This window comes from Rhodopseudomonas sp. AAP120, from assembly GCF_001295845.1.
Lineage (GTDB): Bacteria > Pseudomonadota > Alphaproteobacteria > Rhizobiales > Xanthobacteraceae > Rhodopseudomonas.
Genome location: NZ_LJIC01000079.1, coordinates 1 through 56,238, shown reverse-complemented (window position 1 = coordinate 56,238; position 56,238 = coordinate 1). Strand labels below are relative to the sequence as shown.

Below are 56,238 nucleotides of genomic sequence, written 5' to 3'. Positions count from 1 at the left end.
TGTCCCGGGTCCGCGTGCCACGTCGCCGTCGTGCGTAGTCGCGAGTCCAGGGGCTATGGATTCCGGGTTCGCGCTACGCGCGCCCCGGAATGACGGGGAGGGGACGGGTGGACATCGCAAGGGTTGAGGTTCGGCAAGAGGCGATCATCACTACGCCGTAGTTAGTAGGGGCTCTGCAGCGATCCATTGCCAGCGCGCATCGCCCGTCGGTTCGTCTCGATTGATGAGTTGCCTGCCCCCGCGCGCTTTGGTTAACAACCTCTGAACTTAACAAATCGTCAACGTCATCATGGTGAACCCTTTGTTAAGTCTCATGGTTTACGAATGGTGACGTTCGGCATCGGAGCATGATGCCGGGTGGTTGCGTCAGTCAGCCGGAATGGCCATGATCGTTCGGCAGTTCATTAGTTGGATCCGCCACGCGCCCGCCGGTGAGCGCGCCGAAGCGACAAGGGCGTTGGCGCGGGCCTGGCTGATCTCCGATCTCACCCCGGACGATCGCGCCGCCGCCGAGGGCGCGCTGCTGATGATGCTGGACGACGTCTCGCCGCTGGTGCGGCAGGCGATGGCGCAGGTGTTTTCGCGCAGCGTGCGCGCGCCGGCCGCGATCGTCCGCGCGCTCGCCGCCGACCAGCCGTCGGTGGCGCTGCCGGTGCTCGAACTCTCGCCACTGCTGCTCGACGCCGACCTGGTCGACCTCGTCGCCACCGGCGACGACGCCGTGCAATGCGCGGTGGCCCGCCGCGTGCGGCTGCCGGCGGCGGTGTGTGCGGCGATCGCCGAGGTCGGCTCCGCCGCCGCGGCGCTCGAACTGATCGAAAATCCGCACGCCGAACTGGCGCCGTTTTCGTGGGATCGCATCGTCGAGCGCCACGGCCATCTCGCGGCGATCCGCGAGTCGATGCTGGTGCTGGAGGATCTGCCGGCGGCGACGCGGCTGGCGCTGGTCGCCAAACTGTCCGACACGCTGCAGCAATTCGTCGTCGCGCGCGGCTGGCTGTCGGTCGACCGCGCCGCGCGCGCCACCGCCGAGGCGCTCGACCGCTCCACCGTCACCGTCGCGGCGCGCTCGCGCGGCGACGACATGCGGGCGCTGATGCGGCATCTGCGCGTCACCGGCCAGCTCACCGCCGGGCTGATCCTGCGCGCGCTGTTGTCCGGCAATCTCGAATTGTTCGAACACGCGCTGGCCGAACTGTCCGATCTGCCGCAGGCCCGCGTCGGCGCGCTGCTGCACGCCCGCGGCGCAAGTCTCAACGCGCTGCTGTCGCGCGCCGGCCTGCCGCAGGCGACTTATCCGGCGTTCCGCGCCGCGCTCGAGGCGCTGCACGAGATCGGCTTCGTCGACAGCGAAGGCGGCGCGGCTCGGCTGCGCCGGCTGATGGTCGAGCGCGTGCTGACCCGCTGCGAAACCAGCGAGGACGCCGCCGCGCCGCTGCTGATCCTGCTGCGCCGCTTCGCCACCGAATCCGCCCGCGAAGACGCCAGCGCGTTCTGCGACGACATGCTCGCCGAGCACTTCGTCGCTCGCCTCGAGCGAATGGCGGCGTAGCTACGCGCTGTGCGGCGATGTCGGCTGCGTGGCGCACTTCCCTCTGTACGATCAACTCGCGTCATCCTCATCCTGAGGAGCCCGGCGAAGCCGGGCGTCTCGAAGGATGGGCCGCGCGTGCCGTCGGCGCATCATCGCGCGCTGCGCATGGTTCGAGACGCTCGGCTCCGCTCTGCGAGCGGCGCCGAGCTCCTCACCATGAGGGCTGTCACCGTGGCGGACAGGTCAGAGGAAACGACGAACTACTCCCCCGGCACGATGCTCGGCGCCAAGATCGCTTCGAGGTGCTCCGGGCGGTCCTTGTTCACCGAGGCGAGATACTCGTCGGCGACGCTGCGGAGTTTGCGGATCAGCGCGCGTTGCAGCTCGGCCTTGCCGTGCTGGGCGCCTTCGCGGACGATCGCCTGCACGGCGTCGACGTGGTTGGCGAGTAGTTCGTCCGGCACGCGCGCCAGATCCGGCGCGTGTTCGATGACGCGGCACAGGCTCTCGGCGGCGGCGGCCGCGGCCGGATAGCCGAAGGTGGCGGCGTCGCCCTTGATGTCGTGCGCGGCGCGGAACAATTCGCCCTGGGTCTCGTCGGAGACGCCGTCCCGCCGCAGCGCCGCGAAGGCGGCGGCGAGGCGGTCGGCCTCGACGTTCATCCAGTCGCCGAACTCGCCCGACAGGCTGGCGAGCGCCTGCTCGGCGCGCGCGATCGCCGCGTCGGCGGGCTCCTCGGCGACCCGGCGCATCACCTTGCGCAGCGGATTGGCCTGGGTGATCACCTGGTGATCCGGATAGGTCGCGACCTGGATGTCGCCGGGGCGTTTCCGCGTCATCAGCTGGTGACCTTGGCCTTGTCGAGCAGCGACGGCTGCTGGATGATGTCGGCCTCGCCGGTGCCGCGCCGTTCCGGGCCGATATAGCCGCCCGAAGTGTTGCGGCGGCGGTCGGGGCCGAAGTAATTGCGCGTCTTGATGAACGGGCGCGGGCTCGCCACCACGTTGAGCACCCGCTGATACAGCGATTTCGACGAGATCGGCTTGGCGAGGAATTCGGTGATGCCGGCGTCGCGCGCCAGCGTCACGCGGCGCTTTTCCGAATGCGCCGTCAGCATGATGATCGGCACGAACGGGTTGGCCTTGGAGTCCGGCTGGCGGATCATCTGCGCCAGTTCCAGCCCGTCGAAGATCGGCATTTCCCAATCGGTGATGATGATGTCGGGCGCCGCATGCGTCGACATTTCCAGCGCGGTGGCGCCGTCCTCGGCTTCGTAGACCTCGCGGGCGCCGAACGAATGCAGCAGCGTGCGCAGGATCCGGCGCATGTGCGGATTGTCGTCGCAGACCAGGAAGCGCAGCTTGTTGAAGTCGATGCGAAACATGAGGAGCCGGGGCCGGACGCGCGGGTTACGCCGCGTTAACGATAAGCCGGCGGCGTTAAGGAAGGGTTGCGGGGCCGGGCGCCGCGCCGCCGCGGCGATTGCTGCGGCGCCGTCCGCGCAGATCCGTCCGCATGGCTCCGTTGCGGCGGGAACAGACGCGGCGGCGCTGGCGCAATGCGCGCGCGCCGCTAAGCTCGGCGTGCGGTGCCCGGGCGGGCCGGCGCGCGGCTAACTACAATCTCGAGGGAGGGATCCATGACGACACGGCGCGATTTCATCACGGCCGCGGTGGCGGCGGGCATCGGCGGCGCGGCGCTCGGCGAGCTGGCGCCGGCGAAGGCCGCGGCGCCCGCGACGGCGGCGGCGCCGCAGATGCCGCGCGGCATGACGCTGCTGGCGATGCTGCAGGAGGACGGCAGCGAGACGCTCGGCGTCAAGCTGGACAACGGCGTGCTCGACGTCGCCGCCGCCGGCAAGGTGCTCAACCTCGACGTGCCGCAGTCGCTGGAAAGCCTGCTGATGGTCGGCGGCGTGCCGGCGCTGGAGCGCCTGGTCGCCGCCGCCAAGGACAAGCCGGACTTCGTCAAGGACGAGGCGTCGATCAAGTTCGGCCGGCTGTTCACCGATCCCGGCAAGATCGTCTGCGTCGGCCTCAACTACAAGGAGCACGCCGAGGAGGCCGGCGAGAAGCTGCCGAAGGAGCCGATCCTGTTCAACAAATACAACAACACGCTGGCGCCGCACAAAACCACCATCAAGCTGCCGCCGGCCGACATCTCCACCAAGTTCGACTACGAGACCGAGCTGGTGATCGTGATCGGAAAGACCGCCCGCAACGTCTCGGAGGCCGACGCGCTGAGCTACGTCGCCGGCTACGCGGTCGGCCATGATTTCTCGGCGCGCGATCTGCAGCTGGAGAAGGGCGGGCAGTGGATGGTCGGCAAGACGCTCGACGGTTTTGCGCCGATCGGCCCGTATTTCGTCAGCGCCGACCTGGTCGATCCCAACAATCTGACGATCGAGACCTATGTCAACGACGAGAAGGAGCCGCGCCAGAAGTCGAACACGTCGAAGTTCATCTTCAACCCGCAGAAGGTGATCTCCTACACGTCGAAACTGTTCGCGCTGGAGCCCGGCGACATCATCTTCACCGGCACCCCGTCGGGCGTGATCATCGGCATGCCGAAGGACAAGCAGGTCTGGCTGAAGAAGGGCGACCGCATCACCAGCAGGATCGAAAAGCTCGGCACGCTGACCTTCGACCTGGCCTAGGTCCGCGCGACCCGGGCAGGGCGACGGCCTTCCCTCGCGCCCCAATCCCGCCATTCCGGGGCGCTCGCGCAGCGAGCGAACCCGGAATCCCGCGCGGTTGAGCGCGCCTGTCCACTAGCCCCGAGGTTCCGGGTTCACGCGCTCTGCGCGTGCCCCGGAACGACGCGCGGAGAGGCGGTGCTACACACCCCGCCTGCGACGCGCCGCCGCGGCGAATCTTTCGGACCGGGTATCGCGCTGCGGTGGCGCATTGCGCGGCGCCGACTAACCTCGGGAAACTCCTGATTCGGATGGCGCGCATGACCACCACCCCGATCTGCCCGGCCTGCAACGAACCGCTCGACCTGATCGGCAACCGGCCGCTGGTGCCGGGCTATCAGGTCCGCGAATATCACTGTGCCAAGTGCCGGACCACGACCCACCACGCCACGCATTGGGACCACTCGCTGACCGAGCCGCACGGCCCGTTCTATCACGAGTAGCAACGCCAGCGCCGGCGCGGCGCCGCCGTGCTGCAGCGCAGCGGCTTCATCGACGATTAGCCATCGCGCAGGATCGCCGCCGCGCCGCGCCGGAATTTGTCGGCGCGCATGGCCGCCGCGCGGTTTGCCGGTTAGGCTGATCGTCTTCGTGGCCGCGCGCCGCCGCGGCACCGGCGATTCAAAGCGCCGGCGATTCACATAGGGGCCTTTCATGACCGACGAAGTCACGGCGTTTCTGATGTTCACCTCGCTCTGCAGCGCCTTTCTGATCGGCCTGATGCTGACCTACGCCCGCCGCCTCAACCGCCTCCGCGCCACGGTCGCCGTGCTGAGCCAGGTCAACGACATGGTCCCGCACCGCGCGCCGCCGCGGCGAGACTGACACGGCCCCCACAAGCCGCGCCGCCCGCAAGCCTCCGCCGGCCGCCGCCCCGTTAGTCCGGCGCGGACGCGGCAAAGCCACGGCCGACCGCCACCCCCGTCATTCCGGGGCGGACGCAGCGTAGCTGCGGCCGAACCCGGAATCTCAGGGTGAGGGGGCGATCGTCAGGACTCTTCGCTGTCGTCCTCGTCCACCGCGGCTGGCATCGCCGCGCCGGCTCGCGCCAGATTGAGTTCGAGCAGCTTCGCCAGCGCATCGTCCTCGGAGATGTCGGCGGGCCAGCCATAGGCCGCGGCAACCGCTGCATCGAGATCGCGATGCGCGTCTTGCAGCCATTGCGGGCGTGCGTTGTAGAGATTGGTCAGCGTTCGCTTCTTCAACTCGACCGCCGCCTTCGTGTCTTTTGGCAGAATGCGATCCGGATAGCCCGGCACGACCTCCGGCTCGATCCGGATCAGATCGGACGGATTGAGCCAGGCGTTTCGCAACTCATCGAGCCGCTTCGCCGCCTTGGCGATCGCCTGCGCACGGGAATCGCCCGCATAGTCCGCCGCCGGAATATTCGGCGTCAGGCCCTCGGGGAAGGGGAAACTTTCGAAGCACGAAAAAGCGTTGTAGGTGGGATCGTTGCCGACGCCGTGCCAAGAACACGTCCTCAGACTCCAACGCTCATGAAAAATCGAATGAAGCACGCCAAAAAAAGTGTCGTCTTCCCTAGCGAATGCGAATAGTCGCGAGTCTGGGACCACCGTCTTGTCCAGCCAGACGAATAGTCGATGTTTCGCGACCCGCGGAGTAGCTATGAATCTTTGCAATGTCGAGACAGCACGTCTCAGATCCTCTCCCGAACGTCCTGGCCGCCACCAGAACTGTCGTCGTTGTGGGTCGCGGTTGGTTTCTCGAATTGGTTTTAGATTCAGCTTCAAATATTCGAACGGCGCTTGATATAGCGCGGCAGACGACTCGGTTGTTTCCTTGAAGTCTATGATCCATTTGTCGGGGCTTCGTCGCACAATTGCTGATGCGTTCATCCAAGGGTGGACAACATCAGAGTTAGGGCGACCATTTGGATTCATTGGCGATGTAATCAAGTCTCGAGCCAAGCGGCCGTCTATGTCAATGGGGCCATCCTTCTGTCTTCCAACGAAGGCCACACCCCGATTCTGAACTAATCGTCTAGCTTTGGTGAGGTCGTTTGTGTCTGACGTGAGGTCAGAGTTGATGTTCTGTACAGTATCCCCATTGAGGGTCTTTTGTCCGTCGTGATTTCCAAAACAAACAATAGACACGCGAACGGAAGCACCATCAATCACCCACGGTTCATCACTCCAGGCTTCAAAGATTGTGGATGGTTCGATCCGATCCAATATCTCTCTATTCGCCCCTGCGCGTATTGAGTTTGTAGTTACGAGTCCAGCCCTCTGTGTCAGTCCGCTTGCGATCTGAGTTCGGGCCTTCTCGAACCAATAGACGACTAGGTCGGCTTCGCGCGAGACGCGGCCAACGAAGATTTGAAACAGCCGCTCGACGGCCTCGTCGCCAAGTCCGGGCGTTCCATTGCCGTTTCTTGTTCGGCTCCCGGTTCGAAGCAGCTTTCCACCGAGAAACGGTGGATTGCCCACTATAAATTCCGCGGCCGGCCACTCGGTCTCGACGTAGCCCCCGTCTGGCTGCGTACTAATAAGAGCGTCCCGGCACTCGATCGAATCTAATTTGCGCAGGATCGGTCGCGGGTTGGAGTAGATGCCATTGCGGATGCGCCATTGGATGTCGCCGATCCAGATTGTGGTGCGCGCCAGTTCTGCTGCGAGTTCGTTAATCTCGAGGCCATGGACGATTTCCGGGCCGATCACCGGGAGCCGTGGCGACAGTCCCAGCGCTTCGCATTCCAGGTTGGCACGTAGTTCGATGTCCTTGACGCCCTGCAAAGCAAGGTAAAGGAAATTGCCCGAGCCGCAGGCCGGATCCAGAATGGTAATGCCGCGTAGCCGCTCGATAAATTTCGCGCGGGGCTCTTCGGCCTTGGCCATCGCATTGTCGAAAGCGCGGCCCTTCTTCAGGTGAGCAGCTTTCACGAGCGGCTCGATCTTTCGGCGGACGGCGTCCCACTCCGCGCGCAGCGGCCGCAGGATCACCGGCTCGACGATCATCATGATCTTGTCGGGGTCGGTGTAGTGGGCTCCAATCTGCGCCCGCTTGTCGGGATCGAGGAAGCGTTCGAACAACGTGCCGAAGATCGTCGGATCGATTTGGCTCCAGTCGAGGCTGCTGGCCTCGGTCAGCAGACCGATGTCGCCCTCGTCGAGTTTCAGCGCGCGGCGGCCATCGAACAGCCCGCCGTTGAAGTGCGCGATGTCGGTGAGATCGTATTCACCGCCGGTTTCCATCGCCTGGAAAAGTCTATTGAAGTAGTCGATGGCGCGCTCTGGCTTCTCCGCTGCGCGTTTCAGTAACTTAGGGAAGAAGCCTTCCGGCAGCAGCTTGACGCTGCTGGCGAAGAAGCAGAACACCAGCTGATTGACGAAATGCGCGATCTCCTCCGGCGTGCCGCGGCCCTGCAGCCGCAGCGCAATGGTCGAGAATTTGTCGGCGGCGTCCTTGGTGATGCCGGCGCGGGTTTGCTGCGGCTTCAGTTGCTCCGGATCGTGAAACACCGCCCAGAGAATCTTGCGCTTGTCGGGATCGGTGAGTTCGTCGAGTTCGATCTCGTACTGCTTGGCGACCGTGTTGGTCCACGCGGTGCGGATGATGAAGCGGTCAGTGTCGCACACGACCTGCAGCGGTGGATTCTCCAGCGCGGCGGCGTAGCGCACGAGCTGATTCATCGCGACGCCGAGGTCGTGCTTCTTCTTCTTGTACTCCCACGCGAAGTAATTCTTCTTCCACACGTCGGCGAAGCCATCCCCGCCGCCGGTCTTGGTCGCCCCTTTTTCGAAGGCGAACCACTCGCCGGCCGGATCGGCCGAGACTGGATCGTCGTGCTCGAACAGCTTGCACAGGTCGATGAAGTGGGTTTGCGCGGAAGCTCGCTCATTGAGCGCGACGGGCTTCCATTTCTTGATGAACTCGGCGGGGGTCATGCGGACTGCGATAGCAGGATTCCAATGCGCAGGTCACGCGGTGCGACAGGTTTCTCCCGCTCCGTGCCGAGGGGCGCGCATGAGCACAGGAGGGGTGGTCTGTCGAGTCTTCTCGCGGCTCTCGGCCCGGTCCTCCGCCCGCGGAAAGGCAAAGCGGTCCTGCGAGGCAGCTGCATTCGCGCCACTCGTCTGTGGCCCTCCCGCATCGAAGGTCAGGAATATTGTCATATTCTCCTGTGGCGGGCTGGACACGTTTCGCCGTAGCCGGAAAAGCTACCTCCACCGCGGTCCGCGCAATGGCTGCGATTCGTTCGCAAGCGGATGGGGCCCAGGCTGCGCGCGTGCCGCCAGTTTGTCACCAGTTTGCCGCAAGGGCCCGGAACGAAAAACTCAGCGAAATCAACGTCGCGGCCTAACGGCAAGCCGTTCGCAACAAAACCGCCGGACGCCGCCGTGCAGTGCAGCTAACCGTTTGATTTGTCGATAAAAACCGCCATCCAGGAGCGCCGCTCGCCCCGCTAGCCGCGATCGCTTCTCATTCGCCGCTGCGGCACCCGCGCCGGCCCGTCCGACTACGTCCCGAACTGCTCGCTGAGGATGCGTTCCTCGAGGCTATGCCCCGGGTCGAACAGCATGCGCATCGCGATGGTCTTGTCGGAAATCACTTCGACGCGGCGGACGTCGCGGGCCTCGTCGTGATCGGCGACGGCGGCGACCGGGCGCTTGTCGACTTCGAGCACTTCGATCACCACGAAGGCGTTGTCGGGCAAGAGCGCGCCGCGCCAGCGCCGCGGCCGGAACGCCGAGATCGGCGTCAGCGCAAGTAACTGCGCGTTGATCGGCAGAATCGGGCCCTGCGCCGACAGATTGTAGGCGGTCGAGCCCGCCGGCGTCGCGACCAGAATGCCGTCGGCGACGAGCTCGTGCATGCGCTCGCGCTCGTCGATGATGATGCGCAGCCGCGCCGCCTGATGGCTCTGGCGGAACAGCGAAACCTCGTTGATGGCGTGGTGGATGTGCACTTCGCCGTAGATATCGGTGGCGCGCATCAGCAGCGGATGGATCACGGTCTCGCGCGCCGCAGCGAGCCGGCGATGCAGATCGTGGGTCGAATACTCGTTCATCAGGAAGCCGACCGTGCCGCGATGCATGCCGTAGATCGGCTTGCCGGTCCGCATGTGCTGATGCAGCGTTTGCAGCATCAACCCGTCGCCGCCGAGCGCGACGACGACGTCGGCGTCCTGCGGATCGTGATTGCCGTATTGCGACGCGAGCTGCGCCAGCGCGGCCTGCGCTTCGACGCCGGTGCTCGCCACGAAGGCGATGCGGTGATGTCGCGGGGATGGACTCATGGCGGGCTCGGCACAGGCTCTGGCTCGAAACGCCGCGAGGGAAGCGGATTTCGCCGCCGTCGTCTATACGACGTTTCCGCGGATTGTCGAGCCGCCCGCGCAGATGCGGCGCCTAGGCCGCAGCGCCCGGTGCGGGGCGCTGCGGCTGTGACGCGATCAGTACGAGCCGCCGGCGCCGGCGATCGCGGCGGCGAGCGAGGTGTATTCCTCGCAGCTCGTGTTGCCGCACAGCGCCGCGATGCGGTCGAGATGAACTTGCGCGCGCTCGCGGTTGCCCTGTTCGACCTGCCACAGGCCGTAATACTGCCAGGTCTTGGTGTGGTTCGGATCTGTCTTCAGCGCGCGCTCGTACCACGCCTGGGCGAGCTTATAATCGCCGAGCTTGCGATACGAATAGCCGATCAGCGTCGCCACCGAGGCGTTGTCGTCGTGGTGCAGCGCCTTGAGCTGATCGATCGCGGCCGCATAGTCGGCACGGTCGTAGACGGTCGCATAGGCGGCGCGATAGCCGTCCTGGAATTGCCGTTCGGACTTCTTGTCCTTCTTCTTGTCGCCGGACTTGCTGTCCGAGGACGGCGGCGGCGAGGGGGTGGAGTCGCCGGCCGCATAGGCGGCGGTGAGCGCCGGCGGCGCGATCAGCGCGGCCGAGAGCAGGGCAAAGGCGAGCAGTCGCAGTCGTCCGGTCATCGCTTCTCTCCTGGTAGCAAGCCGATCCAGATGGGGCGGCCCGAGGTATCAGCACGTCTTCAACCCCGCGCGCCGCCGTTCATTCCCGCCGCGGCCGCACGCCGCCGCGAAGCTGACAGGCCGTTCATACGGATGAACCCGAGCTGCCGTTTCACTTCAGCTTCGGTTCAAACGCTGCGGCCTAGCGTCGCGACATGATCGGAGGCCCGGCCGGCGGGCTCACGGTCCAAGCTTCACCAGCCGGCTGTGATTTTGCAACCAACTTCGTTCGACGAAGGAGACCATCATGATCAAGTCCCTGTCAGCCGCTCTGCTCGCCGTCTCGATGCTCACCGCGCCGGCCTTCGCCGCCGGGGCCGACAAGACGCCGGCCGCGCCCGCCGCCGCTGCGGCGACCGACGCCGCCAAGCCGGCCGCGACGCCGCTGGCGCAGACCAACGTCGCGCCCAAGGCGAAGGCCAAGGTGGCGCGCCATCACCACCGCGCCGTGCACCACAAGCTCAACAAGCAGAGCAGCCTGCGCGGCCACCAGTATGTCGCCAAGGCGGGTGTCCAGGCCCACGCCAAGCAGCAGCTGTCGAAGGCTTCGATCCGCCCCGCAGCCCCCAAGCGCGGCTGAGGATCGAACGCTGCGGCCGCACCGGATCGCCACCCCCGGTGCGGCTGCGGCACGTTGCGCGTGCAGCCGGGTTTGATTCAACGCGCGAAGCGGGTATTGCTGCGGCGTTTCCGTTCAATCCAAGAGCCGCCCCGTGCCCGTGTCCCGCCGCTTCGTGCTCGCGTTCGCCGCCGTCGCCACGCTCGGCGGTTGTATCACCGGCGGCGAGTCCGCCCCGCCCGATGCCGGCGGCGACGCCGTGCAGCCGTTTCCGGCGAATTATCGCAGCGAGATCCCGGCGTTTCTGCGCAGCTACCTCAACAACCCGGTCGGTCTGCGCGACGCGATGATGGCCGAGCCGGTGCAGCGCGAGGTCGCCGGCCGGATGCGTTTCGTGTCGTGTCTGCGTTTCACCCCGCAGGGCGGCCGGCCGCAGGACATCGCGATCGTCCATGTCAACGGCAGGCTCGATCGCGTCGCCGGCAACGCCCAGGAGCTGTGCGCGGCCGCGGTTTATGCGCCGTTTCCCGAGCTGGAAAAATTGTCGCGATAGCGCGGACCAAATCACAACCCGACGCGACTAATCTTGAGATGCGGGCGAGTTCCGACCTGTTGCGAGGCCGTCACACTCCGGCTCCAACCTTGCTGCGGCCTCGCCGCCGGGCAACCAAACTCGCGCCATCTTGTTCTGGGCACATCGGACGACATCGAACGAGGGACACGATGAAGAAGTATCTGCTCAGCGCCGTCGCGGTCTGCGCGCTCACCGCGCCCGCATTCGCGGCCGATCTCGGCCCGCGCACCTACACCAAGGCGCCGCCGGCGCCGGCCTATACGGCGCCCGAAGTGGTTTACAACTGGACCGGCTTCTACATCGGCGGCAACGTCGGCGGAGCCTTCGCCGGAAGTAACAACATCCAGAGCGACGCCGGCCGATTTATGGGGGGCGTGCAGGGCGGCTTCGACTATCAGTTCGCGCCCAACTGGGTGGTCGGCATCGAGGCGCAGTACAGCTGGATGGCCGCCAGCAACACCGGCGTGCTGTTCTCCGGCGGCAGCACCGCGACCGAGAACACCCGCGGCCTCGGCTCGGTCACCGGCCGTCTCGGCTACACCTGGGGCCCGGCGCTGCTCTACGCCAAGGGCGGTTACGCCTTCCGCGACTCCAGTCTCGGCGTGCTCGACGCCACCGGCGCGGCCGCGGGCTATTCGACTTCGGGCAACCGCAACGACGGCTACACGGTCGGCGCCGGCCTCGAATACATGTTCGCGCCGAGCTGGTCCGCCAAGGTCGAGTACCAGTACTACAAGTTCGGCGACACCAACTTCACCGGCGGTCCGGCCGATGTGGTCGGCACCTCGTTCCGCAACGACGACCACACCGTCAAGGCCGGCATCAACTATCGGTTCGGCTGGGGCGGCCCGGCGGTCGCCAAGTATTGAGACAGCTCATTTCGCATCCCGAAAGGCCGGCTTCGCGCCGGCCTTTTTCGTTTGGCGGAAGACTCAAGGGACTGGGAATCGAAGGTTAACGAGTGTTAAATTCCCGGAAAAATATCGGGCGGGACTCGGGAACCAGAATCGCCCGATGGTCGCCGCATGACGACGATCTCGAAAACCCTGCTCGAGGGGATCCCGGTCGGCCTGACGCTGGCGCTGCTGGTGGCCTGCGCGGTCAATGTCGTGGTGCTGGCGCGCTGGCTCTAGGCGGGTTCGAGGCGGCAACCAGCGCAGTTGATCGGCATCAAAGCCGCGCTGGCCGGACAGGGCAATCATCATGGCGGTGGCTCGCTTCGCTGCCCGCCGGAGTAGCCGATGAACCGCATCGCCGTCGGCCCGTCCCGCGGTTAGAGAGCCGCTTGAATAAGGGTCCGTCTCAGGAAGGATCAGTCCGATGTCCGAAGTTGATGGTCTCGTCATCGCCGCTGCCGCGTTGTCGACGCTGGTGATCTGGCTCGGCGTCGTGATTCAGGGCCGCATCGCGGCGGCGCTCGCGTCGCGCCATTAGCGCTGCGAGCGACGACCAGCAGACCGGCTCCCAGCCGTTTTCGGGAGAGCCAGCCTGCGGAACGCTGCGCCGTCGTGCTGTGCCTTGCCAGCCGCCGCCAGAATTACCCCAGCAGCATCCAGGCCGCGACGCCCAGCAGCGGGATGACCGCAACGGCGATCATCAGCAGCGGAGCGGGCTCGTTGCCTTTACGACTCGGGTCGTCGAATTTGTCTTTGCTCATGCCATCCCAATCCGCTCCGGGTCGGGATGTTCCTAGAGCGGGTTTGTCGGTCGGCTGAAGAGAGCAGAGCGCGCGGAGACTCGCGCGTCAGGCATGGTGCCGGCGGAGAGGATCGAACTCCCGACCTTCGGTTTACAAAACCGCTGCACTACCGCTGTGCTACGCCGGCCCGGCCATGCTGAATGCCGAGACAGCTAGCAGCGCCGGCCGGTGACGACAAGGCCGCGGCCGCAAGTTTCACATCCGCCGGGCAGGCGCCCGAAGGCCCCGCGTTAACGATTCGCTGGTCACGCCGAGCGATCGGACCCGGATTCCGCGTCGTGCGTTAGGCTTACCGGCGCTTCGCTCCGGCGCCTTAACTCATCCGGCAAGCTTTTCAACTACCCTCGGTGCCATGGCTATGAAACCTGCGACCCCGCGCGCCGCGTTGGCGATTCTGCTCGTGACTGCGACCGTGGCGCCTGCCTGCGCCGACAGCGGCGGCTTCGGCGTGGTGATTCCCGGCCGCCCCGGGGTGCCGATCATCATCAACGGCCGCGACGTGTCCTATACGGTGGTCGAGGGCGATTGGGGGCTGGAGCGCGGCGTGCACCGGCAGCCGACGTTCTACGGCAGCCGGCCGGTCCGCCTGCCGGAGGTCGGCCACTATTATCCCGGCTCGAACCGCCTGCCGGGCTACGGCCGGCTGGAGATCGAACCGCCGGCGGATCGGCCTTTGCCGAAGCCGGCCGAGAGCTTCCGTCAATCCTGGGAGGTCGAATCGCGGCCGCCGCAGCCGACCCCGCCGCCGGTGCCGATGGATCCGCCACAGGTGATCATCGCGCCGCCGCTGGACGAGGGCGGCGGTCGGTTGCCGCCACCGAATTTCCGCGGGCCGCGCGGCTAGGCCTGTTTGCGACCGCGCCGACCTCGCGGGCCGACCGATCACAACGACAACGAACCCAAAACAGCGTCCATCCGGAGAGTAACATGCGTCAGATGATCTCGGGTTTGATGGCGGCGGTGGCCGTCGTGACCGTCAGCGCCGCGCCGGCGCTGGCTTGTGGCGGCGGCCTGTTCGCGGGATCCTGCGCGCCGTGCGCGGTCAGCGCCTGCGGCTCGCCGGCCATGGTGCCGTACGATTACGGCTACGGTGCCGGCTATGGCTCCGCGGCGTTCGAACGTCTGCCCGATCCGACGCGCTACTACTACGTCAACCAGGGACCGACCTATTCGGGCCCGGGCAATTTCGCGCCGGTCGCGACTTATGACGATCGCCCGGTCTCGGTGTGGCGCACCGGTTCGGCTTACACCGGCGGCGTCTACGCCAACGCGATGACGCATCAATATGTCGGTGGGCCGGTGGCGACCGGTCCGGTGGTGTACAGCTATGGCGGCCGCCACGTCCGGCATCACCGTCGCGCCGCGATGTATCACGGCGCCTATCGCGGTCATGACGGCGCGTCGCGCTATCACCGTCCGCACGGTCCGGTGCTGCGCCGCAATTACTGATCGGCTCGACCGAACGACGAACGCCCGTCCGCAGCGATGCGGGCGGGCGTCGTCTGATCCGAAAACGGGTCAGCGCATCAAGCCGAGCCGGCTGGCACCGATGTACAATGCCAGGGCGGCGGCGTTGGAGACGTTGAGGCTCTTGATTTCGCCCGGCATGTCGAGCCGCGCCACCACGCTGCAGGTCTCGCGCGTGAGCTGCCGCAGGCCCTTGCCCTCGGCGCCGAGCACCAGCGCCAGCGGCGCGTGCAGCTCCACCGCGGCGAGATCGGCGCTGCCTTCGCTGTCGAGGCCGACGGTGAGGAAGCCGCGCTTGTTCAGCTCGGTGAGCGCACGGGCGAGGTTCTGCACCAGCACCAGCGGCACCAGCTCCAGCGCGCCCGAAGCGGATTTCGCCAGCACGCCGGTAGCTTCCGGGCTGTGCCGCGCGGTGGTGACGATCGCCTTGACGGCGAACGCCGCGGCCGAGCGCAGGATGGCGCCGACATTGTGCGGGTCGGTGATCTGGTCGAGCACCAGCACGATGCCGTCGGAGGGAAGGGTGTCGATCGAAGGCCCATCCAGCGGATCGGCTTCCGCCAGCATGCCCTGATGCACCGCGTCCGGCCCGAGCCGATGGTCGATGTCGCCGGGGCGGACGATTTCGGTCGGCGCTTTGGTGACGATGCCCTCGTCGGCGAGTTTGCGCGCGGCGTTCTCGGTCAGCAGCAGCTTGCGGATGCGGCGCTTCGGGTTGGCGAGCGCCGCCGTGACGGTGTGCCAGCCGTACAGAATCGCGATGCCCTCGGGCTCGCGTGCGCGCGGGCCGCGGGCCGCAAAGCGCGGCGGACCGCCGCGCGGGCGGTCGTCACGGCGCTGAAAGCGTGGATTTCGGTCTTTCGGACTCATCGCGCGCTTGTCCCACGCGGCCGCCGCCAAGGCAATTTCCCCATGCGGCTTGATGTGTAGAGAAATTGTCATGGGATTGGTTGACTTGTCCCCCCGGTATCGCCCATAACCGCGCCGCGTTGCAGGCCCGCCCGCGGGCTCGCTGCGGCTGTCCGGTTCCGGTTTTGCCTGCCACAGGCGTACGGTCGGCGGCACGGGCGGGGGAGTGTCCCGAGTGGCAAAGGGAGCTGACTGTAAATCAGCCGCCTCATGGCTTCGCAGGTTCGAGTCCTGCCTCCCCCACCATCCAACAATTCACTGAAATAGTTGACCAATCGACGCGGCGGTGGCGGCCGCTGTGGCGCGTCTGTGCCTTCCGGCCAAGTCGCTGCGGGTATCGATCCGACGCGCCGACCGCGTCCGGTGCGCGCCGGACGAGGGGGCGACGTGACTCAGCTCTTGCGGGACGGGCGGCGTTGCCTGCCGGCCTTAGCGCCGGCCGAGGCGAAGATGCTGCCGCCGGTGATCATCTCGATCTCCGAGGCGGGAAGCGGCTTCTGGCATTCGGACGATGGATTGAGCCAGAAGTTCGAGCCCGGCAGCATCGCGAACAGGTCCTCGGCGACTGCGCCGAGGCAGCTCTCTGGCTCCTTGACGTATTCGGAGATGCGCGATTTCGACGTAAAGGCCGGGTGCCAGCGCAGGCCCTGGAATTCGACGGTGGCGACGTTGATCGTCTCCTGCGGCTGCAAGGTGCGGCTTTCGCCGGGTGCGACCGGCGCCTCGGGCACCAGGATGTAGATCTCGCTCTTCAGCAGCGCTTCGTAGAACGCCGGCGCGGCGCCGGGGTCTCGGGCCGCGGCCTGCATCAGCGCTTCGAGATTGTTCTGCGGTTCGAACACGGACATCCTCCCTGCTAGTGTGCGACGTGAGCCGTTAGTCGGGCTCGCGCAGCGCGCGATAGATCATGTTGCGCGACACGCCGAGCCGGCGTGCCGCCTTGCTGACATTGTTGCCGGCTTCGGCGTAGGCGCTGAGCAGCTGAGCGCGCTGCAATTCGCGCAGACCGCGTTTCAGGCCACCGCTGCTCGGCGCGCCCGCCGACAGCCGTTTGGCGGCGAGATCGCCGATCGCGGCCTTGACCGCGGCCTCGCCGATCAGGCCGCCTTGCTCGGCGAGCGACAGCCGCGACAGCACGTTGCGCAGTTGGCGGATGTTGCCGTTCCATTCGAGCTCGGCCAGCCGCTCGATCGCGCCCGGCGTCAGCCGCGCCGATGGATCGATCCGCGCCATCACATGCTTGGCGATATCGGCGAAGTCCGAGCGTGCGCGCAGCGGCGGCAGCGTCACCTCGAGCGTGTTGAGGCGAAACAGCAGATCGGCGCGGAAGCAGCCCTTGGCGATCGACTCGTCGAGATCGGCATTGGTGGCGGACACCAGCTGGACATCGACCTTGCGCTTGGCGCCGCCGACCGGGCGGACCGTCCAGTCGTCGAGGAAGCGCAGCAGCACCGCCTGCAGCGACACCGGCATATCGCCGATCTCGTCGAGAAACAGCGTGCCGCCGTCGGCTTCCTTGAACAACCCGGTCGCGCCGCCCTTCCGCGCGCCAGTGAACGAGCCCTCGGCATAGCCGAACAGCTCGGCCTCGATCAGGCTGTCGGGGAGCGCGGCGCAATTCACCGGGACGAACGCGCCGCTGCGGCGGCTCGCGGCGTGGGCATGGCGCGCGAGCTGCTCCTTGCCGGTGCCGGTCTCGCCGCGCACCAGGATCGGCATCTTGCGCGCCGCGGCGGTCTCGACCTGGCGTACGATCGCGGCGATCGCCGGGTCCGCCGAGACGAATTCGACGGCGGGCTGCGGCGGAGGCGACGGCGCCGTGACCCGCGGCTGCGACAGCATCGGGAACTGCCGCGTGTTCTCGATCGTGGCGACGAACTGACTGCCGACGTCGTCCTCGAGGCTCTGCCGCTCGCTGCGCCGGCCTTCATCGACGAAGCGGTTGAAGTCGGTGCGAAACACATCGGCGAAATGACGTCCGGCTGCCGCCGGCAGGCCGTGCAGCAGCACCCGGGCTGCGCGATTAGCGGAGAGGATTCTGCCATCCTCGTCCACCGCGAGCAGGCCGGCGCTGAGCGTGTGCAGATACTCGCCGCGGTTGTGAAATGCGATCAATATGTCGCCGCGGTGATACTCGCGAAACAGCCCGTTCTCGATCTGCGTCGCCGCCATGCCGACCAGCGCCTGCGTATGCGTCTGCCGCGACAGGCAGTCGGAAGAGGCGTCGAGGATGCCGGTGAGTTCGCCGTCCGGCGCGAAGATCGGCGCGGCGACGCAGGTGAGATTGTTGTAGCGCGGGAAGAAGTGCTGATCGCCGTGCACCGCGACGGGACGCTTCAGATGCGCCGCCGTACCGAGCCCGTTGGTGCCGCAGTGGCGTTCGGTCCACAGCGCGCCCGGCCGAATGCCGGCGGCATCCGAGGCGTCGCGGAAGCTGCGATCGCCGATGATGTCGAGCAGCAATCCTTCGGAGCTGGCGAACGCGACCATGAAATTTGAGCCGGAGATCTGCTGATGCAGCGTGTGCATCTCGGCGAGCGCGAGGCCGCGTACCAGCGAGCAGCGCTGTTGCTCCTGGCGTAGGACAGCGGGACTGACGAATTCCGGCGGCGGCGGCCGCCGCATGTCGAGGCCGAGTGCGATGCAGCGCATCCAGCTGTCGTAGATATCGACCGGCATATAGCCGGCCGGCGAACCACCGCGTTGCTCGAGCGCTAATCCGATATTATCGAGGCGCCGCCCGGCAAGCAGCATCGATTGCCCTCCCTGATCAAGCATCCGACGTTCCTCCGTCCCGCGAGCCGTGTTCGGCTTCTCGTTGCGGCGTTCGAACTTCAACATATTCCAACTAAGCAAAATTCCAAATCGGCGGTTCGGGGCGAGAAGTGTTCCGTCGCGGAACATCAATGTTCAACGTGATGATCCGGTGCGGATCGTCGCGACGCCGTGTGGCTGTCGAGAAAGCCATGTAGCTCAGCCTGTTAGTCGCGTGGCACGGCTCTTGCTGTTGTTAGTTCGTCGCCCGCCACCAACGAGGCGACAGAACAAAAAATAAATTTCAGGGAGCGAAGGGTCGATGAAAGCCGCGGTTCTGCATGCATTCGACGAGAAGCTGACGGCGAAGGAATTCGTCAAATACGAAGACGTCGCGGATCCGAAGATCACGCGGCCGTCCGACGTGGTGGTGCGGATCGGCGGCGCGGGTGTATGCCGCACCGACCTGCATATCGTCGAAGGCATTTGGCGCAGTAAGGTTGACGTCAACCTGCCTTACATCATGGGCCACGAGAACGCCGGCTGGGTCGAGGCGATCGGCCCCGGTGTCGAAGGCATCAAGGTCGGCGATCCGGTGATCTGCCATCCGCTGGTCACCAGCGGTCATTGCCTGGCGTGCCGACGCGGCAACGACATGCACGCCGACGACAGCGCGTTTCCGGGCATCAACACCAATGGCGGCTACGCGCAATATCTGCTGACCGGGCAGCGCTCGCTGATCAAGCTGCCGAAGACGCTGGCGCCGAAGGACGTCGCTCCCTACACCGACGCCGGCCTCACCGCCTATCGCGCTGCGAAGAAGGCATCGCGGCATCTGCTTCCCGGCCAGTATGCGGCGGTGATCGGCGCCGGCGGCCTCGGCCATATCGGCATTCAGGTTCTGGCGGCGTTGTGCGCCGCCGAAATCATCGTGGTCGATCGCGACGACAAGTCGCTCGAACTCGCCAAGACCTGCGGCGCACATCATCTGGTCAAGGCCGACGGCAACGAGGTCGAAGCGGTGCTGGCGCTGACCGGCGGGCGCGGCGCCGAAGCCGTGATCGACTTCGTCGGCGAGGGCGAGGCGGTCGCCCGCGGTCTGGCGATGACGGCGAACGATGGTTTCTACTACGTGGTCGGCTACGGCGGCAAAATCGAGCTGCCGACCATCGACCTGATCACCACCGAAAAGACCATCGTGGGCAATCTGGTCGGCAGCTATGCCGAACTGGTCGAGCTGATGAAGCTCGCGGATCGCGGCCTCGTGCAGCTTCACACCAAGGAATACAAGCTCAGCGCCGCCAACGACGCGCTACACGATCTGCACCATGGCCGCATCCACGGCCGGGCCGTGCTGGTGCCATGACGATCCGCTGCGAGGCGGTTCGCTCGCCGCCGCAAACCTGGATGGGCGACATGACCAAGAGCAGTGCGGACGATCCTCCGGCAGGCGACCGATTGGATCGCGAGGCGGCCCGCGCCAGCATGCTGGCGAGGCACCGGCTGATCGAGGCGATCATCCGCAACAACGAGGCGCAGCTGCGCAACGACAGCGCACGCGGCGGCGCCGAGATCGAACTGCATTGCGCGCTCCGCGACAGCCGGCTGCCCGGCGCGTCGGAGGACGCCGAAGCCGAGGTCGAGCGGCTGACCGCGCGGTTCAAGGCGCTGCAGGACGAACACGATCGGCTCGTCGCCGAACGCGAGTGGCTCAACGCATCGCTGCTCGAATTCGACGCCGGCCCGCAGGGCGGGGGCACTCACTACCGATCAGGAAACGCATGATGACCAGCAACAACATCCGCACAGCCGGCAAAGCGCCGCGCACGGACCGCGTGCCGCCAGCCGATCCGATCGAACTCAGCGAAGAGGACCGCTCCAAGGACGGCTTCTTCGTGCAGCTCGCGGGCATCGCCGAGGCGATGATCGCCAGCCACGGCAAGGATTTCGCGATGGGCGCCCTGGTGCTCACCGCGCGGTTCATCGCCGAAGGCAAGCCCTTGACCAAGGGCGCCGCGCAACGCGACCCGGCCGAGCGGCCGGTCTCCGGTCCGTCCTGATCGACGGACCACCGACCATCGGGCGCACCTGCCTCATGCGTAGCAACCAATCGTCGAGCGGGCGCCCGACCAACGAAGGCAGGAAGTGAAGTCAAGACGAAGTCCAAGCAACGTCCAAGGGAGACCTAAATGTCTGAGACACTGACGCTGAACAAGATCGTGAGCCAGAAGGGCATCAGCACAGCGGAAGCCGCCAACCGCGTGTCCGATCTCGGCTGGACGCCGAGCTACGTCCAGGAGGCGATGACCTTCCCGACCGACTACAAGATCTCGCGGGTGCCGCGCGACCCGATGAAGCAGGTGCTGCGCTCCTACTTCCCGATGCAGGAAGAGAAGGACAACCGCGTCTACGGTGCGCTCGACGCGGCGCTGCGCGGCGACATGTTCCGCAATGTCGAGCCGCGCTGGGTCGAATGGATGAAGCTGTTCCTGGCCATCATACCGTTCCCGGAAATCTCCGCGGCCCGCTCGATGGCGATGGTCGGCCGGCTCGCGCCGGGCGAGGAGCTGCGCACCGGCTTCACCATGCAGATGGTCGACGAGTTCCGCCACTCCACGATTCAGATGAACCTGAAGAAGTGGTACATGGAGAACTACATCGATCCCGCCGGATTCGACATCACCGAGGCGGCGTTCGGCAAGTGCTACGCCACCACGATCGGCCGGCAGTTCGCCGAGGGCTTCCTGACCGGTGACGCGATCACCGCCGCCAACATCTACCTGACGGTGGTCGCCGAGACCGCCTTCACCAACACGCTGTTCGTCGCGATGCCGTCGGAAGCCGCCCGCAACGGCGACTATGCGCTGCCGACCGTGTTCCTGTCGGTGCAGTCCGACGAATCCCGCCACATCGGCAACGGCCACTCGATGCTGATGGCGATGATCCACGATCCGTCGAACCATCAGCTGCTCGAGCGCGATCTGAAATACGCGTTCTGGCAGAACCACGCCATCGTCGACGCCGCGATCGGCACCTTCATCGAATACGGCACGACGAACCGCGACAAGAACAAGGAGTCCTACGCCGAGCTGTGGCACCGCTGGATCTACGAAGACTACTATCGGACCTACATGCTGCCGCTCGAGAAGTACGGCATCAAGATTCATCACGACGACGTCGCAGAGGCCTGGGACCGTATCGTCAAGAAGAATTACGTCCACAAGACCGCTCAGTTCTTCTCGGTCGGCTGGTCGTTCAACTTCTGGCGCATCGAGGCTCAGACCGAGAAGGACTTCGAGTGGTTCGAGCACAAATATCCGGGCTGGTACGCCGAATTCGGCGATTACTGGAAGTGGTACGCGAAGCTGTCGAAGCCGGGCGAGAAGGTGATCGCCTTCAATTCCGACGTCGGCTACGTCTACCCGCACCGCTGCTGGAGCTGCATGGTGCCGTGCCTGATCCGCGAGGACTTCTGCTGCGACGAAGTCGACGGCAAGGTCTACACCTACTGCTCGGAAGGCTGCCGCTGGACCCACAAGGTGGCGTTCGCCGCCGAGTATGAAGGCCGCGCCACGCCGGCGATGGGCCGCTTCAGCGGTCGCCGCGAGTGGGAGGAGTGCTACCACGGCTGGGATCATGCCGACGCCCTGGTCGATCTCGGCTTCGTGCGCTCCGACGGCAAGACGCTGGTGCCGCAGCCGCATCTGCGCTTCGAGCAGAAGGACATGTGGACGCTCGACCACGTCCGCGGCAACACGCTCGGCAGCCCGCTGCGCTCGTTCCGCGCCTTGAAGCCCGGCGCCGAACGCGACGCCGCCGTCGCCGAGTATCGCAAGGGCTTCACCATCAACCCCTGCAACTAAGCGAGGTCGGAGGCTTGGGGGCCGCACGCCGCGGCCCCCAAGCCTTCCGCCGATGTCCCCGCCGACGCGGCGCCGCGCGCGCTGCGACCTCCGTCCCACTAACCAGGCCGAGATCCATGTCGGAAACCACCACCACCTACAAGGTCCGCCTCGAGCCGGTCGGCATCGAGATGGATGTCGAGGAAGGCGAGACCGTTCTGGACGCCGGATTCCGCCAGGGCATCGCGCTGATGCATGGCTGCAAGGAAGGCCAGTGCGGCTCCTGCAAGGCGCGCGTGCTGAGCGGCGATATCGAGATGCTGAAATACTCGACCTTCGCGCTGCCGGATTACGAGCGCGAGAACGAGCACGTGCTGCTCTGCAAGACCCACGCCTACAGCGATCTCGAAGTCGAGCTGCTCAATTTCGACGAGGAGCTGCTGTCGCATTCGATCGCGGTGAAATCGTTCGAGGCGCGTCTCGCCAAGGTGACGGCGCTGACCCACGATATCCGGCTGCTGGAGATCGACCTCGACAAGCCGATGAAATTCTGGGCGGGCCAGTACGTCGACCTGACGCTGCCCGAGATCGGCGTGACGCGGGCGTTCTCGATGGCCAATGCGCCGGTCGACGGCACGCGGCTGTCCTTCATTATCAAGAAATATCCGAACGGCCTGTTCTCGTCGCAGCTCGACGGCGCGCTGCAGCCGGGCGCGGTGCTGCAGGCGAAAGGGCCGTACGGCACCTGCTTCCGGCGCGAAGGACGGAGCGGTCCGTTGCTGTTGATCGGCGGCGGCTCCGGCATGTCGCCGTTGTGGTCGATGCTGTCGGACCAGGTGCAGAGCGGCGATCAGCGGCCGGTGCGGTTCTTCTACGGCGCGCGGACGCGGGCCGATCTGTTCATGCTCGACGAGATCGCCGCGGTCGCTGCGGCGCTGCCGGACTTTCAGTTCATCCCGGCGCTGTCGCACGCCACGCCCGAGGATCAATGGGACGGCGAGACCGGGTTCATCCACGAGGTGGTGCAGCGGCGGCTCGCCGCGGAATCGCTGAGCGGCGTGATCGACGCCTATGCGTGCGGGCCGGTGCCGATGATCGATGCGGTGCTGCCGGTGCTGCAGATGGCCAATGTCGAGCCCGATCACATCTTCTTCGACAAGTTCACGCCGGCCACGCGCTGACGGCCGGCGCTGTCCACGACGACCAACGCCGTTCGGCGAAACAATCATAACCCAGGGAGGACGACATGAGTGCAAGCCCACAGACCGTGCAGAAATCCGGCGCCGCCGGGGCCGCGATCTTCGCCGGATCCGACAGCCGCAAGTACAATTACTACGAGCCGAAGGCCCGCAAGGCGACGCATTACGAGGACATGACCGTCGACGTCCAGCCGGACCCCGAGCGCTATCTGCTGCAGGACTGGATCATCTCGTTCCCGGACGGCACGCCGACCTATTCCAAGACCTGGACCAAGGCGCTGAGCTCGAACTGGCATCAGTTCCGCGCGGTCGATCAGGAATGGGAGCGCACGCATTATCAGCGCCAGTCGACGATCTGCGGCATGGTGCAGGGTGTGATCGAGAACGCCCGCAAGTCCGGCGCACCGAAGCGCTTCGACGCCGCCTGGGTCAAGGTGCTGCAGGATCATCTCGGCGCCTACAAGCACGCCGAGTTCGGGCTCGGCACCTCGCTGATGCAGGCGCAGCGCTACGGCTACACCCAGATGATCAACAACGCGACGCTGACCAATTCGTCCTACAAGCTGCGCTTCGCCCAGGACCTGACGCTGTATCTCAGCGAGATCGGCATGGACATCGGCAACTTCGACCACACCGCCGGCAAGACCCACTGGCTGGAAGACCCGATCTGGCAGGGCGCCCGCAAGGCTGTCGAGGCCATCATGGGCGCGACCGACTATCTCGAACAATATCTCGCGACCAATCTGGTGTTCGAGCCGCTGGTCGGCGAGCTGTTCCGCAGCGGCTTCATCATGCAGATGGCCGCGTCGCAGGGCGATTTTGCGACGCCGTCGGTGGTCGCCGCAGCGGAAGCGGACTACGAGCGCAACCTCGCCAACACCGTCGAGCTGACGCACATGCTGACGCACGACAACCAGAACGGCCCGCATAATCGCGATCTGTTCAACGGCTGGATCGCGCATCACGGCGCGCTCGCCAAGGAGGCCGCCGCCAATCTGCAGCCGATCTGGTCGCAGCCCCGCGTCAAGGTGTCGAGCTTCGCCGAAGCGCAGGAGCGGGCGCACAATCGCATTCAGACGATCTGCTCGCAGGTCGGTCTGCAGGCTCCGTGAGCTCCGCGCGTCATCACCAGCGCCACACACCATTCATCAGGAGAACCACATGACCGAGGCTGCGACCAACATCTTCAAGTCGATGAAGGACATCAAATTCGAGGAGACGATCTCGCATCAATGCGGGGTGACGATGAACGACAGCGTCGAGGCGCGCGCCATCGCCGAGGTGATGGAGCAGAAGGTCGGCGTCAAGGTGACGTTCATGCCGGCGATGATCCGGATCGACGGCGAGGGCAAGCTGGTCTTCAAGATGAGCGAGATCAGCGAAGCGCTCGGCCGCGAAATGACGCCGTATCTGTTCGAGATCTCGACCTCCACGCATTACGGCCGGATGGTCATGGTCGACGACGACACCGTGGTCTGCTTCGGCGACATGAACGAAGCGCTCGCCTACATCGAACACTGAACGCGGACGGAGCCGGCCGCGCGCCGGCTCCCATCCTCCACGAGCCTGGATCGATCGATCCGCCAATCAAAACGCCCGAATGGGACGACAGGGAGAAACGCGATGTACAGGACAGCATCCGGCGAAGAGATCTTCGTGATCGACGGCCACACCCATTTCTGGGACGGCAGCCCGGCCAACCAGAAGAACATCCACGGCAAGCAGTTCATCGAGTGCTTCTACGCCTATCACTCGAATCTCAGCCCGCCTGAAGAGAAGTGGCCGCAGGACAAGTTCGAGAAATACGACGCGCAGACCATGCACGACGATCTGTTCGTGCACGGCTACGACGACATGGCGATCCTGCAGTCGACCTATCTGACGGACTTCTACAACAACGGCTTCAACACCGTGGAGCGCAATGCGGCGCTGAAGAAGAAGCATCCCGAGCGCTTCATCCTCAACGGCGCGTTCGATCCCCGCGACGGCAACAAGGGGCTCGAACAGCTGCACGCCGACGTCGAGAAGTACAAGCTGACCGGCGTCAAGTTGTACACCGCCGAGTGGCGCGGCGACTCCAAGGGCTATCGGCTCGACGACAAGGAGTCGTATCGCTTTCTCGAGGAGGCGCAGAAGCTCGGCATCAAGAACGTCCACGTCCACAAGGGCCCGACCATCATCCCGCTGAACAAGGACTCGTTCCATGTCGGCGACATCGACGACGTCGCCACCTCGTTCCAGGACCTCAACTTCATCGTCGAACATTGCGGCCTGCCGCGGCTCGACGACTTCTGCTGGATCGCCACCCAGGAGACCAACGTCTATGGCGGCCTCGCCGTGGCGTTGCCGTTCATCCATACGAGGCCGGCTTACTTCGCGCATGTGATGGCCGAGCTGCTGTTCTGGATCGGCCCGGACAAGATCCTGTACGGCAGCGACTACGGCATCTGGACGCCGAAATGGCTGATCGACCGCTTCATGGCGTTCGAAATCCCGGAGGAGCTCAGCAAGGAGACCGGCTCGGTGCTGACGCTGGAGACCAAGAAGAAGATCCTCGGGCTCAACGCGGCGCGGCTCTACAACATCGACATCGAGACGCAGAAGAGCCGCATCGGCGCGGCCGGCGGCTACGACCACCTCGTCGCGGCGCACGCGGCGGAGTGAGACCATGACCGCCGTGACGATCGCGGACCTCGAAGCCGAGGTCTGGCGTGCCTTGCAGACGGTCACCGACCCGGAGCTCGACGAGTCGGTGACCGATCTGAAGTTCGTCACGCGGGTCGATGTGGACGCGGATCACCGCGTCCACATCGGCTTCCGCCTGCCGACCTATTGGTGCGCCGCCAACTTCTCGTTCCTGATGGCCGACGACATGCGCACCGCGGTGCTGCAGCTGCCGTGGGTGCGCTCGGTCGAGGTCACGCTCGGCGAGCACATGTATGCCGACAAGATCAACACCGGGCTGAAGGAGGGACGCTCGTTCCAGGACACGTTCGGCGACGAAGCCGACGGCGACCTCGGCGAGGTGCGGCGGACGTTCCTGCTGAAGGCGTTGCAGCGCCGGCAGGCGGCGCTGCTGGCGTATCTGATCGACGACGGCTACGCGCCGGCGATGCTGGTCGAGCTGACGCTCGACGAACTGGCGGCGCTGGATCTCGGCGAGACCGGCGCACGGCTCGCCGGGCGCTATCTGGAGCGGCGGCCGCTCGTCGCCGCCAGCTCGCCGCTGGCTTTCGTCGACACCGAAGGCCAGCCGCTGCAGGCCGAGACGCTGGCGACCTATGTCCGCGCGCTACGGCGCGTCGACGTCAACGCCGAGTTCAACAGCGCGCTGTGCCGCGGGCTGCTGCACGTCCGCTTCGATACCGAGACGCCGCTGACGCCCCGCTGCACCAAACCGATCGACCAAACAAATCGCGCGCCGGCGTAGCGCGCTCAAAGAACAGGGAGGATCACGATGGCCAAGATGATGCTGCACGATGCACAGGCGCGCGAAGCGCTGGGGCGAGGGGTCGCCAAGCTGGCGAAGGCGGTCGGCGGAACGCTGGGCCCGAAGGGCATGAACGCGGTGATGGACAGGCCGATCGGCACGCCTTTGGTGTCGCGCGACGGCGTCAGCATCGCCGCCGAGATCGAGCTGGAATGCCCGTTCGAGAACATGGGCGCGCAGGTGCTGCGCGAAGTCTCCAAGCAGACCAATGAGGTGGCAGGCGACGGCACCACGACGGCGACCGTGCTGGCGGACTTCCTGGTGCAGCACGGCCTCAAGTTGCTCGCCGGCGGCGCCAACGCGGTCGAGCTGGTCGAAGGGCTGGAATCCGCCGTCGAGGAAACCATCAAGGCGCTGAAGCGCGCGGCGAAGCCGGTCAACGGTCCCGACGGCATCCGCGCCATCGCCACCATCGCGGTCAACGATCCGCGGCTCGGCGAGATGGTCGCGGAAGCCTTCGCGCGCGCCGGCAATCACGGCATCGTCGCGGTGGAATTCGGCTCGACGGTCGAGACCACGCTGGAAGTGGTCGAAGGCATGGCGTTCGAGCGCGGCTACCTCTCGCACCACATGGTCACCGATGTGGAGCGCATGCAGGTGGTGCTCGACGAGCCCTACATCCTGATGACCGACCACAAGATCCAGACCAGCGATCAGCTCGCCGGCGTGTTCGCGCTGATCGAGAAGAGCGGCCGGCCGCTCTTGATCATCGCCGAGGAAGTCGCGCCGCCGGTGATCATGATGCTGCTGTCGCGGCGCGAGAAGACCAACGTCAAGGTCGCGGCGATCCATCCGCCCGAATACGGCCACTGGCGCAAGGCGATGCTGGAAGACATCGCGGTCGCGACCGGCGGACGCGTGATCTCGCACGACCTCGGCGGCACGCTGGAGCGCGCCAAGCTCGAAGATCTCGGCTCGGCGCGGCAGGTGCGGATCTCGTCGTCGAAGACGCTGATCACCGCCGGCCACGGCAAGCCGAGGGAGATCGAGGCACGCCGCGAGCAGGTGCTGCGGCAGTATCAGGCCGCGCCGGAGAACATCGAGCGCGACAAGTTTCAGGAGCGGCTCGCCAAATTGTCGGGCGGCACCGCGATGATCCTCGCCGGCGGCGCGACGCCGGTGGAGCAGAAGCGGCGTGCCCAGCTGATCGAGGATTCGATCAACGCCACGCGTGCGGCGATCGAGGAGGGCGTGGTGCCGGGCGGCGGCGTTGCGCTGATCCGGGTCGCGCCCGAACTCGACGGGCTGATCGGCAGGCTCGAGGGCAGCGCGCGGCAGGGCGCCGAGCTGGTGCAGCGTGCGCTGAGCCAGCCGCTGGCCTGCATCGTCGCCAATTGCGGCCGCGATAGCGCCGCCGCCGTCGACAAGGTCGCCAAGGCCAGCAACGGCTACGGCTTCGACGCGCGGACGGGCACCACCGTCGACATGATCAAGGCCGGCATCATCGATCCAGTGAAGGTCAGCTATTCGGCGGTGCGCAACGCCGGCTCCGTCGCCGCCCTGATCCTGACGACGCAGACGCTGATCGCCAAGAAGCCGGAGTATCACGACATCACCGCAGAGCCGGCGCGTGGGGGCGGCGCGGAGTTGCTGTAGCAAGCGGCGGCGGGGCTGTTGCGAGCCCGCCGCCCAACGCTCGTCATTGCGAGCCGAAGGCGAAGCAATCCAGAGATGCCGAGTACGGCGCTGGATTGCTTCGTCGCTTCGCTCCTCGCAATGACGGACGCGGTGTCTGATCGGGCCTCTGTGGAAGAGGCGACGGCCACGAGCCAGTGCTAACTACCGCGGCGCTGTCTGCCCCAACGCGCGGTACACGGTGTTGCGGGAGACGCCGAGCCGCCTCGCGGTTTCGCTGACGTTGCCGGCGGTTTCGGCGTGGACCGCGAGGATGCTGGCGAGCTGCATGTCCTGCAGCGATCCGGATTTCGCCGGCGGGGCCTGGCCGATCAGATCGGCGATGACGGAGGCCTCCGGTCCATCGCCGCCGGCCAACGCGAGACGCGCCAGGATGTTGCGCAATTCGCGGATATTGCCCGGCCACGCCCGCGCCGCCAGCGCCGCCATTGTCGGCGCGGCGATCTCGCACCCCGGATCGATGTCGTCGATCAGACGCCGGACGATCGACTCGAAGTCGGTGCGATCGCGCAGCCGCGGCAGCGTCACTTCCAGCGTGTTCAGCCGATACAGCAGGTCGGAGCGGAAGCGCCCTTGCGCGACGGCGTCCTCGAGCCCGGCATTGGTAGCCGACACCAGAAAGATATCGACCCGGCTCCGCGCGCCGCCGACGGGACGCACCGTCCAGTCGTCGATCAGGCGTAGTAGCACGGCCTGCAAGGCGACCGGCATGTCGCCGATCTCGTCGAGAAACAGCGTGCCGCCGTCGGCTTCCTGCACCAGGCCGGGCGCGCCGCCGCGCCGCGCGCCGGTGAACGCGCCCTCGGCATAGCCGAACAGCTCGGCCTCGATCAGACTCTCCGGCAGCGCCGCGCAATTCACCGGCACGAACGCGCCTTTGCGCCCGCTGGCCGCATGGGCGTGGCGCGCGAGCTGCTCCTTGCCGGTGCCGGTCTCGCCGCGGATCAGGATCGGCATTTGTCGCGCGGCGGCGACTTCGACGCGGCGCACGACGGCCTGCACGGTCGGATCGGCGGCAACGAAGCTGGTCGCGGGTGAGGGCAGCGACAACGGCCGCCGCGGCGGTGCGCAGGGCTGGCGCGGCGGGGAGGTCTCGTCGCAAAAGCGCAAGCTCGGCGGCGGCAGCGCGCGCGTCGGTGCGAGCTGTTTCCGCAAGTCAGCGGGATGATCCTGCTTCTGCAGGCCGCGGTCGGCGACCGTCAGCCGTCGCCTGGCGTGCAGCACGACTACGGCGCCGATGCCGGTGTCGTCGTGGGCGACGAGATCGATGCTGGCGCCCGGCACCAACTCCTTCAACTTCGCCGGCCACTCGGCGAAATCGAGCCGCTTGAGGATACGGGTCGGCGGATCGTGGCCGTCGCTGCGGAGATTGTCGCGGACCGCCTTGCGGGCGAGCTCGCTGCCGTGAAGGATGGTGCCGCGCCGATCGATCAGCAGGCAATCATCCGTGGCCCAGATCGCGCGCTTGGCGACATAGTGCTGCAGCAGGCGCTCGTGATCCTCCTTGATCGCGCGCGCCAGCACGCTTTCGACCTGCTGGCCGACGCAGACGGCGAGCGCCAGGCTGTGCGGGTTGAAGGTGGTCGCGGGGCCGGAGATATCGACGATGCCGAGCACCTCGCCGTCGACCGGATCGCGCACCGGCACCGCCGCGCAGGTCCAGCGCTGCACCTCGGCGCAGAAATGCTCGGCGCCGTGAATCTGCACCGGCCGCGCTTCGGCCATCGCGGCGCCGATCGCATTGGTGCCGATATCGGCCTCGCTCCACCGGCCGCCATGCTCGAGATGCACGGCCCGCCCGGCATCGATCACCCGCGCGTCGCCCTCGGTGTCGATGATCAGGCCCGACGGGTCGGTGAGGATCATGATCGAGTGCGCGTCGCTGAGAAAGGTCCGTGAATTCTCCAGTGCATTTCGGGCGGCGTGCCGCAGCGCGACGTGCTTGGCGCGCTGCCGGAACAGCTCGGCTTCGGCGGCCAGCGGCGCCTTGTCGCGATTGATTGCCACCTGGTGGCCGCGTGAGCGCTGCCACGAGTTTGCCACAGGAGATCGCAGCTCGCTCGCCAGCGCGCCGCGTTCAACGAAGCGCTCCCATGCGGCGCGTACGTCTCGCTGGTCCATGTCGGCTCCCTTGGCGTCATGGCTTCCGAGGCGTCCATCAGCGACGCTCGACCAGGCGTCCCACCCGGCAGTTCGCGATCACCTCGGCGAAGTCGTCGAACGTCAACATGTCCCGCGCGAGCTCGCTTACATGCATCGTCGGATGCGTGAAGCTGGCCAACTCGCAAACGGTGAGCCTATACCTACTTGTCAAAGTGGCAAGACAGAGACGCGGTCGAACGAGGCGAGCGAGCAAGAAATCGTTGCTGCGCTGCATTTCGGAGATCGTCAGCCGTTTGCATTGCGACAGAGGCGACGACCACGAGGTGCGCGCGCAGGTGGTGCTACTCGTCTCCGGCGCTGGCGTCATCGATGCATTTCATCGCAGAATGGAGGCGACGACGCGAGGGCCGATGCAGGCGCGTCGACCGCAATCTCATCAGCAGAGGAATGCCCACGATGGCCAAACCGGTTCATTCGATGATCCGCGTGTTCGACGAACAGCGGTCGCTGAATTACTACAGCAAGGCGTTCGGGCTGGAGCCTGCCGATCGCATCGCATTCCCGGATTTCACGCTGATCTATCTCCGGCATCCGTCGTCGCCGTTCGAGCTCGAGCTCACCGTCAACGCGGATCGGACGGAGCCCTATCAGCTCGGCGATGGCTACGGCCATCTTGCTGTGGTGGTGGACGATCTCGCCGCGGAGCACGCGCGCTTTGCGCGTGAAGACCTCGCACCCGGCCCGTTGCGCGAATTGCAGCATGGCGGCGCGGTGCTGGCGCGGTTCTTCTTCGCCACCGATCCCGACGGGTACAAGATCGAAGTGATCCAGAAGGGCGGCCGGTTCGGCTGACCGTCGTCTGCGGCGCGACGTCGGAGATACCGGCCTCGCGTAGTTAGACGGTGCGCCCGGTGATGCCGTCGAAGGCGCGGCTGAGTTCGTGGAGTTCGTAGGGTTTGCGGACCATCGGGAATTCGAGTTGCGAGCGCACCGCGGCGTCGCTGTAGCCGGTGGTGAGGATGATCGGCAGCGACGGGTATTTGCGCTTCAACCACCGGGCGAGGCCGAGCCCGTCCATCCGGCCCGGCATCACGATATCGCTGAAGACCACGTCGATGCCGTCGTTCTCGACCTCGTGCAGCGCGGTCTCGGCATCCTGCGCCCATTTGACCCGATAGCCGAGTTCTTCCAGCAGCAGCGCGCCGGCACTGGCGACGTCCGGATTGTCCTCGACGAGCAGGACGGTGCCGGCCGAGGTGTCGAGCCGTCGGTCGGACTCCGCGGCCGAATTGTCCTCGACCCGCGGCAGCCAGATCGTCACCACCGTTCCTTCGCCGAGCCGGCTGTCGATCTCCACTCGGCCGCCGGCCTGGTTGGCGAAGCCGTGGACCTGAGAGAGTCCGAGGCCTGTGCCCTGGCCGACCGGTTTGGTGGTGAAGAAAGGATCGAATACTTTCGCCAGCACGTCGGCCGGGATGCCGACGCCATTGTCGGACACCGCGATGCGGACATAGTTGCCGGCGCCGCCCGGCTTGCCGGGGTGATTGGCGGCGCTGATCCGGACTTCGCCGCCCTCGATCAGCGCATCCCGGGCGTTGACCACGAGATTGACCAGGGCCGTTTCGAGTTCGCTCGGATCGGCGAGCACCCGCCAGATGTCCGGCGCGACGTCCAGAGCCAGCGAAACGTTGCCGCGCAGCCCGGCTCTCAGCACGTCCTCCATCGTCGCCACGATGCGCGCCAGATCGAGCGGGACCGGATTGACCTGCTGCCGCCGCGCAAAGGTGAGCAATTGCCGGGTCAGGCCGGCGCCGCGCTTGATGCTAGCTTCCATCGCCGCGATGGTGTTGAGCAGCGCGGGATCGCTGGTCGATCGCTTGATGCGGTGCAGCCCGCCCGTCAGCCCCATCAGCAGATTGTTGAAGTCGTGCGCGACGCCGCCGGTCAGCTGGCCGAGCGCGTCCATCTTGCGGGACTCGGCGAGCTCGGCCTGCACGCGTTCGAGCTTGTGCTGTGCTTCGCGGCGTTCGCTGATGTCGCGCGTAATCTTGGCGAAGCCGATCAGCTCGCCGGAATCGTCGCGGATCGGATCGATGATCACGCTCGCCCAGAAGAAGCTGCCATCCTTGCGGACGCGAAGCCCTTCCTCCTCGTAGCGCCCCGCCTCGCGGGCGATTTGCAGCGCCCGGGCCGGCTTGCCGGCCTTCTGGTCCGCAGGCGTGTAGAACCGGCTGAAATGCTGGCCGACGATCTCGTCCGGCACATAGCCCTTGATGCGCTGGCCGCCGAGGTTCCAGTTGGTGACGAAACCCTCGGGGTTGAGCATGTAGAGGGCGTAGTCGGTGACGTTGCGCACCAGCAGGCGGAAGTGGTTTTCGCTCTCGGCCAGCGCGGAGCGCGCCTTGAGCCGTTCGGTGATGTCGCGGGTGATCTTGGCGTAACCGATCAGCTCGCCGTTCTCGACGATGGCGTCGATCACCACCGAGGCAAAGAACCTTGTCCCGTCCTTGCGCACTCGCCAGCCTTCGGCCTCGAAGCGGCCGTTGCCGCGCGCCGTGGCCAGCGCGCGATCCGGCAGGCCGGCGGCGCGATCCTCGGGCGGGTAGAAGACGGAAAAATGCTGGCCGATGATCTCGGACGCCTGATAGCCCTTGATCCGCTCCGCGCCGGTGTTCCAGCTCGACACGATGCCGGCCGGATCCAGCATGTAGATCGCGTAATCGGTGACACCCTGGACCAGAATGCGGAACGCGCGCTCGCTTTCGAAAAGCTCGCGCTCAGGCGTCATCCGTTCACTCATTCATAGCTCCAGTCGACCTCGTAACGGGCGAGGCGACTAAACGTTCCCGTGTGGGAGACGAAAATCGCAACGCAGGGAGGTCGAAGGGCAGGGCCTTGATCGTCAGGCGTTGCCGGTGAGCCGCAGGATCGCCTCGACGACGTAGCGGCTCGATTGTGCGATCCACTGCGTCGCCCCGCCGAGCCCGGCGAGCGGAAGCAGGAACACGAGGCCGATCAGGATCAGCATGCCGTAGGGCTCGAGCCGGGCCAGCGGCTGCGCCAGCACGCGTGGCAGCGCACCCACCGCGATCCGCCCGCCATCCAGCGGGGGGATCGGGATCAGGTTGAAGATGGCCAGCACGACATTGATCAGCAGCGCATTGGCGAGGTTGCGCAGCAGCCATTCGCCCGCGGCGCCGGACACGTCCCCGATCAGTCGCAGGCCCAGCGCGGCGATGAGCGCCAGCACGATGTTGATCGCGGGACCGGCGGCCGCCACCAGGATCATGTCGCGGCGCGGATGCCGCAGGCCGCGGAAATTCACCGGCACCGGCTTGGCGTAGCCGAACAGAAACGGCGACTGCATCGCCAGCAGCAACAATGGCAGCAGCACCGTGCCGAACGGATCGATGTGCTTGATCGGGTTGAGCGTGACCCGGCCCAGCATCCAGGCCGTATCGTCGCCGCACATTCGCGCCGCATACGCATGGGCCGCTTCGTGGAAGGTGATCGCGATCAGGAGCGGGAGCGCCCAGACCGAAATCACCAGCATCATCGTGGAAAAGGGATCCGCCATCACTCGACCTGTCGTCGGCCGCCGTGCCGATCTGGTTCCCGATATAGAACCCACCCGGCGGCCGCGCCACCCGCACGGCCGGCAAAGCCTTGTTCATGTCCGCGAATTCACATTGGGCCGCTGGGGCGCTCTGGCGGCCATGGAACCCGACGCCGTTCCGTGCATTGGCAGGAACCTTCCGGAACCGGTCGCCGGTTCCCATATCGAGGCCACTTCGCGCCGAGAGCTTCCGCCGATGTCCCCGTCCGTTCCGCCGACCTCTCTTCCGCCGGATCCGCCATCGCGGCGGGCGCAGCGCACCGACCTGCTGCTGCGGATCGCCGTGGTCTGGCTGCTCGTGCTGGCGACCGCCTGGGTGGCGCAGCCTTATCTGGCGTCGCTGTGGTTCTCGGTGTCCGGACCCCGCACGGTGACGGCGAGGGGCGACCTGGCGCCGGCGGAGATCTCGACGATCGAATTGTTCAAGCGGGTGTCGCCGTCGGTGGTGCACGTCTATGCGCAGTCGCGCCGCCGTCCGACGCCGTCGTTTGAGCAACAGGATCCCCAACAGGGCGGCGTGCAGTCCGGGTCGGGCGTGATCTGGGATGCGGCCGGCCACGTCATCACCAACAATCACGTCATTCAGGGCGCGAGCGCGCTCGGGGCCCGGCTGTCGTCCGGCGAGTTCGTCACTGCGCGCGTTGTCGGCACCGCGCCGAACTACGATCTGGCGGTGCTGCAGCTCGAGCGGCCGCGCACGGCGCTACGCCCGATCGCGATCGGCAGTTCGTCGGACCTGCAGGTCGGGCAGGCCGCGTTCGCGATCGGCAATCCCTACGGGTTGGAGCAGACGCTGACTACCGGCATCGTCAGCGCGCTGCAGCGGCGGCTGCCGACCGCCGCCGCTCACGAAGTCAGCGGCGTGATCCAGACCGACGCGGCGATCAATCCGGGGAATTCCGGCGGCCCGCTGCTCGACAGCGCCGGCCGGCTGATCGGGCTGAACACCGCGATCATCTCCGGGTCGGGCGCGTCGGCCGGCATCGGCTTCGCGATCCCGGTCGATGCCGTCAATCGCGTCGCCACGGCGCTGATCCGCAACGGCACGGTGCCGGTGCCAGGCATCGGCGTGATCGCGGCCGACGAGAACGAAGCGGCCCGGCTCGGCATCGACGGCGTCGTCATTGTCCGTACGATACCGGACTCACCCGCCGCTCGGGCAGGTTTGGTCGGCGCCAGTGAAACCGGGATGGTCGAGGATGTGATCATCGGTGCCAACGGCCAGGAAGTGCACAGCATGTCGGATCTGGCCGGCACGCTGGAGAACGTCGGCATCGGCAATGAGGTCAAGCTCCAGGTCATGCGCGACGGCCGGGTGCGGACCGTCACCGTCAAGGTCACCGACATCTCGCGCCTGCAGCGTAGTTAGCCGTTCTGTGCGCCGCAGCAACGCGCTTGAGCGCATCCGCCAACTACCAGCGGCCTGCGCGGGCAGCAGCCAACCCGGCTGCGACTTCCGTTTGTCTTGCCCCGTACTAATACGGGGATTTCATGTTAACCTGGTTCTAGCAGCGAACTGCTAACCGTCGGGCAGAAGAGGAGCCCGACGTGATCAAGCTCAATCGAATTGGTAACAAGCTTGGAGTGGCCGGCCTGGTCGGCATTTCCCTGGCGATCGGCATGGTGGTGAATCAGTCGGTCACGGAAACCAAGGTCGCCGAAGCCACGCGTGTTGCCGATCGCGAGGCCGAAGTCTCGGAGAATGCGCTGATCGCGGAATCCGAAATGCGCAACATGCAGCTGGCCGTGCGTGGCGTTCGGCTGGCGCGCTCGATGAAGGAATTCGAGCAGCGGCGGAGCGAATTCACCGCGGCGCGGCTGGCGCAGGCCAAGCTGCTCGACGCCGCGATTGCGGCCGCTGGGCCGCAGGACAAGGACAAGTTCGCCGAGATCAAGAAGATGACGGTCGACTACGCGGTCGGTGCCGACGAGCAGGCCGAGCAGCAGCGCCGGGTGATCGATCTCAACGCCAAGCGGATTGCGGTCGCCGCCGAGTGGGACGCCAAGGTCGATGCGATAGTCGCGATGCTCGGAAATGGCCAGGCCGCCACCGCCGCGCTTCGCGAAGCGGATGGCGATTTCGACGGCATCCGGGCCATCGGCTGGCAGTATTTCGTGGTCGACGACAAGGATCAGAAGGCCAAGATCGAGCGCAAGGCTGCGGCCGTCGCCGATGGCTTGAAGCGGACCGCCGAGCAGGCGGCCGATGCGAAGGCGCGCACCGGCGCGCGCGAGCTCGAGGTCGTGCTCAAGACCTATCTCGGCACGACGGCCGAGGCGTTCGCGGCCGATGCGCTCAAGAACAGCATCAGCCGCGATCGGACGATTCCGATCGCCAACAAGGCCGCGAGTCTGCTGCGCGGCGCCGTCGAAAAGGCGCAGGCGGCCGCTCAGCAGGCCAAGGCGAAGGCGGCGTCGGAGATCCTGTGGTCCGGCCGGATCAACCTGGCGTTCGGCGCGACGATCATCCTGGTGTTGATCGGCTCGGCGCTGTTCTCGTTCCTCGGCGTTGCGCGGCCGCTGACCCGGCTGAACGCCGCCCTCGGGCAGATCGCGGGTGGCAAGCTCGACGTGAAGATCTTCGGCGCCGAGCGCGGCGACGAGATCGGCGATATCGGAAAGACCGTCGGCATCATCCAGCTCAATGCCGAGCGCAAGGCGCGCGAAGAGGCCGACGCCAAGATCGTGCGCGATCGCGAACTCGCGGCGCAGCGCAAGCAGGACATGCTGAGGCTTGCCGATGAGTTCGAAGGCGCGATCGGCGAGATCGTCGAGACGGTGTCGTCGGCGTCCGAAGAGCTCGAAGCGTCGGCGACGTCCCTGACGTCGACGGCCGAGCGTTCGCAGGCGCTTGCCACCGTGGTTGCCGCGGCCTCCGAAGAGGCGTCGACCAACGTGCAGTCGGTGGCGTCGGCGACCGAGGAGATGAGTTCATCGGTCAACGAGATCAGCCGTCAGGTGCAGGAATCGGCGCGGATCGCCCAGGAGGCGGTCGAGCAGGCGCATCAGACCAACAACCGGGTCGAGGAACTCGCCCAGGCGGCCGCGCGGATCGGCGACGTCGTCGAACTGATTAACACCATCGCGGGCCAGACCAATCTGCTGGCGCTCAACGCGACCATCGAGGCGGCGCGCGCCGGCGAGGCCGGCCGCGGCTTCGCGGTGGTGGCGGCCGAAGTGAAGGCGCTGGCGGAGCAGACCGCGAAGGCGACCGGCGACATCAGTCAGCAGATCGGCGGCATCCAGAGCGCGACCGAGAATTCGGTGGCGGCGATCCGGCACATCGGGGAGACGATCGGCCGGATGTCCGAAATCTCCTCGACCATCGCGTCGGCGGTGGAAGAGCAGGGCGCCGCCACCCAGGAGATCTCCCGCAACGTCTCGCAGGCCGCGCAGGGCACCCAGCAAGTGTCGGCCAACATCACCGAAGTGCAGCGTGGCGCCACCGAGACCGGCTCCGCGTCGAGCCAGGTGCTGTCGGCGGCGCAGTCGCTGTCCGGCGACAGCAGCCGGCTGAGGCTGGAGGTCGCCAAGTTCCTCGGCACCGTGCGGGCGGCCTGAGCCGCAACCTCGGCCGGCGCTGCGTCATGCCTTACCCGTCGGTGCGTCAGGCTCTCGTGAGCCGGCGGCGTACGGCTCCGGCCGGGCGTACGGTTCATAAGGAACAAGCGCGGCGGCTCCTCATTGAAGCTGAAACGGAGGAGCAGATGGGCAAGGCCTATTACGACATCGTGGGCACCGACGACAGCTGGGGCGTCCGGCACGACGATGATCCGGTCGGCGATTACGCCAGCAAGGAAGCGGCGTTCGAAGCCGCGGTGCTGGCCGCCACCAACGCGATCAAGTTCGGTCACGAAGTCCGCATCACGGTGCCGGGCAACGAAAGCTCGGAAACGACGCTGGGCGTGGTGACGAACTGACAGCCGCTGCTACTCGCCGAACATTCCAGCCTCTCCGTCCTTGCGAGGAGCTCAGCGACGAAGCAATCCAGCGCAGTGCACGACGCTGGATTGCTTCGCTTCGCTCGCAATGACGGCGGTGAGGCTGCGCCATGTCCCCTAGGCAAATGCCCGGCACAAGGCCGGGCATGACGGGAAGGGCGAAGCTACTTCAATCATCACCGACGTTGCACGACGGCTTGGCCGATCGTCAGCGGTTCGTGTCCGCCTTCACGCCACCTTCTGCAAAGGGGGCTGTGACTGCTCCGTTGCCTCCTCGGTGACCTCGTAGGTCGTCACCTCGAACTTCAGCAATTGCGCGGTGCCGAACGAGGTGGAGATCGCTACGTCGGCGGCGTCACGGCCGCGGGCCATCACGATGCGGCCAATCCGGGGATGATTGTGCCGGGCGTCGAACGTATACCAGCGGCCGTCGAGATAGACTTCGAACCACGCCGAGAAATCCATCGGGGCCGGATCGGCCGGCACGCCGATATCGCCGAGATAGCCGGTGCAGTAGCGCGCCGGGATGTTCATGCAGCGGCACAGCGTCACCGCCAGATGCGCGAAGTCGCGGCACACGCCGATGCGCTCCGCATGGCCTTCGGCGGCAGTGCGGTCGTTGCGGGCATAGTGATAGCCGAATTCGATCTGGTTGTGCGTGTAGTCGACGATCGCCTGAACCCGCTCCCAGCCGGAAGGCGTGCCACCGAACAGCGACCAGGCGAGGTTGGACAGCTTGTCCGTGTCGCAGTAGCGGCTACCGAGCAGATAGACCAGCACGTCGTCCGGCAGCTCCGCCACCGGCAACTGACGCGCCCCCGGCGCGACTTCGTCGGGCAGGCCGGAGTCGGCGATCAGGAAGTCGTTGCTGATTTCGATCTGCCCGGCCGGCGCGACGATCCGCGTGCAGATATTGCCGAACATGTCGATGAAGTCGCGCGCCGCGACCTCGGGCGAGAACTTGATCTTGTGCTCACCGATGACGTCCGGCATCCGCTCAGGACGAACGCTGAGCAGCAGGTTCATCGGCGTGTCCTGGAAGCAATGGAAGGCGATGTTGTAGCCCGCTCGAATTTTCACCCGCAATCTCCGATTTCGGTCATTGAAACTCTCGCTCTTCAATGACCAGGCGTTCAGACGGTTCCGTCGTAACCGGCTGAACGCCTGCGCAAATGTGCGGCAGTGCAGGCTGCTAATCGATCAGTTCGAACAGCAGCGCCGAGCGTGCGGTCACCTGATAGGCGGTGCCGCAGGCGAACGTCTCCCCGGGCGAACCATCCGGAATGTTAGTGTCGATCAGCAGCTTCCAGTTCGCGCCGTGTGGAACTTCCGGGAGCGTGAACTCGACCAGGCCGTCGAAGCTGTTGGTGATCAGCAGCACGGTCTGGTCTTCGCCCTTCTTCCGGATGCCGGTCTTCTGGGCGCGGCCGTCGAGCAGCATGCCGAAGCATTTGACGTTGCCGTCGTCCCAGTGCTCCTGCTGCATCTCGCCGCCATTGGCGTTGATCCAGGTGACGTCGCGGACGTCGAGCTGCTCGTCGTGCTGGCCGGTGAGGAACCGGCTCCGCCGCAGCATCGGATAGTCGCGGCGAAGTTCCATCAGCCGCTTGCTGAAGGCGAGCAGATCCTTGGCGGCATCGTCATGGTCCCAATGTACCCAGGAGATCTCGTTGTCCTGGCAATAGGCGTTGTTGTTGCCCTGCTGGGTGCGGCCGAATTCATCGCCCGCCAGCAGCATCGGCGTGCCTTGCGCCAGCAGCAGCGTGGTCAGCATGTTGCGCTTCTGCCGCTCGCGCAGCGCCAGAATCTCTTCGTCGTCGGTCGGACCCTCGGCGCCGCAGTTCCAGGAGCGGTTGTCCGAATGGCCGTCCTTGCCATCCTCGCCGTTGGCGAGATTGTGCTTGTCGTTGTAGCTCGCCCAGTCGTTCAGGGTGAAGCCGTCATGCGCGGTGATGAAGTTGACGCTCGACCAGGCCCGCCGACCCTGGCGGTTGAACACGTCGCCGGAGCCGGCCAGACGCGGCGCGAGCGCGGCGGCGCAGGCCTCGCTACGCCAATAGTCGCGCACGGTGTCGCGGAACTTGTCGTTCCATTCCGCCCAGCCGGGCGGAAAGCCGCCGACCTGATAGCCGCCGGGGCCGCAATCCCACGGTTCGGCGATCAGCTTGACCGAGCTCAGCAGCGGATCCTGGTTGACGGCCTTGAGGAAGCCGCTCTGCTCGTCGAAGCCGTGGGTTTCGCGCGCCAGGATGGTGCCGAGGTCGAACCGGAAGCCGTCGATATGCATCTCGCCGGCCCAGTAGCGCAGGCTGTCGTTGACCATCTGGATGACGCGCGGATGCGACAGGTTGACGGTGTTGCCGGTCCCGGTGTCGTTGATGTAGTAGCGTTTCTGGTCCGGCAGCAGGCGGTAGTAGCTGGCGTTGTCGATGCCCTTGAACGACAGGGTCGGGCCGAGTTCGTTGCCCTCGGCGGTGTGGTTGTAGACCACGTCGAGGATCACGGCGAGGCCGGCCTCGTGCAGCCGCGACACCATCTCCTTGAACTCGCGCAGCGAGTTCGGGACATCCGCCGCGTAGCGCGGATCCGGCGCGAAGAAGCCGATGGTGTTGTAGCCCCAATAGTTCACCAGGTCCTTGTCGAGCAGATAGCTGTCGTTGACGAAGGTGTGGATCGGCAGCAGCTCCACCGCGGTGATGCCCAGCGATGCGATGTAGTCGACCACGGCCTGCGAGCCGAAGCCCGCATAGGTGCCGCGCAGGTTCTCCGGCACGCCGGGGTGCAGCTTGGTGAAGCCCTTGACGTGGGTCTCGTAGACGATGGTCTGGTCCCACGGCACGAATTTGCGGCCGGGCTCGCCGCGCCAGTCGAAGCCGGGATCGACAACGACGCATTTCGGCACGAAGCGGGCGCTGTCGCGCTCGTCGAAGGTGGTGTCGTCGCCGGATTCCATCTGATAGCTGAACACCGCCGGGTCCCATTTCAGCTCGCCCGCGTGGGCGCGCGCATAGGGGTCGAGCAGCAGCTTGTTCGGGTTGAAGCGGTGGCCGTTCTCCGGCTCGTAGGGGCCGTGCACGCGATAGCCGTAGAACGTGCCGGGGCCGACATCCGGAATGTAGCCGTGGAACACTTCGTCGGTGTATTCGGGCAGCTCGATGCGACGTTCGGTGTCGCCGTCGAACAGGCAGACTTCCACCTTGGTGGCGTTGGCGGAGAACAGCGCGAAGTTGGTGCCTTCGCCGTCCCAGCAGGCGCCGAGCGGGAACGGCAGGCCCTCGCGCACCGTGCTGTTGTCGGTCACGACATGATAGCCGGGCTGCGGCTTCGGCGCCGGTTCGGCCTGCGCGGGAGTCTCGGTGGTGGCGGGCGGCGGATCGAGCGTATCGGTATCGGTCATCGCGGGTCCTTCCGGGTTGGCGCGCAGGCGCAATCACGAAGCTCGGCCGAAGGCCCAACCCCGATTGAACTCGATCGGTTTGGTATCATTGACGAAATCCCCACCTGCTGACGCGATAATGCCGCATTCCGAATTCGGTTCCTGACCTGTTCGGCTCATCCGGGGCGGGGCGCAAAAAGAAAAGGCCCGGACACGCTTGTGTCCGGGCCGAGGTTGCGCGGGAGGTCTTACTTGCTCGACTTGTTCGACTGCGAGGTCGTGTTCGAGTGCTGCTTTTCGAGGTTCTGCGCCATCTCGAGATGATGCTTGAGCGCCGGCAGCGTCTTGCCGGCCCAGGCCTTCAGCTCGGCATTCTCGCCGCCGCGCGAATAGCGGTCGAACAGCGACACCGCATCCTTATGGGCGCTGACCTGCTGGTCGATATAGGTCTCGTTGAAATCGCTGCTCGCGCTGGTCAGCTTGTCGAGCTTGCTGCGATGCGCGTCGTCGAGCTGCGCCGGCACTTCGGCCTTCACCTTGCCGGACGAGATCAGCCCCTTCAGCTCGGTGCTGGTCTTGGTGTGATCGGCGATCATGTCCTTGGCGAAGGTCTTGACGGCGGTGCTGCCCTTTTGCTCGGCGAGCTTGCTCGACTGGATCTCGAAGATGTCGCTGATCGCCGCCTGCTTGATGAAGTCGGCCGTGGTCGGCGCGACGCCGAGCACGGAATTGACGCCGGTCTTCTCGCCGACCGACTGCGCCAGCACGGGCGACGCCATCAGCAGGCAGCAGCCCAGCGCGATCATGGTACGTTTCATGGCAATATCCTTCAGCTTGCGGCCTTGCGATTGACGCCCTTCCGGAGCGCCACGGTGTTGAGCTTGGTGTTGGCCGCTTTCTCTTCGTTGAGATTGGTGGTCAGGAAGCGGACGATGTCGTCGTGGCCGAGTTCCTCGGCCCAGGCGATCAGCGTGCCGTAGCGCGCGATCTCGTAATGCTCGACCGCCTGCGCATTGGCGACGATCGCGGCATCGAGCACGTTCTTGTCGGCGATCTCGCTGGCGGTCTCGTTGGCTTCCTTGATCAGCCCGTCGATCGCCGGGCAGTCGATGCCGGACGGCTTCTCGCCGAGCTTCTTGAACACCTGATCGAGCCGCTCGATCTGCTTTTCGGTCTCTTCCAGATGCGCCTTGAGCCCGGCCGCCAGGTCGCGGTTGGTGGCCTGCGCGATCATGGTCGGCAGCGCCTTGGTGATCTGCTGTTCGGCGTAATAAATGTCGCGGAGCCCATGCAGCAGCATGTCCTCCATGGTGTGAATGTCCTTGGTGAAAAGACCCATCGTCGCCTCCGGTGGTGGGGTGGTTGCCCCCACAACTGGAACGCGCCGGTTCTGTTCCATACGCGCGAGAGCGGAGGGGGACGGGCATGGGCAGGCGGTGGGGTGGGGCTGAACCGAGTTGCGGGAAGCGCGGCCCAGGTCGCTGCGCTCCCCGTCATCGTCATGGCCGGGCTCGTCCCGGCCATCCACGCTTCTTGGCCGCTTCCGCTCAAGGCGTGGATGCCCGGGAGGAGCCCGGGCATGACGGTGGGAAACGAGAGGCGCCAATTTTCGGTCAGGGGTCTGATCGCTCGCCGTCATCCCCGGCTGCGGCCTCGGAGGGTGTTGAGGCGAGCCGGCCGCCGTGTTAGGCAACGCCCGACGCGGGTGTAGCTCAATGGTAGAGCAGCAGCCTTCCAAGCTGAATACGAGGGTTCGATTCCCTTCACCCGCTCCAGCCCGACTGGCCCGTGGCAACGTTGTGGCGATGGCCGCTGATCTCTGCGACCGTCGAAGCTCCGCTCCGTTCGGATCCCTCAGTCAACCACGCGCGCGACCCACCCCGCCACCGCCTCACAAATCTCGCTGATCACGTCACCATCGCGGCGGCCGGTTCGGGCGGGGACGTGGAAGGCGTGATCGGCGTCGGCGATCGCGTGGAGGGTAGCCCGCTCGCCGAGGTTGCGGATCACCGGTGCAAGCAGTTCGGGCTCGGCGAGTTTGTCGCGCGTGCCCTGGATGAACAGCATCGGCACGCGGACGTCATCCAGGTGCTCGGCGCGGGCGACCGAGGGTGTTCCGGCCGGGTGCAGCGGGAAGCCGAGGAAGACGAGGGCGCGCACGTCATCGAGCGGCGCCAGCGCTTGCGCCTGCGAGGTCATCCGGCCGCCGAAGGATTTGCCGCCGGCGAACAGCGGGAGATCGCCGCAGCGGCGGAGCGCGGCCGCCACCGCGTCGCGGATCGCCGTGTGCGCAACGGCGGGCGAATCCGGCCGCTTGCTGCCTTTCTCCATATAGGGAAACTGGAAGCGCAGGGTGGCCACGCCGTGCTCGGCGAGCCCGGTCGCGACCTGCTCCATGAACGAATGCGTCATGCCGGCGCCGGCACCATGCGCGAGCACCAGGCAGGCCCGCGCGTCCACGGGCTTCATCCACATCGCCGACAGCGGTATCGCGCTATCGCCCTCGATCTTGAACAGCTCGGTCGTCGGCGCGCGCGTCATTTGTTCGGCGGTCCCGCAAGGCCGACGAGGTCGGCTTCCCACCCGAACACCGAGCGGCCGCCGAGCGCCGGCGAGGCGGCGCGCTCGCCGCCGACGAACTCCTCGAACGACGGCCCGCTCGCAGTGCGCTCCAGCCGGCGCGCCTGGGCGTCGAGCCGCCGGATGGTCTGCAGCTCCTCGTCGCGTCCGAGCTTGGCGCTCTGCACCGCGGACTTCAGCACGCGAATCGTCTCGTCATAGACCTTGATCGGCACCGGATAGGGATGGCGGTCCTTGCCGCCATGCGCCAGCGAGAACCGCGCCGGATCGGCGAACCGGTATGGCGCGCCGTGCACCACTTCGGCGACCATCGCCAGCGATTGCACGGTGCGGGCGCCGACGCCGGGCGTCAGCAGCAGCTCGGGAAAGTCGATCGGTCCGCGCTCGGCCGCGGCGGCCAGCGTGCCGTGCAGCCGGCGGGTGAAGACGTCGGCCGCGCGGACGTCGTGATGCGCCGGCATGATCAGATGCGGCAGCATGGCCTGCGCCGGCGGCTCAGTGGTCGCATCCAGATAGGTGCGGACGACGCCGTCGGGACCGAGGTCGGCCAGCAACTCGAGCTGTGCCTCGCGCGACGGCGCGGCGCGCCTGTCGGTGAGGTTGACGATCTGGCCCTGCGTCGGCCCGTCGATCGCGGCGTGCGGCGCCTCGACGAAGCTTTTGAGGTTTTCCGAATGCCAGTGATAGCGGCGCGCCTGCCGCTTGGTCTCGTTCATGCCCTGCTGCACGACGGTCCACTGGCCGTCGTCGGTGACAAAGAAGCCGTGCAGATACAGATCGAAGCCGTCCTGCACCGCGGCGCTGTCGACCTTGGCGACCAGCCGGCTGGCGCGGGTCAGGGCATCGCCGTCGAAGCCGACGCGCTGGCCCAGCGCGCTCAGCTCGTCCGGCGTGCGCCGCGAATGCCGCCCGCGGCCACCGCAGACGTAAATGCCGAGTTCGCTACCGAGCGGCGCCAGCCCGCGCTTCAGCGCGCCGATCACGCTGGTGGTGATGCCGGACGAGTGCCAGTCCATCCCCATCACGCTGCCGAACGCCTGAAACCAGAACGGGTGGGCGAGCCGCGCGAGCAATTCCTCGCGGCCGTAATGATGCACGATCGCCTGGCAGACGATGGCGCCGAGCGTCGACATGCGGTCCGCCAGCCATTGCGGCACGCGGCCGCCATGCAACGGCAGATCGGCGCTGCCGCTACGCCGGGTCATGCGGGACACATCTGTTGAGGCTCATGGCTGGAGTCTAGGCAGCAGCCCGGGCTTTAGCAACGAGGCCGCTGCCGAAACTCTGGCACGGGCCTTCGCAACGGGACTGCAGGCTGGATCGTGTGGTCACGCCGGCGGCTGCCGAGGCGAGGGGCGGTGGCCGCAACGCGCGGCGGTATGCCGAGATGGGCGTAGCGCAGTCTCATCCGTCAAAAGAATAATCATTCCATTTTCAGCAATCGTATTCTCTGCGGCGGCATCTTCATGGAAGCGCGTGCTATCAGCCCCACGCCATTCAGCAGCGATGAGTTGATCGTCGCTGTTAGTAGAATGCCATTCTCCATCGCGCCGAAATAATCGAACGTTGCCGGCGTGGACTCGGTGCAAATCTTCTCTTATTCCGCTTGTTAGTACCAAGCGAACCACGTGCATCGACGGTGATGCGCGTGCAAGGGAAGAGAGCAGATGGCTGATGATACCGAAGTCCGCAGGACACTCGCGGAAGGCGCAGCGCGCCAGCTTGCCAACGCCACCAAGACCCGCGCGCAATGGGGCGGTATTTCGCCGCGCTGGCTGGTGCCGCTGCTGCACTGGACACCGGTCGAAGCTGGTATCTTTCGCCTGAACCGCGTCAAGGAAACCCGCGGCGCCACCGCGTCGCCGTCGTTTGATGTCGAATGCAGCCCGCGCCGCGACCGCGACCCCGATCTACCGGAGACCTTCGTCGATTATGAAGAGCATCCGCGCGAATACTTCCTCAATGCCGTCACCACCGTGCTCGACGTGCAGACCCGCGTGTCGGATCTCTACAGCCACCCGTTCGATCAGATCCAGGAGCAGCTGCGGCTGCTGATCGAGAAGGTCAAGGAGCGGCAGGAGAGCGAGCTGATCAACAATGCTGAATACGGCCTGCTCGCCAACACCGCACCGTCGCAGCGGATTTCGACGCGGCGTGGCCCGCCGACGCCGGACGATCTCGACGAGCTGATCACCAAGGTGTGGAAGGAGCCGGCATTCTTCCTGGCGCATCCGCGCGCCATCGCGGCGTTCGGCCGCGAATGCACCCGCCGCGGCGTGCCGCCGCCGACCATCAATCTGTTCGGCTCGCCGTTCCTGACCTGGCGCGGCCTGCCGCTGGTACCGTCCGACAAGGTGCCGGTGGACGAGAACGGCCGCACCAAGATCCTGCTGCTGCGCACCGGCGAGAAAAAGCAGGGCGTGGTCGGGCTGTTCCAGCCGGGCGTGCCGGGCGAGGTGGCGCCGAGCCTGTCGGTGCGCTTCATGGGCATCAACCGCAAGGCGATCGCGTCCTATCTGATCTCGCTGTACTGCTCGCTCGCAGTGCTGACCGAGGACGCGCTCGGCGTGCTCGATGACGTCGAGCTTGGCAAGTATCATGAGTACGCCTGAGGCCTCGGGGGCTCATCCGGGTTCGGCGGCGGCGTCGCAGTTCGGCGCGCTGCCGGAGTCGGCCGGGTTGGAGCAGGGGGCGGCCGCTGCGCTCGGCGCGCCCGATGTCGGCACCGTCGCGCGGCTGGCGAATGCGTTCTTCGCGGCGCTGCCGAACGGCGCTGTGCCGGAGCCGGGCGCTGCGCTCGGCTCGGCGCCGCTGTTCGTCGCCGAGCCGCTGCAAAGCGCGATTCCCGGCACACCGCCGCTGACGCCGCCGCTCAAGCCCAACCACAATCCCGGCTCGGCGTCGCCGATTCCGACCATCGGCGCGGCGCGGCCGTCGGCGCCGCTGTTCGCGCTCGATCCGAAGCTTGGGGCGGAGCCGCCGCGCGCGCCGGCTGCGCCGCTGGATCTCACAGTGCCGCTGGCGGCGACGCCGGTCGCTCCGACGCTGGCCTCAGCGCCTGCGATCGAGCCGGTGTTCGCGCGGGAAACCGATCTGGCCGCGTTGCCGGGGCGTCTCGGCGACGTCCGCAGCTTCGTGCCGCCGGATGCGGCGGGCGCGGGACCGTTCGGTGCCAGCGCGGCGGCCGCCGCCGCGCCGCTGTACTTCCTCGCCGACAACCCGCTGGCGCGCACGACACCCGCCGCCGCGCCGACGATCACGCCGCCCGCGGAGAAGTTCGATCTCGCAGGGCTCGCCACCCAGCATCGCACCGACGTGCATGTGCTCGATCTGTCCGGCACGCGGCCGTTCGACGCGCATGTGTTCAAGCGTGACTTCCCGATCCTGCAGGAGACGGTGAACGGCCGGCCGCTGGTCTGGCTCGACAACGGTGCCACCACGCAGAAGCCGCAATGCGTGATCGATCGGCTCGCGCATTTCTACAAGCACGAGAACTCCAACATCCACCGCGCCGCGCACACGTTGGCGGCGCGCTCGACCGACGCCTATGAGGCGGCGCGCGAGAAGGTGCGCGCTTTCATCAACGCGCCGTCGGTGAAGGACATCGTGTTCGTGCGCGGCGCCACCGAGGCGATCAACCTCGCGGCGCAGGCCTGGGGCCGGCGCAATGTCGGCGAGGGCGACGAGATCGTCGTCTCGCATCTCGAGCACCACGCCAACATCGTGCCGTGGCAACAGCTCGCCGCCGAGAAGGGGGCGAAGCTGCGCGTCGCGCCGGTCGACGATCATGGCCAGATTTTGCTCGATGAGTACGAGAAGCTGCTCGGACCGAAGACCAGGATCGTGGCGTTCACGCAGGTGTCGAACGCGCTCGGCACAGTGACGCCGGTCGCCGAGATGACCGCGCTGGCGCATCGCCATGGCGCCAAGGTGCTGGTCGACGGCGCGCAGGGCATCTGCCACATGCCGGTCGACGTCCAGGCGCTGGACGTCGACTTCTACGCCTTCTCCGGCCACAAGATGTTCGCCCCGACCGGCATCGGCGTGCTGTACGGCAAGGCCGACGTGCTGGAGGCGATGCCGCCGTGGCAGGGCGGCGGCAACATGATCGCCGACGTCACCTTCGAGAAGACCGTGTTCCAGGGCCCGCCGGATCGGTTCGAAGCCGGCACCGGCAACATCGCCGACGCCGTCGGCCTCGGCGCGGCGATCGATTATCTGAGCCGCATCGGTATGGCCAATGTCGCCGCGCATGAGCACGAGCTCTTGGCCTATGGCACCGAGCATCTGCTCACCGTGCCCGGGCTGAAGCTGATCGGCACCGCGAAGGAGAAGGCCGGCATCCTGTCCTTCGTGCTCGACGGCTGCCGCAGCGAGGACGTCGGCAAGGCGCTCGACCGCGAAGGCATCGCGGTGCGCGCCGGGCATCACTGCGCCCAGCCGATCCTGCGCCGCTTCGGCCTGGAAAGCACCGTGCGCCCCTCGCTCGCGCTCTACAACACCCACGACGACATCGACGCGCTTGTCGACGCGCTGCGGCGCTTGCAGAGCGGGCGAGGCGTCCGGGCGTGATCGGCAATGTTCATCACAAAACTATCAACGCGTCATTGCGAGCGTAGCGAAGCAATCCAGCGCAGTGCATGGAGCTGGATTGCTTCGTCGCGGAGCCTGTACTCGGACGGCGCGAAGCGCCGATCCGGGTGCTCCTCGCAATGACGGGGAGAGTTTGTCGCTCAACGTTTCACAACTAACTCATCGAACTCATCGGAGCCGCCCCGCATGTCGCAATCCGCCGAGCCCCGTGTCACCCCAGAACCCGCATGGGACCTCGGCGCGATCGTCGCCGATCTGGCCGGGCTGCGCGCGGTGTCGCAGCGGCGGCGCTATAAGGGCCGCCCGTTGCCGGAACTGCCGTCGCGCGAAGCGGTGGGGGCCATTCTCGACGGGCTGGTCGCGGCGCTGTATCCGCGGCATTTCGGGCCCTCCGGTCTGTCGGAAGACACGCTCGACGTGTTCGTCGCCGACACCATCGAGCAGGCGCTGCGCCGGCTGCGGCGCGAGGTGCGCCGTGAACTGCGCCTCGCCGATCTCGACGCTGCCGCCAAACACGGCGAGATCGACGGCCAGGCGCTGGCGATCGTGGCGGACTTCGCCCACGATCTACCGCGTATCCGCGCGCTACTCGACAGCGACATCCGCGCCGCGTTCGACGGCGATCCGGCCGCCAAGAGTCTCGACGAAGTTGTGTTCTGCTATCCGGGCGTTGCGGCGATGATCCGGCACCGGCTGGCGCATCGGCTGTATGCGCTCGGCGTGCCGATGCTGGCGCGGATCGTCGCCGAGATCGCGCATGCGCAGACCGGCATCGACATCCACCCCGGCGCCACGATCGGCGAGAGCTTCTTCATCGACCATGGCACCGGCGTGGTGATCGGGGAGACCTCGCGGATCGGCCGCCGCGTCCGGCTGTATCAGGCGGTCACGCTCGGCGCCAAGCGCTTCGAGACCGACGAGCACGGCCGCATCGTCAAGGGCGGCGACCGCCATCCGATCCTCGAGGACGACGTGGTGATCTACGCCGGCGCCACCGTGCTCGGCCGGGTGACGATCGGGCAGGGCGCCCAGGTCGGCGGCGGTGTCTGGCTGACCCGCAGCGTGCCGCCCGGCAGCGTCATCACCCAGGCCAAGCCGGTCGCCGACTCGTTCGAAAACGGCGGCGGGATCTGAATCGCCGTTCGCTGTGCGAGGAAGAATTTACTCTCCTAGCGTAGATCGGTAGGCGAAAGACGGTGAGCCGTTCTCTCAACGCGGCGTCGGCGTTGTTTTTATTCTCCCTGCATTGCAGCGCAGCAGCCCAGGCGGTACGCGGTGGACAACGCCGTCGTGGTGACGGCATCTTCGATCGATGAGCACCTCCGTCATGAATGCCCCCTGGCAACCGCCTGCGCCAGACCGTCCCGTCTCCAGTGCCTCGTCCGAGACGGGCATCCTGATCGACCGCGTCCGCAAGGTGTATGCGGCGCGCAGGAGCAGCGCCGAGGTGGTGGCGCTCGACGACATCAGCCTGAGCGTGCCGAAGGGATCGATCCTCGGCGTGATCGGCCGCAGCGGTGCCGGCAAGTCGACGCTGATCCGGCTGATCAACGGGCTCGACAAGCCGACCGGCGGCCGCGTCGTCGTCAACGGCGTCGAAATCACCGCGCTGTCCGAACGCGAGCTGCGTGGCGCGCGGCGCTCGATCGGCATGGTGTTCCAGCATTTCAATCTGCTGTCGTCACGCACCGCCTACGGCAACGTCGCGCTGCCGCTGGAGATCGCCGGTACGCCCAAGGCCGAGATCGACAAGCGCGTGCTGCCGCTCTTGGACATGGTCGGGCTCGCCGACAAGCGCGACCGCTACCCGGCTGAACTGTCCGGCGGCCAGAAGCAGCGCGTCGGCATCGCCCGCGCGCTCGCCACCGAGCCCTCGGTGCTGCTGTCGGATGAGGCGACCTCGGCGCTCGATCCGGAAACCACCGATCAGATTCTCGAGCTGCTCAAGCAGATCAACCGCGACCTGCACCTGACCATCCTGTTCATCACCCACGAGATGGCGGTGGTGAAGGCGTTGGCCGATCGGGTCGCCGTGATCGAAGGCGGCCGCATCGTCGAGGACGGTGGGACGTTCGACGTGTTCGCCACGCCGCGCCACGAGGTGACGCGGCGGTTCGTCTCCTCCGTCACCGGCAGCGGCGCGCCGGACTGGCTGGTGGAGAAGCTGCAGCCGAGCCAGCCGCCGGGCGGGCAGGCGGTGCTGCGCATCACCTTTAAGGGCAGCGACGCCAACCAGCCGCTGCTGTCGCGGGTGACGCGCGAGCTCGGCGTCGATCTGAATATTCTCTCGGGCCAGGTCGAGATGATCGCCGGCCATCCGTTCGGCACGCTGATCGTGTCGCTGGACGCCGCGCCCGACGTGCTGCGCCAGGTGATCGCGCAGCTGTCGGCCGGCAACAATCTGGTGGAGCAGCTCGGCTATGTCGCCTGAACTTTTGCGCATGATCTGGTCGTCGCTGCTCGACACGCTGGCGATGGTCGGGCTGTCCGGCCTGTTCGGCACGCTGATCGGCCTGCCGCTCGGCGTCTTCCTCGCCACCAGCCGTTCAGGTGAATTGTTCGCCGCGCCGGTCGCCAATCGCATCATCGGCGTCATCGTCAACGCGACGCGCTCGACGCCGTTCATCATTCTGGTGGTGGCGATCGTGCCGCTGACTCGGCTGCTGGTCGGCACCTCGATCGGCACCGCGGCGGCGACCGTGCCGCTGACCATCGCGGCGATCCCGTTCATCGCCCGCGTCATCGAGGCGGCGATCCGCGAGGTCGATCACGGCCTGATCGAAGCGGCGCGCGCATTCGGCGCCAGCCCGCTGCAGATCGTCCGCAAGGTGCTGCTGCCCGAGGCGATGCCGGCGGTGATCATGGCGCTGACGCTGACGCTGGTCAGCCTGCTCGGCTATTCGGCGATGGTCGGCGCCGTCGGCGGCGGCGGGCTCGGCGACCTTGGCATCCGCTACGGCTATCAGCGCTTCATGCCCGAAGTCATGCTCACGGTGGTGCTGGTGCTGATCGCGCTGGTGCAGGGCGTGCAGACGCTGGGCGACACGCTGGCGCGCAAGCTCGACCGCCGCAGCCGCCGGTCCTGATTTATTTTTGAAGTCACAAGGAGTTTGTCGATGCGCCGTCTTGCCGTCTCGCTGATCGCGCTGGCCTTCGCCGGCGCCGCCCATGCCGAAACCATCCGGGTCGGCGTCACTGCCGGTCCGCACGCCGAGATCATCGACGTGGTCAAGAAGGTCGCGGCCGAGCGCGGGCTCGACATCAAGCCGATCGAGTTCACCGACTACGTGGTGCCGAACCAGGCGCTGGCGCAGAAGGAGCTGGAGGCCAACTCGTTCCAGCACGAGCCGTATCTGAAGAACCAGATCTCCAAGACCAACTGGAAGATCGTCAAGGTCGCCAACACCATCGCGTCGCCGCAGGGCGTGTATTCGAAGAAGGTCAAGACGCTGGCCGAGCTGCCGCAGGGCGCCACTGTGGCGATCGCCAACGATCCGTCGAACGGAGCCCGCGGCCTGCTGATCCTGGCGCTGCACGGTGTCATCAAGCTGAAGGATGGCGTCGGCGCCACCGCCAGCGTCGCCGACATCATCGACAATCCGAAGAAGCTGAAATTCGTCGAACTCGACGCCGCCCAGCTGCCGCGCTCGCTGCAGGACGTCGATTTGGTCTCGATCAACAACAACTACGCGGTGCAGGCCGGCCTCAACCCGGCCAAGGACGCCATCGCCCGCGAAGACGTCGAAGGCCCCTGGGTCAACATCATCGCGGTCCGCGAGGAAGACAAGGACAAGCCCTGGGTCAAGCAGTTGATCGACGCGTACCACTCCGACCCGGTCAAGCAGTTCGTCGAGACGCGCTTCAAGGGGACGTATATTCCGGCGTGGTGAACTTACCCCGCCGTCATTGCGAGCGAAGCGAAGCAATCCAGCGTAGTGCACGGCGCTGGATTGCTTCGCCTTCGGCTCGCAATGACGGAGAGGTCTGCTACATGCACTGAGTCCTCATCCTGAGGAGCCCGGCGCAGCCGGGCGTCTCGAAGGATGGGCCACAAGTGCCCGCGGCGCATGGTTCGAGACGGCGCTTCGCGCCTCCTCACCATGAGGTCGTGCATGTTGTGAGCGCTGCACAGCCCCGGCTTCGCTCACCAGAAGCCGAGTTGTACTACCGCCCCGGCCGCGCCGCCATCTTCTGCTCCTCCTCCGCACCCGCCATCAGCGCCAGCGCCGCGACGCTCACCACGCGGTCGATCACGCCGTCGACGTCGTCGAGGTCGCATTGGCCTTCGGACAGGCGCAGCAGGCGCTCGCTGTCGCGCACCGTCTGCTGCGCCATCGCCAGCGTGAAGTGCAGGCCCCAGTAAATGTCGGCGTCGGGCTTGCCGGGCAGCGCGCGGCGCAGCGCTGCGGCGAACTTGCGCAAGTGATCAATCTCGCGGTTCTTGATCTTGCGGATCGGCGCGATGGTTTCGATCGAGGCGCGGATCATGAACCGCGCCGAATCCGAGCGTTCGCTTTCCGGGCCGAGACAGCCGCGCAGCGACGGCCCGATCAGCGCGCGCAGGATCTCCTCGACTGGCGCACACCCGCCGCCGGCGGCCTCAGCGGCTTTCAGCAGCTTCAGCCGCTCGCGATTGGTGACGATCGACCGCGTCACGAACAATTCGGCGATCAGCTCGTCCTTCGAGCCGAAATGATAGTTCACCGCGGCGAGGTTGACGTCCGCCGCCGCGACGATGTCGCGCAGCGTCACCTCGCCGAAGCCGCGCTCGGCATACAGCCGCTCGGCAGCCTGGAGGATCGCGGTGCGTGTGGTGTCGGCGGCCATGCCATCCCGTCGCAAAATGTCGAACTTGCATTTCAAACAGCTGTATGAAACTATCGTTTCATGGCCGGAAGTCAATGCGCACGCGCGCGGCGGCGACCGGCATCCCGCCGGGACCGATCGCGGCGCGCGCCGATGGCGCCGCCGAGGGCAGGGCAGTCGCCTTGCGAGGGCCGGGTGGCGGGGAGACCGTGCCGGCAACCTTGTCGGCCAACAGCTTGGAAAAAGAGGATCGCCTGATGGATTTCACGATGTCCGATCGCCAGCGTGAATGGCTGGAACGCGTCACCGCCTTCATGAACACGCATGTCCGGCCGGCGGTGCCGATCTACAACAAGCAGGACGCCGAGGGCGAGCGCTGGAAGGTGATCCCGATCCTCGAAGAGCTGAAGGCGAAGGCCAAGGCCGAGGGTCTGTGGAACCTGTTCATGCCGCCGTCCTCGCACGAGGACGACGAATTCCACGGCGCCGGCCTCACCAATCTCGAATACGCGCTGCTCTCCGAACAGATGGGCCACATCTCGTGGGCCTCGGAAGTGTTCAACTGCTCGGCGCCCGACACCGGCAACATGGAAGTGCTGATGCGCTACGGCACCAAGGAGCAGAAGAAGCAGTGGCTTCGCCCCTTGATGAACGGCGAGATCCGCTCGGCGTTTCTGATGACCGAGCCGGCGGTGGCGTCGTCCGACGCGACCAACATCGAGACCAGCATCGTGCGCGACGGTGATCACTACGTCATCAACGGCCGCAAATGGTGGTCGTCGGGCGTCGGCGATCCGCGCTGCAAGATCGCGATCGTGATGGGCAAGACCGATTTCAACGCCGCCAAGCATCAGCAGCAGTCGCAGATCCTGGTGCCGCTCGACACCCCCGGCATCACCATCGAGAAGATGCTGCCGGTGTTCGGCTTCGACGACGCGCCGCACGGTCACGGCGTGGTGCTGATGAAGGACGTCCGCGTCCCGGCGTCGAATTTGTTGCTCGGCGAAGGCCGCGGCTTCGAGATCGCGCAGGGCCGCCTTGGTCCGGGCCGCATCCATCACTGCATGCGCACCATCGGCAAGGCCGAAGAGGCGCTGGAGAAAATGGTCCGCCGGCTGCAGTCGCGCACCGCGTTCGGCAAGAAGATCATTGAATACTCGATCTGGGAGCAGCGCATCGCCGAGGCCCGCACCGACATCGAGATGAATCGCCTGCTGTGCCTCAAGGCCGCCGACATGATGGACAAGGTCGGCAACAAGACCGCGCAGCTCGAGATCGCGATGATCAAGGTCGCGGCGCCCAACATGGCGCTGAAGATTCTCGACAACGCGATCCAGGCCTATGGCGGCGGTGGCGTCTCCGATGATGCCGGCGTGGCCAAGGATTACGCCCACATCCGCACGCTGCGGCTGGCGGACGGTCCGGACGAGGTGCACAACCGCGCCATCGCCCGGCTCGAGCTGAAGAAATACGCCAACGAGGCCAAGCACTGAGCGGCAGCCCCGCCCAAAACGTCATCGCCGGACTTGATCCGGCGATCCATCTCCTGAGATGATGGATGCCCGGGTCAAGCCCGGGCATGACGGTTTGGATTCGAACGCAATCGAACGCGCGGCGCGGACCGCGCGAACAAGAACAAGGGAGCGCCACTTTGGTCGGAATGCGGAATGATGAGGATTACGTCGGCACCAAGCCGGTCGAAGAGCGGCATCGCGTCGATGAAGCCCGCTTGGCGGAATGGATGCAGGCGAATGTCGAGGGCTATCAGGGCCCGCTCGAGGTTCAGCAATTCAGGGGCGGGCAGTCGAATCCGACCTACAAGCTCGTCACCCCGAACCGCTCCTACGTGATGCGGCGCAAGCCGTTCGGCAAGCTGCTGCCGTCGGCGCATGCGGTCGACCGCGAATTCAAGGTGATCGCCGCGCTCGGCAAGCAGGGCTTCCCGGTGGCCAAGGCCTATGCGCTGTGCACCGACGATGCGGTGATCGGCGTGTCGTTCTACATCATGTCGATGGAAGAGGGCCGGGTGTTCTGGGATCCGACCCTGCCGACCCAGACGCCGGACTCGCGCTGGGCGATCTTCAAGTCCAAGATCGAGACCCTGGCGCTGCTGCACAGCTACGATCCGGACAAGATCGGCCTCGGCGACTTCGGCAAGCCGGGCAATTACTTCGCCCGCCAGATCGACCGCTGGACCAAGCAGTACAAGGCCTCGGTCACCGATCCGATTCCGGAGATGGACCGGCTGATGGAATGGCTGCCGAGCACGCTGCCGCAGCAGGAGCGCGTCTCGGTGGTGCACGGCGACTACCGGCTCGACAACATGATCTTCCACGCCACCGAGCCGCGCGTGCAGGCGGTGCTCGACTGGGAGTTGTCGACGCTCGGCGATCCGATGGCCGACTTCACCTATCTGCTGATGCAGTGGTCGATGCCCGGTCTGATGGATGCCGACCTCAAGGCGCTGAACCTGCCGACGCTGGAGCAGGCCTCCGAGATGTACTGCAAGGCGGCAGGGATCAGCGGCATCACCAATATGAACTGGTATCTCGCCTACAACACCTTCCGCCTCGCCGGCATCCTGCAGGGCATCGCCGGCCGCGTCCGCGACGGCACCGCCGCCTCCGACAAGGCGAAGGAATCGGCGGCTCGTACTGTTCCCATGGCCAAACTGTCCTGGGAATTCGCCCAGAAGGCGGGCGCGAAGTAAACGTCAGGTCTCACCCCGAGCCGCAGCGCACTCCCTCTCCCGCTTGCGGGAGAGGGCTGGGGTGAGGGCGCCCCAAGCAGTGACTCAGCGACTCCTCGCCGGCGACGCGATCCCCCGCCTCTCGTTCGTCATTCCGGGGCGCGCAGCGAAGCTGTGCGAACCCGGAATCCATA

General features: G+C 66.3%; 50 protein-coding genes and 3 tRNA genes. 34 read left to right on the top strand and 19 right to left on the bottom strand.

All coding sequences use genetic code 11. From position 1 onward, the window contains the following. Nucleotides 1-385 precede the first annotated feature (385 nt). On the top strand, nt 386-1,552 hold the full coding sequence (locus tag IP86_RS14210; protein ID WP_054163199.1) for a DUF2336 domain-containing protein: 1,167 nt from the start codon (nt 386-388) through the stop codon (nt 1,550-1,552). 242 nt (nt 1,553-1,794) lie between these two features. Here IP86_RS14210 and IP86_RS14205 read toward each other — a convergent pair whose 3' ends face one another. Together IP86_RS14205 and IP86_RS14200 are read right to left on the bottom strand one after the other, a co-directional pair. Further along, nucleotides 1,795-2,373, bottom strand: coding sequence for an Hpt domain-containing protein (locus IP86_RS14205; protein WP_054163182.1), 579 nt, complete (start codon nt 2,371-2,373; stop codon nt 1,795-1,797). Then, nucleotides 2,373-2,918, bottom strand: coding sequence for a response regulator (locus tag IP86_RS14200; RefSeq protein WP_054163181.1), 546 nt, complete (start codon nt 2,916-2,918; stop codon nt 2,373-2,375). The genes IP86_RS14205 and IP86_RS14200 overlap by 1 nt, the downstream gene beginning before the upstream one ends. Nucleotides 2,919-3,173: 255 nt before the next feature. On the opposite strand from IP86_RS14200, the gene IP86_RS14195 reads away from it, so the two are divergent. From IP86_RS14195 to IP86_RS29105, 3 genes are all read left to right on the top strand, one after another. Further along, nucleotides 3,174-4,190 (top strand): fumarylacetoacetate hydrolase family protein, encoded by a 1,017-nt coding sequence (locus tag IP86_RS14195; protein WP_054163180.1) that lies wholly within the window; start codon nt 3,174-3,176, stop codon nt 4,188-4,190. Between the two features lie 299 nt (nt 4,191-4,489). Beyond that, complete coding sequence (locus IP86_RS14190; protein WP_054163198.1) at nt 4,490-4,672, top strand: hypothetical protein; 183 nt, start codon at nt 4,490-4,492, stop codon at nt 4,670-4,672. A gap of 211 nt (nt 4,673-4,883) precedes the next feature. Beyond that, the gene (locus IP86_RS29105) at nt 4,884-5,054 is read left to right on the top strand and encodes a hypothetical protein (protein WP_197279809.1); all 171 of its coding nucleotides are present in this window, start codon (nt 4,884-4,886) and stop codon (nt 5,052-5,054) included. 164 nt (nt 5,055-5,218) lie between these two features. On the opposite strand, the gene IP86_RS14185 is transcribed toward IP86_RS29105, so the two are convergent. The 3 genes from IP86_RS14185 to IP86_RS14175 all read right to left on the bottom strand — a co-directional run bounded on the left by IP86_RS14185 (nt 5,219) and on the right by IP86_RS14175 (nt 10,173). Beyond that, a complete protein-coding gene (locus tag IP86_RS14185; protein ID WP_054163179.1) occupies nt 5,219-8,134 on the bottom strand; it encodes a class I SAM-dependent DNA methyltransferase in 2,916 nt (971 codons plus the stop codon). 572 nt (nt 8,135-8,706) lie between these two features. Beyond that, complete coding sequence (locus IP86_RS14180) at nt 8,707-9,486, bottom strand: NAD kinase (RefSeq protein ID WP_054163178.1); 780 nt, start codon at nt 9,484-9,486, stop codon at nt 8,707-8,709. A gap of 156 nt (nt 9,487-9,642) precedes the next feature. Continuing rightward, entirely contained in the window at nt 9,643-10,173 is a 531-nt protein-coding gene (locus IP86_RS14175; RefSeq protein WP_054163177.1) for a tetratricopeptide repeat protein, read from the bottom strand. A 286-nt stretch (nt 10,174-10,459) separates the two neighbouring features. On the opposite strand from IP86_RS14175, the gene IP86_RS14170 reads away from it, so the two are divergent. The 4 genes from IP86_RS14170 (at nt 10,460) to IP86_RS14155 (ending at nt 12,779) form a co-directional block, all read left to right on the top strand. Beyond that, a complete protein-coding gene (locus tag IP86_RS14170) occupies nt 10,460-10,792 on the top strand; it encodes a His-rich protein BRANT (RefSeq protein WP_054163176.1) in 333 nt (110 codons plus the stop codon). Nucleotides 10,793-10,925: 133 nt separating this feature from the next. Beyond that, a complete protein-coding gene (locus IP86_RS14165; protein WP_054163175.1) occupies nt 10,926-11,324 on the top strand; it encodes a hypothetical protein in 399 nt (132 codons plus the stop codon). A 170-nt stretch (nt 11,325-11,494) separates the two neighbouring features. Then, a complete protein-coding gene (locus IP86_RS14160) occupies nt 11,495-12,214 on the top strand; it encodes an outer membrane protein (RefSeq protein WP_054163174.1) in 720 nt (239 codons plus the stop codon). 451 nt (nt 12,215-12,665) lie between these two features. Further along, on the top strand, nt 12,666-12,779 hold the full coding sequence (locus tag IP86_RS14155) for a hypothetical protein (RefSeq protein WP_054163173.1): 114 nt from the start codon (nt 12,666-12,668) through the stop codon (nt 12,777-12,779). A gap of 317 nt (nt 12,780-13,096) precedes the next feature. Here IP86_RS14155 and IP86_RS14150 read toward each other — a convergent pair. Further along, nucleotides 13,097-13,171, bottom strand: a tRNA-Thr gene (locus tag IP86_RS14150). Between the two features lie 231 nt (nt 13,172-13,402). On the opposite strand from IP86_RS14150, the gene IP86_RS14145 reads away from it, so the two are divergent. Both IP86_RS14145 and IP86_RS14140 read left to right on the top strand, forming a co-directional pair. Continuing rightward, entirely contained in the window at nt 13,403-13,888 is a 486-nt protein-coding gene (locus IP86_RS14145; RefSeq protein WP_197279807.1) for a hypothetical protein, read from the top strand. 83 nt (nt 13,889-13,971) lie between these two features. Further along, complete coding sequence (locus tag IP86_RS14140) at nt 13,972-14,493, top strand: hypothetical protein (RefSeq protein ID WP_054163171.1); 522 nt, start codon at nt 13,972-13,974, stop codon at nt 14,491-14,493. 69 nt (nt 14,494-14,562) lie between these two features. Here IP86_RS14140 and rlmB read toward each other — a convergent pair whose 3' ends face one another. Further along, nucleotides 14,563-15,381 (bottom strand): 23S rRNA (guanosine(2251)-2'-O)-methyltransferase RlmB, encoded by an 819-nt coding sequence (gene rlmB / locus IP86_RS14135; protein WP_054163197.1) that lies wholly within the window; start codon nt 15,379-15,381, stop codon nt 14,563-14,565. A gap of 199 nt (nt 15,382-15,580) precedes the next feature. Between rlmB and IP86_RS14130 the strand changes: the two genes are divergently transcribed. After that, a tRNA-Tyr gene (locus IP86_RS14130) sits at nt 15,581-15,666 on the top strand. A 146-nt stretch (nt 15,667-15,812) separates the two neighbouring features. Here the strand turns inward: IP86_RS14130 and IP86_RS14125 are convergent. Next, on the bottom strand, nt 15,813-16,268 hold the full coding sequence (locus tag IP86_RS14125) for an SseB family protein (RefSeq protein ID WP_245290620.1): 456 nt from the start codon (nt 16,266-16,268) through the stop codon (nt 15,813-15,815). Nucleotides 16,269-16,296: 28 nt separating this feature from the next. Next, nucleotides 16,297-18,174, bottom strand: a complete 1,878-nt coding sequence (locus IP86_RS14120; protein ID WP_054163195.1) for a sigma-54-dependent Fis family transcriptional regulator — start codon at nt 18,172-18,174, stop codon at nt 16,297-16,299. 322 nt (nt 18,175-18,496) lie between these two features. On the opposite strand from IP86_RS14120, the gene IP86_RS14115 reads away from it, so the two are divergent. The 10 genes from IP86_RS14115 to IP86_RS14070 all read left to right on the top strand — a co-directional run bounded on the left by IP86_RS14115 (nt 18,497) and on the right by IP86_RS14070 (nt 28,301). Beyond that, on the top strand, nt 18,497-19,540 hold the full coding sequence (locus IP86_RS14115) for an NAD(P)-dependent alcohol dehydrogenase (RefSeq protein WP_054163170.1): 1,044 nt from the start codon (nt 18,497-18,499) through the stop codon (nt 19,538-19,540). 50 nt (nt 19,541-19,590) lie between these two features. Beyond that, the gene (locus tag IP86_RS14110; protein ID WP_054163194.1) at nt 19,591-19,959 is read left to right on the top strand and encodes a hypothetical protein; all 369 of its coding nucleotides are present in this window, start codon (nt 19,591-19,593) and stop codon (nt 19,957-19,959) included. Next, nucleotides 19,959-20,234 (top strand): hypothetical protein, encoded by a 276-nt coding sequence (locus IP86_RS14105; protein WP_245290619.1) that lies wholly within the window; start codon nt 19,959-19,961, stop codon nt 20,232-20,234. Before IP86_RS14110 ends, IP86_RS14105 begins: the two co-directional genes overlap by 1 nt. Before the next feature lie 129 nt (nt 20,235-20,363). Further along, a complete protein-coding gene (locus IP86_RS14100; RefSeq protein WP_054163169.1) occupies nt 20,364-22,037 on the top strand; it encodes an aromatic/alkene/methane monooxygenase hydroxylase/oxygenase subunit alpha in 1,674 nt (557 codons plus the stop codon). A gap of 116 nt (nt 22,038-22,153) precedes the next feature. Further along, nucleotides 22,154-23,197 carry an NADH:ubiquinone reductase (Na(+)-transporting) subunit F gene (locus IP86_RS14095; protein ID WP_054163168.1) on the top strand — a complete coding sequence of 348 codons (1,044 nt, stop codon included), beginning with the start codon at nt 22,154-22,156 and terminating at the stop codon, nt 23,195-23,197. Between the two features lie 65 nt (nt 23,198-23,262). Then, entirely contained in the window at nt 23,263-24,327 is a 1,065-nt protein-coding gene (locus IP86_RS14090; protein ID WP_054163167.1) for an aromatic/alkene monooxygenase hydroxylase subunit beta, read from the top strand. A 49-nt stretch (nt 24,328-24,376) separates the two neighbouring features. Further along, on the top strand, nt 24,377-24,736 hold the full coding sequence (locus IP86_RS14085; protein ID WP_054163166.1) for an MmoB/DmpM family protein: 360 nt from the start codon (nt 24,377-24,379) through the stop codon (nt 24,734-24,736). Between the two features lie 102 nt (nt 24,737-24,838). Beyond that, nucleotides 24,839-25,879 (top strand): amidohydrolase family protein, encoded by a 1,041-nt coding sequence (locus IP86_RS14080; RefSeq protein ID WP_054163165.1) that lies wholly within the window; start codon nt 24,839-24,841, stop codon nt 25,877-25,879. A 4-nt stretch (nt 25,880-25,883) separates the two neighbouring features. Beyond that, on the top strand, nt 25,884-26,645 hold the full coding sequence (locus IP86_RS14075) for a metal-sulfur cluster assembly factor (protein ID WP_054163164.1): 762 nt from the start codon (nt 25,884-25,886) through the stop codon (nt 26,643-26,645). 27 nt (nt 26,646-26,672) lie between these two features. Continuing rightward, a complete protein-coding gene (locus tag IP86_RS14070) occupies nt 26,673-28,301 on the top strand; it encodes a molecular chaperone GroEL (RefSeq protein WP_054163163.1) in 1,629 nt (542 codons plus the stop codon). Nucleotides 28,302-28,484: 183 nt separating this feature from the next. Here the strand turns inward: IP86_RS14070 and IP86_RS14065 are convergent, their stop codons facing one another. Further along, nucleotides 28,485-30,461 (bottom strand): sigma-54-dependent Fis family transcriptional regulator, encoded by a 1,977-nt coding sequence (locus IP86_RS14065; protein ID WP_054163162.1) that lies wholly within the window; start codon nt 30,459-30,461, stop codon nt 28,485-28,487. 438 nt (nt 30,462-30,899) lie between these two features. Between IP86_RS14065 and IP86_RS14055 the strand changes: the two genes are divergently transcribed. Then, nucleotides 30,900-31,295 (top strand): VOC family protein, encoded by a 396-nt coding sequence (locus IP86_RS14055; RefSeq protein ID WP_054163160.1) that lies wholly within the window; start codon nt 30,900-30,902, stop codon nt 31,293-31,295. Between the two features lie 43 nt (nt 31,296-31,338). Here the strand turns inward: IP86_RS14055 and IP86_RS14050 are convergent, their stop codons facing one another. Then, on the bottom strand, nt 31,339-33,243 hold the full coding sequence (locus IP86_RS14050; protein WP_156332502.1) for a hybrid sensor histidine kinase/response regulator: 1,905 nt from the start codon (nt 33,241-33,243) through the stop codon (nt 31,339-31,341). A gap of 102 nt (nt 33,244-33,345) precedes the next feature. Next, complete coding sequence (locus IP86_RS14045; RefSeq protein WP_054163159.1) at nt 33,346-34,020, bottom strand: site-2 protease family protein; 675 nt, start codon at nt 34,018-34,020, stop codon at nt 33,346-33,348. Nucleotides 34,021-34,255: 235 nt separating this feature from the next. On the opposite strand from IP86_RS14045, the gene IP86_RS14040 reads away from it, so the two are divergent. The 3 genes from IP86_RS14040 to IP86_RS14030 all read left to right on the top strand — a co-directional run bounded on the left by IP86_RS14040 (nt 34,256) and on the right by IP86_RS14030 (nt 37,979). Further along, a complete protein-coding gene (locus IP86_RS14040; protein ID WP_082363999.1) occupies nt 34,256-35,428 on the top strand; it encodes a S1C family serine protease in 1,173 nt (390 codons plus the stop codon). Nucleotides 35,429-35,607: 179 nt separating this feature from the next. Continuing rightward, complete coding sequence (locus tag IP86_RS14035; protein WP_245290618.1) at nt 35,608-37,620, top strand: methyl-accepting chemotaxis protein; 2,013 nt, start codon at nt 35,608-35,610, stop codon at nt 37,618-37,620. 146 nt (nt 37,621-37,766) lie between these two features. After that, nucleotides 37,767-37,979 carry a hypothetical protein gene (locus IP86_RS14030; protein WP_054163158.1) on the top strand — a complete coding sequence of 71 codons (213 nt, stop codon included), beginning with the start codon at nt 37,767-37,769 and terminating at the stop codon, nt 37,977-37,979. Nucleotides 37,980-38,228: 249 nt separating this feature from the next. Here the strand turns inward: IP86_RS14030 and IP86_RS14025 are convergent, their stop codons facing one another. The 4 genes from IP86_RS14025 to IP86_RS14010 form a co-directional block, all read right to left on the bottom strand. After that, nucleotides 38,229-39,080, bottom strand: a complete 852-nt coding sequence (locus tag IP86_RS14025) for a transglutaminase-like domain-containing protein (RefSeq protein WP_054163157.1) — start codon at nt 39,078-39,080, stop codon at nt 38,229-38,231. 112 nt (nt 39,081-39,192) lie between these two features. Beyond that, nucleotides 39,193-41,397, bottom strand: a complete 2,205-nt coding sequence (gene glgX / locus IP86_RS14020; protein ID WP_054163156.1) for a glycogen debranching protein GlgX — start codon at nt 41,395-41,397, stop codon at nt 39,193-39,195. A 227-nt stretch (nt 41,398-41,624) separates the two neighbouring features. Further along, nucleotides 41,625-42,194 (bottom strand): DUF4142 domain-containing protein, encoded by a 570-nt coding sequence (locus IP86_RS14015; protein WP_054163155.1) that lies wholly within the window; start codon nt 42,192-42,194, stop codon nt 41,625-41,627. 11 nt (nt 42,195-42,205) lie between these two features. Beyond that, nucleotides 42,206-42,715, bottom strand: a complete 510-nt coding sequence (locus tag IP86_RS14010) for a YciE/YciF ferroxidase family protein (RefSeq protein ID WP_054163154.1) — start codon at nt 42,713-42,715, stop codon at nt 42,206-42,208. Nucleotides 42,716-43,077: 362 nt separating this feature from the next. Here IP86_RS14010 and IP86_RS14005 point away from each other — a divergent pair. Next, nucleotides 43,078-43,151 (top strand) — tRNA-Gly (locus tag IP86_RS14005). Nucleotides 43,152-43,230: 79 nt separating this feature from the next. On the opposite strand, the gene IP86_RS14000 is transcribed toward IP86_RS14005, so the two are convergent. Together IP86_RS14000 and IP86_RS13995 are read right to left on the bottom strand one after the other, a co-directional pair. After that, the gene (locus tag IP86_RS14000) at nt 43,231-43,917 is read right to left on the bottom strand and encodes an alpha/beta hydrolase family protein (protein ID WP_054163153.1); all 687 of its coding nucleotides are present in this window, start codon (nt 43,915-43,917) and stop codon (nt 43,231-43,233) included. Continuing rightward, complete coding sequence (locus IP86_RS13995) at nt 43,914-45,161, bottom strand: DUF763 domain-containing protein (protein WP_054163152.1); 1,248 nt, start codon at nt 45,159-45,161, stop codon at nt 43,914-43,916. The genes IP86_RS14000 and IP86_RS13995 overlap by 4 nt, the downstream gene beginning before the upstream one ends. Before the next feature lie 462 nt (nt 45,162-45,623). Between IP86_RS13995 and IP86_RS13990 the strand changes: the two genes are divergently transcribed. The 6 genes from IP86_RS13990 to IP86_RS13965 all read left to right on the top strand — a co-directional run bounded on the left by IP86_RS13990 (nt 45,624) and on the right by IP86_RS13965 (nt 52,439). Beyond that, nucleotides 45,624-46,568, top strand: a complete 945-nt coding sequence (locus IP86_RS13990; RefSeq protein ID WP_054163151.1) for a family 2A encapsulin nanocompartment shell protein — start codon at nt 45,624-45,626, stop codon at nt 46,566-46,568. Next, a complete protein-coding gene (locus tag IP86_RS13985) occupies nt 46,555-48,528 on the top strand; it encodes a family 2A encapsulin nanocompartment cargo protein cysteine desulfurase (RefSeq protein ID WP_054163150.1) in 1,974 nt (657 codons plus the stop codon). Before IP86_RS13990 ends, IP86_RS13985 begins: the two co-directional genes overlap by 14 nt. 207 nt (nt 48,529-48,735) lie before the next feature. Continuing rightward, nucleotides 48,736-49,683, top strand: coding sequence for a serine O-acetyltransferase EpsC (gene epsC, locus IP86_RS13980; protein ID WP_054163149.1), 948 nt, complete (start codon nt 48,736-48,738; stop codon nt 49,681-49,683). A gap of 178 nt (nt 49,684-49,861) precedes the next feature. Next, nucleotides 49,862-50,980: a methionine ABC transporter ATP-binding protein gene (locus IP86_RS13975; protein ID WP_197279805.1), complete on the top strand. Its 1,119-nt coding sequence runs from the start codon at nt 49,862-49,864 to the stop codon at nt 50,978-50,980. Then, the gene (locus IP86_RS13970; RefSeq protein WP_054163147.1) at nt 50,970-51,635 is read left to right on the top strand and encodes a methionine ABC transporter permease; all 666 of its coding nucleotides are present in this window, start codon (nt 50,970-50,972) and stop codon (nt 51,633-51,635) included. Before IP86_RS13975 ends, IP86_RS13970 begins: the two co-directional genes overlap by 11 nt. 30 nt (nt 51,636-51,665) lie before the next feature. Next, nucleotides 51,666-52,439, top strand: coding sequence for a MetQ/NlpA family ABC transporter substrate-binding protein (locus IP86_RS13965; protein ID WP_054163146.1), 774 nt, complete (start codon nt 51,666-51,668; stop codon nt 52,437-52,439). Nucleotides 52,440-52,713: 274 nt separating this feature from the next. Here IP86_RS13965 and IP86_RS13960 read toward each other — a convergent pair whose 3' ends face one another. Further along, complete coding sequence (locus tag IP86_RS13960; protein WP_054163145.1) at nt 52,714-53,376, bottom strand: TetR/AcrR family transcriptional regulator; 663 nt, start codon at nt 53,374-53,376, stop codon at nt 52,714-52,716. Nucleotides 53,377-53,612: 236 nt separating this feature from the next. Here IP86_RS13960 and IP86_RS13955 point away from each other — a divergent pair, with 236 nt between their 5' ends. Next, a complete protein-coding gene (locus IP86_RS13955; RefSeq protein WP_054163189.1) occupies nt 53,613-54,848 on the top strand; it encodes an acyl-CoA dehydrogenase family protein in 1,236 nt (411 codons plus the stop codon). Between the two features lie 158 nt (nt 54,849-55,006). Next, the gene (locus IP86_RS13950; RefSeq protein WP_082363998.1) at nt 55,007-56,065 is read left to right on the top strand and encodes a phosphotransferase family protein; all 1,059 of its coding nucleotides are present in this window, start codon (nt 55,007-55,009) and stop codon (nt 56,063-56,065) included. Nucleotides 56,066-56,238 lie beyond the last annotated feature (173 nt).

Excerpts from the sequence above, each read along its gene's own strand:
- IP86_RS14010 (WP_054163154.1), bottom strand. The coding sequence starts at position 42,715 with ATGGGTCTTTTCACCAAGGACATTCACACCATGGAGGACATGCTGCTG.
- IP86_RS13955 (WP_054163189.1), top strand. The coding sequence starts at position 53,613 with ATGGATTTCACGATGTCCGATCGCCAGCGTGAATGGCTGGAACGCGTC.
- IP86_RS29105 (WP_197279809.1), top strand. The coding sequence starts at position 4,884 with ATGACCGACGAAGTCACGGCGTTTCTGATGTTCACCTCGCTCTGCAGC.
- IP86_RS14030 (WP_054163158.1), top strand. The coding sequence starts at position 37,767 with ATGGGCAAGGCCTATTACGACATCGTGGGCACCGACGACAGCTGGGGC.
- glgX (WP_054163156.1), bottom strand. The coding sequence starts at position 41,397 with ATGACCGATACCGATACGCTCGATCCGCCGCCCGCCACCACCGAGACT.
- IP86_RS14105 (WP_245290619.1), top strand. The coding sequence starts at position 19,959 with ATGACCAGCAACAACATCCGCACAGCCGGCAAAGCGCCGCGCACGGAC.
- IP86_RS14080 (WP_054163165.1), top strand. The coding sequence starts at position 24,839 with ATGTACAGGACAGCATCCGGCGAAGAGATCTTCGTGATCGACGGCCAC.
- IP86_RS14210 (WP_054163199.1), top strand. The coding sequence starts at position 386 with ATGATCGTTCGGCAGTTCATTAGTTGGATCCGCCACGCGCCCGCCGGT.
- IP86_RS14170 (WP_054163176.1), top strand. The coding sequence starts at position 10,460 with ATGATCAAGTCCCTGTCAGCCGCTCTGCTCGCCGTCTCGATGCTCACC.
- IP86_RS14185 (WP_054163179.1), bottom strand. The coding sequence starts at position 8,134 with ATGACCCCCGCCGAGTTCATCAAGAAATGGAAGCCCGTCGCGCTCAAT.
- IP86_RS14200 (WP_054163181.1), bottom strand. The coding sequence starts at position 2,918 with ATGTTTCGCATCGACTTCAACAAGCTGCGCTTCCTGGTCTGCGACGAC.
- IP86_RS14175 (WP_054163177.1), bottom strand. The coding sequence starts at position 10,173 with ATGACCGGACGACTGCGACTGCTCGCCTTTGCCCTGCTCTCGGCCGCG.
- IP86_RS14115 (WP_054163170.1), top strand. The coding sequence starts at position 18,497 with ATGAAAGCCGCGGTTCTGCATGCATTCGACGAGAAGCTGACGGCGAAG.
- IP86_RS14085 (WP_054163166.1), top strand. The coding sequence starts at position 24,377 with ATGACCGAGGCTGCGACCAACATCTTCAAGTCGATGAAGGACATCAAA.
- IP86_RS14040 (WP_082363999.1), top strand. The coding sequence starts at position 34,256 with ATGTCCCCGTCCGTTCCGCCGACCTCTCTTCCGCCGGATCCGCCATCG.
- IP86_RS14090 (WP_054163167.1), top strand. The coding sequence starts at position 23,263 with ATGAGTGCAAGCCCACAGACCGTGCAGAAATCCGGCGCCGCCGGGGCC.
- IP86_RS14205 (WP_054163182.1), bottom strand. The coding sequence starts at position 2,373 with ATGACGCGGAAACGCCCCGGCGACATCCAGGTCGCGACCTATCCGGAT.
- IP86_RS14120 (WP_054163195.1), bottom strand. The coding sequence starts at position 18,174 with ATGCTGCTTGCCGGGCGGCGCCTCGATAATATCGGATTAGCGCTCGAG.
- IP86_RS13965 (WP_054163146.1), top strand. The coding sequence starts at position 51,666 with ATGCGCCGTCTTGCCGTCTCGCTGATCGCGCTGGCCTTCGCCGGCGCC.
- IP86_RS14075 (WP_054163164.1), top strand. The coding sequence starts at position 25,884 with ATGACCGCCGTGACGATCGCGGACCTCGAAGCCGAGGTCTGGCGTGCC.
- IP86_RS14055 (WP_054163160.1), top strand. The coding sequence starts at position 30,900 with ATGGCCAAACCGGTTCATTCGATGATCCGCGTGTTCGACGAACAGCGG.
- IP86_RS14045 (WP_054163159.1), bottom strand. The coding sequence starts at position 34,020 with ATGGCGGATCCCTTTTCCACGATGATGCTGGTGATTTCGGTCTGGGCG.
- IP86_RS14125 (WP_245290620.1), bottom strand. The coding sequence starts at position 16,268 with ATGTCCGTGTTCGAACCGCAGAACAATCTCGAAGCGCTGATGCAGGCC.
- IP86_RS14050 (WP_156332502.1), bottom strand. The coding sequence starts at position 33,243 with ATGAGTGAACGGATGACGCCTGAGCGCGAGCTTTTCGAAAGCGAGCGC.
- epsC (WP_054163149.1), top strand. The coding sequence starts at position 48,736 with ATGTCGCAATCCGCCGAGCCCCGTGTCACCCCAGAACCCGCATGGGAC.
- IP86_RS13960 (WP_054163145.1), bottom strand. The coding sequence starts at position 53,376 with ATGGCCGCCGACACCACACGCACCGCGATCCTCCAGGCTGCCGAGCGG.
- IP86_RS13995 (WP_054163152.1), bottom strand. The coding sequence starts at position 45,161 with ATGACCCGGCGTAGCGGCAGCGCCGATCTGCCGTTGCATGGCGGCCGC.
- IP86_RS14100 (WP_054163169.1), top strand. The coding sequence starts at position 20,364 with ATGTCTGAGACACTGACGCTGAACAAGATCGTGAGCCAGAAGGGCATC.
- rlmB (WP_054163197.1), bottom strand. The coding sequence starts at position 15,381 with ATGAGTCCGAAAGACCGAAATCCACGCTTTCAGCGCCGTGACGACCGC.
- IP86_RS14095 (WP_054163168.1), top strand. The coding sequence starts at position 22,154 with ATGTCGGAAACCACCACCACCTACAAGGTCCGCCTCGAGCCGGTCGGC.
- IP86_RS14195 (WP_054163180.1), top strand. The coding sequence starts at position 3,174 with ATGACGACACGGCGCGATTTCATCACGGCCGCGGTGGCGGCGGGCATC.
- IP86_RS13975 (WP_197279805.1), top strand. The coding sequence starts at position 49,862 with ATGAGCACCTCCGTCATGAATGCCCCCTGGCAACCGCCTGCGCCAGAC.
- IP86_RS14140 (WP_054163171.1), top strand. The coding sequence starts at position 13,972 with ATGCGTCAGATGATCTCGGGTTTGATGGCGGCGGTGGCCGTCGTGACC.
- IP86_RS13970 (WP_054163147.1), top strand. The coding sequence starts at position 50,970 with ATGTCGCCTGAACTTTTGCGCATGATCTGGTCGTCGCTGCTCGACACG.
- IP86_RS13990 (WP_054163151.1), top strand. The coding sequence starts at position 45,624 with ATGGCTGATGATACCGAAGTCCGCAGGACACTCGCGGAAGGCGCAGCG.
- IP86_RS14015 (WP_054163155.1), bottom strand. The coding sequence starts at position 42,194 with ATGAAACGTACCATGATCGCGCTGGGCTGCTGCCTGCTGATGGCGTCG.
- IP86_RS13985 (WP_054163150.1), top strand. The coding sequence starts at position 46,555 with ATGAGTACGCCTGAGGCCTCGGGGGCTCATCCGGGTTCGGCGGCGGCG.
- IP86_RS14065 (WP_054163162.1), bottom strand. The coding sequence starts at position 30,461 with ATGGACCAGCGAGACGTACGCGCCGCATGGGAGCGCTTCGTTGAACGC.
- IP86_RS14180 (WP_054163178.1), bottom strand. The coding sequence starts at position 9,486 with ATGAGTCCATCCCCGCGACATCACCGCATCGCCTTCGTGGCGAGCACC.
- IP86_RS14160 (WP_054163174.1), top strand. The coding sequence starts at position 11,495 with ATGAAGAAGTATCTGCTCAGCGCCGTCGCGGTCTGCGCGCTCACCGCG.
- IP86_RS14155 (WP_054163173.1), top strand. The coding sequence starts at position 12,666 with ATGTCCGAAGTTGATGGTCTCGTCATCGCCGCTGCCGCGTTGTCGACG.
- IP86_RS14000 (WP_054163153.1), bottom strand. The coding sequence starts at position 43,917 with ATGACGCGCGCGCCGACGACCGAGCTGTTCAAGATCGAGGGCGATAGC.
- IP86_RS14190 (WP_054163198.1), top strand. The coding sequence starts at position 4,490 with ATGACCACCACCCCGATCTGCCCGGCCTGCAACGAACCGCTCGACCTG.
- IP86_RS14110 (WP_054163194.1), top strand. The coding sequence starts at position 19,591 with ATGACCAAGAGCAGTGCGGACGATCCTCCGGCAGGCGACCGATTGGAT.
- IP86_RS14070 (WP_054163163.1), top strand. The coding sequence starts at position 26,673 with ATGGCCAAGATGATGCTGCACGATGCACAGGCGCGCGAAGCGCTGGGG.
- IP86_RS14145 (WP_197279807.1), top strand. The coding sequence starts at position 13,403 with ATGAAACCTGCGACCCCGCGCGCCGCGTTGGCGATTCTGCTCGTGACT.